Annotated in this window: 62 protein-coding genes (2 of these 62 running past the window's edge); 35 read left to right on the top strand and 27 right to left on the bottom strand. The window is 70.0% G+C overall.

The window, feature by feature from the left end; all coding sequences use genetic code 11:
- The 6 genes from ICW72_RS11035 to ICW72_RS11010 form a co-directional block, all read left to right on the top strand.
- Window positions 1-495, top strand: the final stretch of a protein-coding gene (locus tag ICW72_RS11035; RefSeq protein ID WP_223880537.1) for a DUF7146 domain-containing protein. It extends 2355 nt beyond the left edge of the window; only the last 495 of its 2850 coding nucleotides appear in the window; its start codon lies off the left edge, out of view; its stop codon occupies window positions 493-495.
- A 148-nt stretch (window positions 496-643) separates the two neighbouring features.
- A complete protein-coding gene (locus tag ICW72_RS11030; protein WP_223880536.1) occupies window positions 644-1171 on the top strand; it encodes a crossover junction endodeoxyribonuclease RuvC in 528 nt (175 codons plus the stop codon).
- Entirely contained in the window at window positions 1168-1398 is a 231-nt protein-coding gene (locus ICW72_RS11025; RefSeq protein ID WP_191082752.1) for a hypothetical protein, read from the top strand. The genes ICW72_RS11030 and ICW72_RS11025 overlap by 4 nt, the downstream gene beginning before the upstream one ends.
- Window positions 1388-1942 carry a DUF6456 domain-containing protein gene (locus ICW72_RS11020; RefSeq protein WP_191082751.1) on the top strand — a complete coding sequence of 185 codons (555 nt, stop codon included), beginning with the start codon at window positions 1388-1390 and terminating at the stop codon, window positions 1940-1942. The genes ICW72_RS11025 and ICW72_RS11020 overlap by 11 nt, the downstream gene beginning before the upstream one ends.
- A gap of 317 nt (window positions 1943-2259) precedes the next feature.
- A complete protein-coding gene (locus ICW72_RS11015) occupies window positions 2260-3717 on the top strand; it encodes a site-specific DNA-methyltransferase (RefSeq protein ID WP_191082750.1) in 1458 nt (485 codons plus the stop codon).
- Entirely contained in the window at window positions 3707-4972 is a 1266-nt protein-coding gene (locus ICW72_RS11010; protein WP_191082749.1) for a site-specific DNA-methyltransferase, read from the top strand. Before ICW72_RS11015 ends, ICW72_RS11010 begins: the two co-directional genes overlap by 11 nt.
- A 4-nt stretch (window positions 4973-4976) precedes the next feature.
- On the opposite strand, the gene ICW72_RS11005 is transcribed toward ICW72_RS11010, so the two are convergent.
- The 4 genes from ICW72_RS11005 to ICW72_RS10990 all read right to left on the bottom strand — a co-directional run bounded on the left by ICW72_RS11005 (window position 4977) and on the right by ICW72_RS10990 (window position 6799).
- On the bottom strand, window positions 4977-5258 hold the full coding sequence (locus tag ICW72_RS11005; protein ID WP_191082748.1) for a hypothetical protein: 282 nt from the start codon (window positions 5256-5258) through the stop codon (window positions 4977-4979).
- Window positions 5258-5452 (bottom strand): hypothetical protein, encoded by a 195-nt coding sequence (locus ICW72_RS11000; RefSeq protein ID WP_191082747.1) that lies wholly within the window; start codon window positions 5450-5452, stop codon window positions 5258-5260. Before ICW72_RS11000 ends, ICW72_RS11005 begins: the two co-directional genes overlap by 1 nt.
- Before the next feature lie 145 nt (window positions 5453-5597).
- A complete protein-coding gene (locus ICW72_RS20680; RefSeq protein WP_223880535.1) occupies window positions 5598-6467 on the bottom strand; it encodes a DUF3489 domain-containing protein in 870 nt (289 codons plus the stop codon).
- Between the two features lie 95 nt (window positions 6468-6562).
- A complete protein-coding gene (locus tag ICW72_RS10990; RefSeq protein WP_191082746.1) occupies window positions 6563-6799 on the bottom strand; it encodes a hypothetical protein in 237 nt (78 codons plus the stop codon).
- A gap of 66 nt (window positions 6800-6865) precedes the next feature.
- Between ICW72_RS10990 and ICW72_RS10985 the strand changes: the two genes are divergently transcribed.
- The 13 genes from ICW72_RS10985 (at window position 6866) to ICW72_RS10925 (ending at window position 18708) form a co-directional block, all read left to right on the top strand.
- Window positions 6866-7522, top strand: a complete 657-nt coding sequence (locus ICW72_RS10985) for an elements of external origin (protein ID WP_191082745.1) — start codon at window positions 6866-6868, stop codon at window positions 7520-7522.
- The gene (locus ICW72_RS10980; RefSeq protein ID WP_332308900.1) at window positions 7519-9483 is read left to right on the top strand and encodes a phage terminase large subunit family protein; all 1965 of its coding nucleotides are present in this window, start codon (window positions 7519-7521) and stop codon (window positions 9481-9483) included. Before ICW72_RS10985 ends, ICW72_RS10980 begins: the two co-directional genes overlap by 4 nt.
- 12 nt (window positions 9484-9495) lie before the next feature.
- Window positions 9496-9732 carry a phage head-tail joining protein gene (locus ICW72_RS10975; protein WP_191082744.1) on the top strand — a complete coding sequence of 79 codons (237 nt, stop codon included), beginning with the start codon at window positions 9496-9498 and terminating at the stop codon, window positions 9730-9732.
- On the top strand, window positions 9732-11225 hold the full coding sequence (locus ICW72_RS10970) for a phage portal protein (RefSeq protein WP_191082743.1): 1494 nt from the start codon (window positions 9732-9734) through the stop codon (window positions 11223-11225). Before ICW72_RS10975 ends, ICW72_RS10970 begins: the two co-directional genes overlap by 1 nt.
- On the top strand, window positions 11222-12703 hold the full coding sequence (locus ICW72_RS10965; RefSeq protein WP_191082742.1) for a hypothetical protein: 1482 nt from the start codon (window positions 11222-11224) through the stop codon (window positions 12701-12703). Before ICW72_RS10970 ends, ICW72_RS10965 begins: the two co-directional genes overlap by 4 nt.
- Window positions 12704-12839: 136 nt before the next feature.
- The gene (locus ICW72_RS10960; protein ID WP_223880534.1) at window positions 12840-14876 is read left to right on the top strand and encodes a prohead protease/major capsid protein fusion protein; all 2037 of its coding nucleotides are present in this window, start codon (window positions 12840-12842) and stop codon (window positions 14874-14876) included.
- A gap of 130 nt (window positions 14877-15006) precedes the next feature.
- Window positions 15007-15354, top strand: coding sequence for a DUF2190 family protein (locus tag ICW72_RS10955; RefSeq protein WP_191082740.1), 348 nt, complete (start codon window positions 15007-15009; stop codon window positions 15352-15354).
- Window positions 15351-16007, top strand: a complete 657-nt coding sequence (locus ICW72_RS10950) for a structural protein (protein ID WP_191082739.1) — start codon at window positions 15351-15353, stop codon at window positions 16005-16007. The genes ICW72_RS10955 and ICW72_RS10950 overlap by 4 nt, the downstream gene beginning before the upstream one ends.
- On the top strand, window positions 16004-16282 hold the full coding sequence (locus ICW72_RS10945) for a hypothetical protein (RefSeq protein WP_191082738.1): 279 nt from the start codon (window positions 16004-16006) through the stop codon (window positions 16280-16282). Before ICW72_RS10950 ends, ICW72_RS10945 begins: the two co-directional genes overlap by 4 nt.
- The gene (locus ICW72_RS10940) at window positions 16279-16587 is read left to right on the top strand and encodes a head-tail joining protein (RefSeq protein WP_191082737.1); all 309 of its coding nucleotides are present in this window, start codon (window positions 16279-16281) and stop codon (window positions 16585-16587) included. The genes ICW72_RS10945 and ICW72_RS10940 overlap by 4 nt, the downstream gene beginning before the upstream one ends.
- Window positions 16588-16590: 3 nt before the next feature.
- A complete protein-coding gene (locus ICW72_RS10935) occupies window positions 16591-17313 on the top strand; it encodes a DUF6441 family protein (protein WP_191082736.1) in 723 nt (240 codons plus the stop codon).
- Window positions 17310-17738, top strand: coding sequence for a hypothetical protein (locus ICW72_RS10930; protein ID WP_191082735.1), 429 nt, complete (start codon window positions 17310-17312; stop codon window positions 17736-17738). The genes ICW72_RS10935 and ICW72_RS10930 overlap by 4 nt, the downstream gene beginning before the upstream one ends.
- 13 nt (window positions 17739-17751) lie before the next feature.
- Window positions 17752-18708, top strand: a complete 957-nt coding sequence (locus ICW72_RS10925) for a phage tail tube protein (RefSeq protein WP_191082734.1) — start codon at window positions 17752-17754, stop codon at window positions 18706-18708.
- Between the two features lie 143 nt (window positions 18709-18851).
- On the opposite strand, the gene ICW72_RS10920 is transcribed toward ICW72_RS10925, so the two are convergent.
- A complete protein-coding gene (locus ICW72_RS10920; RefSeq protein ID WP_191082733.1) occupies window positions 18852-19136 on the bottom strand; it encodes a hypothetical protein in 285 nt (94 codons plus the stop codon).
- 19 nt (window positions 19137-19155) lie between these two features.
- Entirely contained in the window at window positions 19156-19575 is a 420-nt protein-coding gene (locus ICW72_RS10915; protein ID WP_191082732.1) for a GIY-YIG nuclease family protein, read from the bottom strand.
- Between the two features lie 120 nt (window positions 19576-19695).
- On the opposite strand from ICW72_RS10915, the gene ICW72_RS10910 reads away from it, so the two are divergent.
- From ICW72_RS10910 to ICW72_RS10865, 10 genes are all read left to right on the top strand, one after another.
- Window positions 19696-20796, top strand: a complete 1101-nt coding sequence (locus tag ICW72_RS10910) for a helix-turn-helix domain-containing protein (RefSeq protein ID WP_191082731.1) — start codon at window positions 19696-19698, stop codon at window positions 20794-20796.
- Window positions 20777-21283, top strand: coding sequence for a PIN domain-containing protein (locus ICW72_RS10905; protein ID WP_191082730.1), 507 nt, complete (start codon window positions 20777-20779; stop codon window positions 21281-21283). The genes ICW72_RS10910 and ICW72_RS10905 overlap by 20 nt, the downstream gene beginning before the upstream one ends.
- Before the next feature lie 245 nt (window positions 21284-21528).
- Window positions 21529-21906, top strand: a complete 378-nt coding sequence (locus tag ICW72_RS10900; RefSeq protein WP_191082729.1) for a hypothetical protein — start codon at window positions 21529-21531, stop codon at window positions 21904-21906.
- A 107-nt stretch (window positions 21907-22013) separates the two neighbouring features.
- Window positions 22014-22220, top strand: coding sequence for a hypothetical protein (locus ICW72_RS10895; RefSeq protein ID WP_191086354.1), 207 nt, complete (start codon window positions 22014-22016; stop codon window positions 22218-22220).
- Between the two features lies 1 nt (window position 22221).
- The gene (locus ICW72_RS10890) at window positions 22222-24360 is read left to right on the top strand and encodes a tape measure protein (RefSeq protein WP_191082728.1); all 2139 of its coding nucleotides are present in this window, start codon (window positions 22222-22224) and stop codon (window positions 24358-24360) included.
- 5 nt (window positions 24361-24365) lie between these two features.
- The gene (locus tag ICW72_RS10885; protein ID WP_191082727.1) at window positions 24366-25052 is read left to right on the top strand and encodes a hypothetical protein; all 687 of its coding nucleotides are present in this window, start codon (window positions 24366-24368) and stop codon (window positions 25050-25052) included.
- Entirely contained in the window at window positions 25049-25615 is a 567-nt protein-coding gene (locus ICW72_RS10880) for a hypothetical protein (RefSeq protein ID WP_191082726.1), read from the top strand. The genes ICW72_RS10885 and ICW72_RS10880 overlap by 4 nt, the downstream gene beginning before the upstream one ends.
- Before the next feature lie 12 nt (window positions 25616-25627).
- Window positions 25628-25978, top strand: coding sequence for a DUF6950 family protein (locus ICW72_RS10875; RefSeq protein WP_191082725.1), 351 nt, complete (start codon window positions 25628-25630; stop codon window positions 25976-25978).
- Window positions 25979-27964 (top strand): phage tail protein, encoded by a 1986-nt coding sequence (locus ICW72_RS10870; protein WP_191082724.1) that lies wholly within the window; start codon window positions 25979-25981, stop codon window positions 27962-27964. It begins immediately after the preceding gene.
- A 16-nt stretch (window positions 27965-27980) separates the two neighbouring features.
- The gene (locus tag ICW72_RS10865; RefSeq protein ID WP_191082723.1) at window positions 27981-29822 is read left to right on the top strand and encodes a hypothetical protein; all 1842 of its coding nucleotides are present in this window, start codon (window positions 27981-27983) and stop codon (window positions 29820-29822) included.
- 6 nt (window positions 29823-29828) lie between these two features.
- Here the strand turns inward: ICW72_RS10865 and ICW72_RS10860 are convergent, their stop codons facing one another.
- The 12 genes from ICW72_RS10860 to ICW72_RS10805 form a co-directional block, all read right to left on the bottom strand.
- Window positions 29829-30029 carry a hypothetical protein gene (locus tag ICW72_RS10860; protein WP_191082722.1) on the bottom strand — a complete coding sequence of 67 codons (201 nt, stop codon included), beginning with the start codon at window positions 30027-30029 and terminating at the stop codon, window positions 29829-29831.
- A gap of 76 nt (window positions 30030-30105) precedes the next feature.
- Entirely contained in the window at window positions 30106-30735 is a 630-nt protein-coding gene (locus ICW72_RS10855; RefSeq protein ID WP_191082721.1) for an SCO family protein, read from the bottom strand.
- Between the two features lie 9 nt (window positions 30736-30744).
- Window positions 30745-31239 carry a copper chaperone PCu(A)C gene (locus tag ICW72_RS10850; RefSeq protein ID WP_191082720.1) on the bottom strand — a complete coding sequence of 165 codons (495 nt, stop codon included), beginning with the start codon at window positions 31237-31239 and terminating at the stop codon, window positions 30745-30747.
- Between the two features lie 58 nt (window positions 31240-31297).
- The gene (locus ICW72_RS10845; protein WP_191082719.1) at window positions 31298-31690 is read right to left on the bottom strand and encodes a hypothetical protein; all 393 of its coding nucleotides are present in this window, start codon (window positions 31688-31690) and stop codon (window positions 31298-31300) included.
- Window positions 31687-32013: a YnfA family protein gene (locus tag ICW72_RS10840; protein WP_191082718.1), complete on the bottom strand. Its 327-nt coding sequence runs from the start codon at window positions 32011-32013 to the stop codon at window positions 31687-31689. Before ICW72_RS10840 ends, ICW72_RS10845 begins: the two co-directional genes overlap by 4 nt.
- Window positions 32010-32507: a M23 family metallopeptidase gene (locus ICW72_RS10835; RefSeq protein WP_191082717.1), complete on the bottom strand. Its 498-nt coding sequence runs from the start codon at window positions 32505-32507 to the stop codon at window positions 32010-32012. Before ICW72_RS10835 ends, ICW72_RS10840 begins: the two co-directional genes overlap by 4 nt.
- 46 nt (window positions 32508-32553) lie before the next feature.
- On the bottom strand, window positions 32554-33222 hold the full coding sequence (locus ICW72_RS10830) for a thioredoxin domain-containing protein (RefSeq protein WP_223880533.1): 669 nt from the start codon (window positions 33220-33222) through the stop codon (window positions 32554-32556).
- A gap of 29 nt (window positions 33223-33251) precedes the next feature.
- Window positions 33252-33755, bottom strand: a complete 504-nt coding sequence (gene lspA / locus ICW72_RS10825) for a signal peptidase II (protein ID WP_223880532.1) — start codon at window positions 33753-33755, stop codon at window positions 33252-33254.
- Complete coding sequence (locus tag ICW72_RS10820) at window positions 33752-34474, bottom strand: cytochrome c biogenesis CcdA family protein (RefSeq protein WP_191082714.1); 723 nt, start codon at window positions 34472-34474, stop codon at window positions 33752-33754. The genes lspA and ICW72_RS10820 overlap by 4 nt, the downstream gene beginning before the upstream one ends.
- Complete coding sequence (gene lnt, locus ICW72_RS10815; RefSeq protein WP_223880531.1) at window positions 34471-36033, bottom strand: apolipoprotein N-acyltransferase; 1563 nt, start codon at window positions 36031-36033, stop codon at window positions 34471-34473. The genes ICW72_RS10820 and lnt overlap by 4 nt, the downstream gene beginning before the upstream one ends.
- Before the next feature lie 186 nt (window positions 36034-36219).
- Window positions 36220-36789, bottom strand: a complete 570-nt coding sequence (locus ICW72_RS10810) for a copper chaperone PCu(A)C (RefSeq protein ID WP_191082713.1) — start codon at window positions 36787-36789, stop codon at window positions 36220-36222.
- Window positions 36786-39083, bottom strand: a complete 2298-nt coding sequence (locus tag ICW72_RS10805; protein ID WP_223880530.1) for a heavy metal translocating P-type ATPase — start codon at window positions 39081-39083, stop codon at window positions 36786-36788. Before ICW72_RS10805 ends, ICW72_RS10810 begins: the two co-directional genes overlap by 4 nt.
- A 201-nt stretch (window positions 39084-39284) precedes the next feature.
- On the opposite strand from ICW72_RS10805, the gene ICW72_RS10800 reads away from it, so the two are divergent.
- The gene (locus ICW72_RS10800; RefSeq protein ID WP_223880529.1) at window positions 39285-40304 is read left to right on the top strand and encodes a YncE family protein; all 1020 of its coding nucleotides are present in this window, start codon (window positions 39285-39287) and stop codon (window positions 40302-40304) included.
- 127 nt (window positions 40305-40431) lie between these two features.
- On the opposite strand, the gene ICW72_RS10795 is transcribed toward ICW72_RS10800, so the two are convergent.
- The 3 genes from ICW72_RS10795 to ICW72_RS10785 form a co-directional block, all read right to left on the bottom strand.
- On the bottom strand, window positions 40432-40896 hold the full coding sequence (locus ICW72_RS10795; RefSeq protein ID WP_191082712.1) for a DUF411 domain-containing protein: 465 nt from the start codon (window positions 40894-40896) through the stop codon (window positions 40432-40434).
- A gap of 111 nt (window positions 40897-41007) precedes the next feature.
- Window positions 41008-41496 carry a cupredoxin domain-containing protein gene (locus ICW72_RS10790; protein WP_223880528.1) on the bottom strand — a complete coding sequence of 163 codons (489 nt, stop codon included), beginning with the start codon at window positions 41494-41496 and terminating at the stop codon, window positions 41008-41010.
- A gap of 28 nt (window positions 41497-41524) precedes the next feature.
- Window positions 41525-42862 carry an Nramp family divalent metal transporter gene (locus ICW72_RS10785; protein WP_191082711.1) on the bottom strand — a complete coding sequence of 446 codons (1338 nt, stop codon included), beginning with the start codon at window positions 42860-42862 and terminating at the stop codon, window positions 41525-41527.
- Window positions 42863-42944: 82 nt separating this feature from the next.
- Here ICW72_RS10785 and mntR point away from each other — a divergent pair, with 82 nt between their 5' ends.
- Together mntR and ICW72_RS10775 are read left to right on the top strand one after the other, a co-directional pair.
- Entirely contained in the window at window positions 42945-43397 is a 453-nt protein-coding gene (gene mntR / locus ICW72_RS10780; RefSeq protein ID WP_191082710.1) for a manganese-binding transcriptional regulator MntR, read from the top strand.
- Window positions 43394-43834, top strand: a complete 441-nt coding sequence (locus ICW72_RS10775) for a MerR family transcriptional regulator (protein ID WP_191082709.1) — start codon at window positions 43394-43396, stop codon at window positions 43832-43834. Before mntR ends, ICW72_RS10775 begins: the two co-directional genes overlap by 4 nt.
- Before the next feature lie 290 nt (window positions 43835-44124).
- Here ICW72_RS10775 and ICW72_RS10770 read toward each other — a convergent pair whose 3' ends face one another.
- Genes ICW72_RS10770 through ICW72_RS10745 form a run of 6 tightly spaced genes read right to left on the bottom strand, consistent with a single transcriptional unit; the run spans window position 44125 to window position 48861 of the window.
- Window positions 44125-44931, bottom strand: a complete 807-nt coding sequence (locus tag ICW72_RS10770; RefSeq protein ID WP_223880527.1) for a glycosyltransferase family 2 protein — start codon at window positions 44929-44931, stop codon at window positions 44125-44127.
- Window positions 44928-45689, bottom strand: a complete 762-nt coding sequence (locus ICW72_RS10765; protein WP_191082708.1) for a TIM barrel protein — start codon at window positions 45687-45689, stop codon at window positions 44928-44930. Before ICW72_RS10765 ends, ICW72_RS10770 begins: the two co-directional genes overlap by 4 nt.
- A 59-nt stretch (window positions 45690-45748) precedes the next feature.
- Window positions 45749-46519 (bottom strand): NAD(P)-dependent oxidoreductase, encoded by a 771-nt coding sequence (locus ICW72_RS10760; protein ID WP_191082707.1) that lies wholly within the window; start codon window positions 46517-46519, stop codon window positions 45749-45751.
- The gene (locus ICW72_RS10755) at window positions 46519-47553 is read right to left on the bottom strand and encodes a hypothetical protein (protein WP_191082706.1); all 1035 of its coding nucleotides are present in this window, start codon (window positions 47551-47553) and stop codon (window positions 46519-46521) included. The genes ICW72_RS10760 and ICW72_RS10755 overlap by 1 nt, the downstream gene beginning before the upstream one ends.
- Window positions 47554-47575: 22 nt before the next feature.
- Complete coding sequence (locus ICW72_RS10750; protein WP_191082705.1) at window positions 47576-48640, bottom strand: FAD-dependent oxidoreductase; 1065 nt, start codon at window positions 48638-48640, stop codon at window positions 47576-47578.
- A complete protein-coding gene (locus ICW72_RS10745; RefSeq protein ID WP_191082704.1) occupies window positions 48637-48861 on the bottom strand; it encodes a hypothetical protein in 225 nt (74 codons plus the stop codon). The genes ICW72_RS10750 and ICW72_RS10745 overlap by 4 nt, the downstream gene beginning before the upstream one ends.
- Before the next feature lie 895 nt (window positions 48862-49756).
- Between ICW72_RS10745 and ICW72_RS10740 the strand changes: the two genes are divergently transcribed.
- The 3 genes from ICW72_RS10740 to ICW72_RS21060 all read left to right on the top strand — a co-directional run.
- Window positions 49757-52213: a hypothetical protein gene (locus ICW72_RS10740; RefSeq protein ID WP_191082703.1), complete on the top strand. Its 2457-nt coding sequence runs from the start codon at window positions 49757-49759 to the stop codon at window positions 52211-52213.
- On the top strand, window positions 52206-53237 hold the full coding sequence (locus ICW72_RS10735; protein ID WP_191082702.1) for a glycosyltransferase family protein: 1032 nt from the start codon (window positions 52206-52208) through the stop codon (window positions 53235-53237). The genes ICW72_RS10740 and ICW72_RS10735 overlap by 8 nt, the downstream gene beginning before the upstream one ends.
- A gap of 225 nt (window positions 53238-53462) precedes the next feature.
- Window positions 53463-53942, top strand: partial view of a hypothetical protein gene (locus tag ICW72_RS21060; RefSeq protein ID WP_191082701.1) — the beginning only. The gene runs 714 nt beyond the window's last position; 480 of the gene's 1194 nt are visible here — the first part of the coding sequence; its start codon is at window positions 53463-53465; its stop codon lies off the right edge, out of view.

Raw genomic sequence — 53942 nt, 5'->3', positions numbered from 1 at the left:
AAGGATGAAAACGGACAGCGCGTTCGCCTCGGTCGGGCACTGAGCAAAATGCGAGATCGGGTCTTTCAGGTCAGCGACAGGCGCGTTCGTCTCCAGGCCGGCGGTGCCTCGCACAACGCCCAGCGGTGGCGCCTGACACCGTCTCAGGAAAGCAACACCGGAAAATCCTCCCCTTCCTCCCCGGTCGGACCGCAGGCGGGGAGGATTGGTGAGGGTCGGGGAGGATTCTCCGACAATCCTAACCTAGCAACGATCCAGGTTTTTCCTGGGCCGGGGGAGGATGGGGAGGAAGGGGAGGATTTTTCCTCCCCCTACACATGCGCGCACGCGCACACACACATGAAGCCAGGGTCCGGAATTTCCTCCCCTTCCTCCCCATCCTCCCCGAACCCTGATTCTACCTCGGTTTTTCGAGGGGAGGATCGCGGGGAGGATGCGGCGCAACCCTCCCCATCCTCCCCTGGTCCCCCAGCCTGGCTGGATGACGTGCCGTGATGCGCCGTCCGCACAGCACCGGCCCGCCCAGGCGGCAATCGACTGAAAGCCGGGCAGCGACGGCGAGCTCCGCCAAGAACCGCGCCGTCGCCGCCCTCACCAGGATCATCCCCTCTCGGAGACCACCATGGCAGTTGCGACTCTCACCATGCCCGCCGCCCATGCAAGCGCCCCGCCCATCGCTCTCCCGCCCGCGATCAGCCTGGCGCACCACGCCGTGCTCGCCCTCGATCTCGGCACCACCACCGGATGGGCACTGCGGTCGTGTGACGGCGGCATCACCTCCGGCACCATGACCTTCAAGCCGACCCGCTTCGAGGGCGGCGGGATGCGCTTCCTCCGCTTCCGCGGCTGGTTGGCCGAGGTGGCTGCCCTGTCCGGCGGTGTGGCGCGTATCGTGTTCGAGGAAGTCCGCGCCCACGCCGGCACCGACGCGGCGCACATCTACGGCGGCTTCCTCGGCATTCTCACCGCTTGGTGCGAGGAGCACGACGTCCCCTACGAGGGCGTCCCGGTCGGCACGATCAAGCGCTACGCCACCGGCAAGGGCAACGCCAACAAGGCGAAGATGGTCGCCGCCATCCAGGCCCGCGGCTTTGCGCCGGCCGACGACAACGAGGCGGATGCCATCGCCCTTCTGCTCTGGGCGACTGACCCCACGGGAGGCCGCGCATGAGCATGCACGGCGCGCCGCAACCGCCCCGGTCCTGCCTCGACCGCGGCACGCGCAGCCCGACCAACGACCGCGAGGTGAACGCCATGCGCGCCGCCGCTTGGCATCGGCACGGCGTGGCCGCGCTGCCTGTCGCCGACATCACGGACGACTGGCTCCGCCAGGCCATCACCAACGAAGCCAATCGGCGCTGGGGGCGTCGCAACGGGGAGAACCACCATGGCCGGTAAGCGCAAGCCCAAGGTGCCGAAGCCGAAGCACGACGATCTGGCGAAGCCGTCGAAGTGGCGGATGCAGCACGGTGGCTTCTCGGAGCCGATCCGCGAGGCGGATCCCGAGACCGGCAGCCCAGTCCAGCATCGCCGCGCCGTGGACACGCTCGGGCTGATGCTGGCGCACGGCAGCATCACGCCACAGATGCACGAAGCGGGTGAGATCTTCCGCGGGCTGTTCCGCGCCGCCTGCTTCGACAGCATGTCGACGTCGCAGATCATGCGCATCCCAGGCACGCGCGTCGACACGCTCTCGACGATGCAGGTGGAGGCACGGCGCCGCGTCGCTGCGGCGCTCGATGCTCTGGGGGGGCAGGACAGCCCCTGCGGCTCCTGCGCGTGGTTTGTCGTCGGCCTGGAGTTCTCGGTCCGCGAGTGGTCGATGCGGCAGGGCTGGGCCGGACGGACGGTGCACGGCCCAGTGGGACAGGGCATCCTGGTCGGGTCCCTCGGCATTCTCGCCGTGCACTTCGGGCTGATGCCACGAGCGAGGGCGGCGTGACGCGGGACGATCGGGGCGGTCATCATCGCCCCGATCACGCTGTTACAATTCACCCCGTAGCGGCTCCGAAATCGATAAGGCTAGAAGCAAGACACGTAGAGAAGGTGCGAGAGCGCCGCGGCTGAGCAGCCACGCTGCGACTCGATCCAGACTGTGGCTCTCGAGCCGTAGGGTCCTTCCTGGCCCCGCTGTATGCGGGGGGCGGAAGCGCGCAAGGTCGCTAGCGCCAGGCCATTTTACGACGTTGCCACGGCGCCGTGTTGCCAGGCTCCCCAGGCGGCGTTCCTCACCACCATCATCGATTTCAGCAGGTGCGCATGCCCCAGGCCCCATGGTCTGCGAGCGCCGTCGAGGCGCGCGCGATCGCCTCCCTGCTGCCCTATGCCGGCAATGCGCGCACGCATTCCGCCGAGCAGGTGGCGCAGATCGCGGCCAGCATTCTGGAATTCGGCTTCGTGGCGCCGGTGCTGGTGGATGAGAGCGGCGAGGTCATTGCCGGGCACGGCCGGCTGCAGGCCGCGAAATCCCTGGGCCTGGAGACCGTCCCCACGATCACCCGCGCAGGCCTGACCGACGCGCAAAAGGCCGCATACCGCCTGGCGGACAACCGCATCGCGCTGAACGCCGGCTGGGATGAGGCGCTGCTGGCGGCGGAGGTCGCCAAGCTGCAGGAGATGGGCGGCATCGACCTGGCGCTCACCGGCTTCGACACCGGTGAGCTTGACCGGTTGCTGGCCAGCATGGAGCCAGTGGCAACGGACCCTGGCAACGGGGCGCTTGCCAGCCCGGCCATTGCCAGCGGCGACGCCCCTGGCAACGATGCGCCGGCGGAGGACCCTGCGGACGCCGAGCCCGAGCCGCCGCGCCAGGCCGTCACCCGCCCCGGCGATCTGTGGCTGCTGGGCGACCACCGCCTGCTCTGCGGCGACAGCACCGACGCCGCCAGCGTGGCGCGCGTGGTGGGCGACGACCGCGCCGCGTTGCTCTTCACCTCGCCGCCCTACGGCAACCAGCGGGACTACACCACCGGCGGCGGCACCGATTGGGATGCCCTGATGCACGGAGTGTTCCAGCATCTCGACGTGGCCATGCGGCCCGATGGCCAGGTGCTGGTGAATCTCGGGCTGATCCACCGCGACAGCGAATGGATCCCGTATTGGGCCGCTTGGCTCGACTGGATGCGCGCCCGCGGCTGGCGCCGGTTCGGCCTTTACACCTGGGACCAGGGCCCTGGATTGCCTGGCGACTGGAATGGCCGCCTCGCACCCGCCTTCGAGTTCGTCTTCCACTTCAACCGCCAGGCACGCCAGGCGAACAAGATCGTGCCCTGCAAATGGGCTGGCACGCCGAACAAGGGCAGCGGCCTTCGCGCCGCTGACGGCACCATCTCGGAATACCAGCATGCTGGCCTGCCGGTGCAGGACTTCCGGATCCCCGACAACGTGCTGCGCCTGACCCGGCACAAGGGCCGCGGCATCGAGACCGAGCATCCTGCGGTGTTCCCGGTGGTGCTGCCGGAGTTCCTGATGCGGGCATACACCGACGAGGGCAACGTCGTGTTCGAGCCCTTCGGCGGCTCGGGCACCACCATCCTGGCCGGCCAACGCACCGGCCGCCGCGTGCGCGCGATCGAATTGGCACCGGCCTATGTCGACTTGGCCGTGGCGCGGTGGCGCATGCTGCACCCCGAGCTGCCGGTGACTCTGGCCGATGATGGGCGCGACTACGAGGCCGTCGCCGCAGCACGCATGGAGGCCACCGCCGATGCGGCCTGACCTTCAGATGGAGATGATGCCGGTGGCATCGCTCGCGGCCTACGCCGCCAATGCACGCATGCATCCCACCGAGCAGGTGGCGCAGCTGGCGGCGTCGATCGCCGAGTTCGGCTTCAACGTGCCGGTGCTGGTGGACGATGCCGGCGTGCTAATCGCCGGCCATGGTCGCGTCCTGGCCGCGAAGGCGCTCGGGCTCGATGCGGTTCCCGCCATCCGGCTCGGCCACCTCACCGAAGCGCAGGCGAAGGCCTTCCGGCTGGCGGACAACCAACTGGCACTGAATTCGACCTGGGACGAGAGCCTGCTCGCCGCCGAGCTGCGGGAGCTGCGCGCAGACGAATTCGACATCGGCCTGATCGGCTTCGACCAGGCGGCACTCGACCGGCTGCTGGCCGAAGGCGGCGGGGATGAACCTGTTGCCGCTGGCGATCCCGATGCACCGGCGCCGGAGCCACCGACCATTCCCGTCACGCGGCCCGGCGATCTCTGGCTGCTGGGTCCGCACCGGCTGCTCTGCGGCGACGCCACCAGCACGACAGACGTGGCCCGACTGCTGGATGGTGCCGCCCCGCATCTGATGATCACCGATCCGCCCTATGGCGTGAACTACGATCCGGAATGGCGGAACGAGGCCGGGGTCTCGGCCACCATGCGCACCGGGAAGGTGGCGAATGACGACCGCGCCGACTGGCGCCAGGCATGGGCGCTGTTCCCCGGCGACGTCGCCTATGTCTGGCACGCCGGCGTGCACAGCCGCACGGTGATCGAGAGCCTCGAAGCATGCGGCTTCGTGATCCGCAGCCAGATCGTCTGGGCCAAGTCGCGCTTCGTGCTGGGGCGCGGCGACTATCACTGGCAGCACGAGCCCTGCCTCTATGCCGTGCGCAAGGGTGCGACTGGCCATTGGCAGGGCGCGCGCGACCAGGCGACGCTCTGGGCGATCTCGAATGGTGGCGACGAGGATGCGGCGACTGTGCACGGCACGCAGAAGCCGGTGGAGTGCATGCGCCGGCCGATCATCAACAACAGCGCGGATGGCGAGGCGATCTACGATCCATTCCTTGGCAGCGGCACGACGCTGATCGCCGCGGAGACGACCGGGCGGGTCTGCCACGCGGTGGACATCGATCCGCGCTACGTCGATGTAGCGATCCAGCGTTGGCAAAATCTTACTGGCAAGGCGGCAGTGCTGTCCGGAGAGGATCGCATATTCCGGGACGTGGCCGCCGCGCGCGGTGCCACGCTCGCAGCGTGATGCGTCAGCGGGGTGCCGTTGCAGCCTTGCGGTCGGCTTCAAAGGCAGCGATGGCGGCAGGCCAATCCAGGCTGGCGCCGTCGCCGAGTGTCTGCACTAGCGTGAGCGCCACGCGGCGGCGCGACCAGTAGTGCCCGTCCAACCTGGCGAGCCATCCTGCCAGTCCCTGCGCGGCAAGCGCCGCGGCGGCGGCTTCGACCTCTGCCTCGCTCGGCGGCGCAGCGCGGCCCATCGTCACGTGGCGGCCATCCTGCGCCAGGATGATCCAGCGGCATTCGGAGGGCATCACCCCTCCTCCTTCTCGGTCTGCCAGGTGGCGTATTCGACCGTGGCGTAGATCGCGCGCCCGTCGCTGGCGGTGCAGACCTGGATGGTCGCGCGGCCCACGCTGTCGGTGCTGCGCGGCGCGGTGGCGAGAAGCTGCTGCCAGGCGGCGCGGTCCTGCGGGCCTTCGGCGGTCTGGTGCGGGAGGATGGTCATCGTCGTCTCCGTCTGGCGGGGCGGGATGCCCTGCGCGTGACGGACGATTCGCGCTGTGTCGGAACACAGCCAACTCGATAAAGCGCCGGGAATCTGGATGATCCCCGGCGCTCCCGATCATGTTCAGTGGCGTGGCTGTGATGCTTCACTCGGCGATGCGGTAGATCGTGAAGCTTCCGCGGGCGCCCTCCTTGTTGGGTCCGACCTGGCGGATCCGCTCCATCACCTCGACCGCGTGGCCCTTCTTCTTCAGCCCGGCGAAGAAGCCGCGGACCGTGTGCTGTGCCCAGCCCGTGGCGTTGGCGATCTGCGCGACTGTGGCGCCCTCGGGCCGGCGCAGCATGGCCAGCACCTGCTCCTGTTTGGTCCCCTCGCGCGGCTTGCGCTGCGCGCCCGGCTCGCGGGCGACGCGGGCGGGCTTCCCGGCGAGCAGGATGCGAAGGGCCGCCATCGGCGCGTCGAGTGCGCCGATCAGGTCGCCATCATGCGTCCCGAAGCGAGCGGCCTGGTCGTCCCAGGCGGCGAGGATGGCCGCGGCGGTGTCGCGCAGGCTGGCGCGTGGCGTAGCGGCGCGTGCCGCGAGGGCCTGGTCGAGCAGGGCGATCTCCTCCGCCAGGGGCGCGGCCAGGGCGGGCGCGGCGGCGGTGTCGGTGGTTTCCCCCGGCGCAGCATCCGCCGCCACCGTCGGCGCCGTGTCGGGCACGCTGCCCTCGATGCCCGAGCAGTCGGGCTCGCCGGCTACCGCATCGCCCTCGTTCGGGTCGATGCCGATGGCGCGCAGCCCCTCGTCGGTGATGCGCGCCACGATCCAGGTCCCGTCGTCGTCCTGGCGCCAGCCCAGCCCGACATGCTCCCGCGGGGCGTTGATCTCGGTGAGCAGGTTGTTCTTGAGCAGGCTGCGGAACACCGCGTTACGCGCCGCGGCCGGGAGTGACTTTGGCGCGCGGGCGAGGCCCATTTCGTGCTGCGCGGCGGCGCTCAGGATCACGCGCTGGCTGTCGGAAAGCTTGGACATCGTGGTGGTCTCCGGTTCCGGGCGCCGGTCATCGGCCCCTACTGCCGGGAGCCCCGCCGGCGTTGCCGGTCGGGGCGGTGCGGGAGTCGCCCGCTTCAGACTTCGTATTCGCCGCGGCGGAAATGCTGATCCGCGATGTCCTTCAGCTTCGCGGTGGCGTCCGAAAGCCAGGCCGCCTCGCCCCAAAGCACCGTCTCGGGATCCGCGCCGAAGTGGTCCGCGCTGGCCTGCGTCAGTTCGGCGAGGAGGGCGTCGAATTCAGCCTTCTTCGCGAGGAAGGCGGCCAGGCTCTTTTCCTGGTTGCGGGCGGCGCGGGCTTCGCGGTCGGTCATGCTGGTCTCCGTCTGTTGCTGCAGGGCATCCCCTGCGTGTGACGGACCATTCGCGCTGTGCCACGCGTGAGCCAAGCGCATCTCGCGCTCATCGAATTGCTAATATCGGAGGCGTTCGATCACATCATGATCGCAACCGCTTCCGCTGTGCTGGTGCCCTCGCAGCGCGAGGTGGCGCGCCGGCTCGGCGTCTCCCACACCGCGCTGCAGAAGGCCGCGCAGTCCGGCCGCATCGCCCAGGAGCCGGGCGGCGGATGGAACGTCGAAAAGGTCCGCGCGCAGCTGGCAGCCAGCAGCGACCCGGTGCGCAAGACGGCGGCCATGGTGGCGCCGGCACCGGCGCCGACACCGACCTCGCCACCGCCGACCCCACCGCGGCCGGCCTTCGTCGCGCCACCCATGCCGGAGCCGTTGCCCCCGCCCTCCGCGGGCGGCAGCAGCTTCCACAACGCCCGCACCGCCAACGAGATGCTCAAGGCGCAGGAGCGCAAGCTCCGGCTTGATGAGCGACGTGGCCAACTGGTCGAGAAGGCGCGCGCGCTCATACTGGTGCACCGCCTGGCCAAGGAGGAGCGCGATGCCATCCTCGCCTGGCCCGCCCGGGTCGCTGCGGAACTGGCCGTCGAACTCGGCGTCGATGCGCACCGGCTGCAGACGATGATGGATGCTCGGCTGCGCCAGCACCTGGCCGAGCGCAACGACGTCCGCGTAACGGTCGCATGATGACCGGCGAGCAGATTATCGCCGAACTCGGCAATTTCGACGGCGCCGCCGAGATCTTGCAGGCCTGGCGCGACGGCATGGCGCCCGAGCCCGCGCTGCTGGTTTCTGACTGGGCCGACAAGCACCGCATGCTCGGCTCCCGCGGCAGTGCCGAGCCGGGCCCGTGGCGGACCAACCGCACGCCCTATCTGCGCGACGTGATGGACGCGCTCTCGCCGGCGCATCCGGCCCGTCGCGTCGTGTTCATGAAAGGGGCGCAGGTCGGCGGCACGGAATGCGGCAACAATTGGATCGGCTACGTCATCCACCACGCGCCGGGCCCCATGCTGGCGGTGCAACCGACCACGGAACTGGCCAAGCGCTTCTCCGACCAGCGCATCGATCCGCTGATCGAGGAGACGCCTGCCATCAGGCAGCGTGTTGCGCCCGCACGCTCGCGCGACAGCGGCAATCGCCAGCTCAGCAAGGAGTTCCCTGGCGGCCAGCTGGTAATGACCGGCGCCAACAGCGCGGTCGGGCTGCGCTCCATGTCGGCGCGCTTTCTGTTCCTCGACGAGGTGGACGCCTATCCCGGCGACGTCGAAGGCGAAGGTGATCCTGTCGCGCTGGCCGAGGCCCGGGCGCGCACCTTCGGCTGGCGCCGCAAGACGCTGCTGGTCTCGACGCCCACCATCTCCGGCCTATCGCGCATCGAGCGGGAATACCTCGCCAGCGACCAGCGGCGGTTCTTTCTGCCCTGTCCGCATTGTACGGCGATGCAGTGGCTGCGCTTCGAGCGGTTGGTATGGGACAAGGGCGAGCCGGACACCGCGCGCTATCTCTGCGAGGCCTGCGACGGAGCCATCGGCGAGCAGCACAAGACGGCGATGCTGGCCGGCGGCGAGTGGCGTCCCACCGCCATCCCGCAGGATTCCCACGCGATCGGCTTCCACATCTCGGCGCTGTACTCGCCGGTCGGCTGGTTCTCCTGGTCGCAGGCGGTGCGAGATTGGGAGGCGGCGCAGGGCGACGACCGCGCCATCAAGACCTTCAAGAACACGGTGCTGGGCGAGACCTGGCAAGAGAGCGGCGAGGCGCCGGATTGGCAGCGGCTCTATGACCGCCGCGAGGAATGGGAGCCGGGCACGGTCGCCGAGGGTGGGCTGCTGCTCACCGCCGGCGTGGACGTGCAGCGCGATCGCCTCGAGGCCAGCATCTGGGCCTGGGCGCAGGATCGCCAGTCCTGGTTGGTCGAGCATCGCATCCTGGTGGGGAACCCCTTCGAGGCGGCGGTCTGGGACGAATTGCGGGCGCTGCTGGGCGAGACCTGGCGGCACGCCTCCGGGCATCGTCTCCCCATTGCCATGGCGGCGATCGACAGCGGCGACGGCATGACCACGGCGGAAGTCTATGCCTTCGTGCGCCGCGCCGGCGCCGGGCGCGCCATCGCGGTGAAAGGCCAGGACGGGCTGCGGGCGGCAATCGGCCAGCCCTCCGCCACGGAGGTGCGCCGCAATGGCCGCAAGCTGGGCGGGCTGAAGGTCTGGCCGGTGGGATCGTCCTTCCTGAAGGGCGAGACCTATGGGTGGCTCAAGCTGGAGCGGCCAACCGCGGAGAGCGGCGATCCTTTCCCGGCCGGCTTTGTTCACCTGCCGATGCATGCCGCCGGCGAGGAGTTCTGCCGGCAGCTCACCGCCGAGCAGTTCGTCGCCCGAGCCGGCCGGAATGGCTTTCGCCGGCTGGAGTGGGTCAAGACGCGCGAGCGGAACGAGGCGCTGGATTGCCGGGTCTATGCCCGCGCAGCCGCCGCGGCGCTTGGCATGGATGGCTGGGGCGACGGGCGCTGGGCGCGGATGGCGGATGCACTGTCGCTCCCAGCGGCGGAACCCACCGCAGCGGCGCTGATCGATGGTGCTGCGCCTGCCACCAGCACCACGCGACCATCCGGCTGGCTCGCGCCCCGTGGCAATTGGCTTCGCTGAAAGGAGGACGACATGGATCCCACCGTCCTCGCCTGGGCGCTGGCGCAGCCCGTCGGCACCCGCGGTTTCGTGCTGGCGGCGGCCTTCACCGGTGGCACCACGCGCGTGACCTTCGATGGTCGCACCGTGGAATACCGCTCCCTGGATGAGCTGGGCCGCGCGCTGTCAGTCCTGCACGCCGCCGAGAACAGCGCGGCCCGCCGTCCCAGCGTCACCTTCGCCAGCTTCTCGCGCGGGGGAAGCAGGTGATGGGCCGTCTCCGCGATGCCTGGCACGCCCTCCGCGGCTATGCCGCCGCGCAGGACAGCCGCACCTCCTCCTGGGCTGCCTCGGGGGGCAGCGCCACCGCCGAGGTCGGTGCCGCCGCACCCACCGTGGCGCGTCGTGCCCGCGACGCCGTCCGCAACGATCCCTACGCCGCCCGCATTGTCGACCTCTGGACCGGCAACGCAGTCGGCGCCGGCATCACGACCCGCTGGCCAGACAAGCCCCACGCCGAGGCCTGGCGCCGCTGGTCCGACAGCACCGCCTGTGATGCCGAGGGGCGGCTGGACCTTTACGGCCTACAGGCGCTGGTTATGCGCGCGGTCGTGGAGAGCGGCGAATGCTTCGTCCGCATGCTGCCGGCCGACATCACGCCCGCGAACCCGATCGGGCTGCGGCTGCAGGTACTGGAAAGCGACCACCTCGACGCGGCGCGGCAGGGCGTCATCGAAGGCGTCCCCACGCTGCAGGGCATCGGCCTGGGCGAGGCCGGGGAGCCGGTTGGCTATTGGCTGCACCGCGTGCACCCCGGCGCGTCCTGGGTGCTGCCGGGTGGTGCGACCTGGTTGAGCAGCCAGAGCGTGCCGGCCCGCGACGTGCTGCATATCTACCGCAAGCGCCGCCCCGGCCAGCTGCGCGACGTCTCCTGGCTGGCGCCTGTGCTGACCCGGCTGCGCGACCTCGGCGACTATGAGGCCGCCTTGCTCATGAAGGCCAAGATCGAGGCCTGCCTAGCCGCGGTGGTCTCGGAGGATGGCGACGACACCATGACAGGGCCGGCGTCAGGCCTGCTGCGCGATGCTCAGGGCCGCACGGTCGAGAGCTTCGAGCCCGGCATGATCCTGTACCGCCGCGGTATGGGATCGGTGGAGGTGGTGAATCCAAGTGGGGGCGGCAGCCATGCCGCCTTCGCACGCCGCGCGCTCGAGGCGTCGGCCGTCGGCACCGGCCTGACCTACGACCAGGTGGCCGGCGACCTGACGCAGGCGAACTACTCCAGCCTGCGGGCCGGCAAGATCGAGTTCCGCCGCCTCTGCGAGCAGGTGCAGTACGGCATGCTGATCCCCATGCTGGTGCGGCCCATCGCGGACCGCTTCCACGCCCAGGGCGCGCTGCTCGGTCTGTGGGGCGCCGACGTACCGGAGGGCCTCTCCCACGTCCCGCCCGCCCACGAGATGATCGATCCACTCAAGGACACCACCGCGCTGATCGCGCAGGTCCGTGCCGGCTTTGTGCCGCAGCCCGAGGCAGTCGGCGCCTTCGGCTACGACTTCCGCCAGGTGGTCGAGATGATCCGCGAGGCCAACGCCCTGCTGGATGATGCCGGCCTCTCGCTCGACAGCGATCCGCGCCGCGTCGCCAAGTCCGGCTCCGCCCAGGACGCCGCCCAACTCGCCGCCATCGAGATTGCCGCCACCGGTGCCGCATCGCCACGCGCGGATGCTGGCGCTGCCCCCAATTCCGGAGACCCCTCATGATGGCTGGCGCCTACGACTGGACCGACGACATGCTCAAGGTAAAGAGCATGCAGAAGAAGTTCCGCGACAGCTTCAGCGGGTCCGAAATCACCCCCGCCCGCTGGGAGGTCGCAACCACCGGCGGCGGCATGGCCCTCACGGTGGCCGATGGCGCCGTCACCATCTCCACCGGCACCACGCTGGACGACGAGCTGACCCTCACCAGCCGCACCACCTTCACCATCCCGCTGCGGGTCATGGTGGCGGTGAACATGAGCCAGCGCATCGTCGGCCAGTCGGTCTGGCTGGAGCTGGCCAGCATCGACCCCGCCACCGCCCAGCCCGACGGCCGCCACGCCGCCGCCTGGCGCCTGGACGGGGCCAGCCCCACCCTGGCCAACTACGAGGTCCAGAACGAGGCCGCGCCGCGCCTCACCACCGCCTCGGCCAGCACCATCCCCACCACCGCCGCCACCGGCTGGTCGGTGCTGGAAATCGAGCCCACCAATGACGAGTGCTGGTTCCACGGAAGGCTGATGGACACCACCGCGGCGCGGTCCAACTCCTACGTCCGGCACCAACAGATCCCGGACCCCAACGCGCTGTATCGGTTTCGGGTGCGGGTGCGGAACCGGCAGTACGTGAACGGCATCTCCGCCGTGGCGGACAATGGCACCGGGCTGGTCCGGGTCACCCGCACCGCACATGGCTATGTCACCGGCGATGTGGTGACGGTGGAGAATGTGTCGGGCGTGCCGGGGGCCAATGGGACCTTCACGGCCACGGTGATCAATGCCAACAGCTTTGACCTGGTGGGGTCGAGCTTCTCGGGGGCCTACATCAACACGGGCTGGGCCTCGGTGAGCCGGGAGCTGGCGCCGGCCTCCAGCACCGACATCAGGGTGCAGTTCGTCACGATTGCGGACTATGCCGAGCTGACCACGGAAATCACCGCTGGCCGGGGCCAGTCGGTCGCCGGCCAGGGGCTGGGCGTGAACGTGCTGAACCCGGTGACGCCGGTGGGCGGCCAGGCGCGCAACACGGCCGGTGCGGTGCCGGTGCTGGCGGCCACAGGCTACTCGGCCAACCCCACTGCGGTCACCACGGCCCGCGGTGTGGACCTGCTGGCGACGCTGATCGGCGCGCTGGTCACCAAGCCCTATGCGATTCCGGAGGCGGATTGGCAGGCGGCGGCGGCGGCGGGCGGGATCATCAACACCACCGACGTGGTGCTCCGGGCGGCGGCCGCGGCCGGCATCCGGAACTACGTGACCTCGATCGACGTCCGCAACGCCCACGCGACGGTGGCCACCGAGGTGGTGATCAAGGATGGCGCCACGGTGATCTGGCGGCAGCTGCTGCCGGCGGCGATGGCGGCTCCGGTGGAGATCACCTTTCCTACGCCGCTGCGCGGCACCGCGGCGACGGCGGTGAACGTCGCCTGCCTAACCACGGGCGCGCAGGTCTACGTCAACGCGCAGGGATATGCCGCGCCGTAAGGCGCTGCCCACAGCTTTTCCCGCGCTTAACCACAGGCTTATCCACATGCCAGATCCCATTGATCCGGGCGGGGGCACCCCCGCGCCGGAGGCCACGCCTGCGCCCGATCGACTGCCCACCGCTGGGCAGTCGATCGTGGCTTGCCGCGCCCTGGCGGCCCCTGTCACCGTCAACCGCGCTGCCCGCACTGTCGAGGTGGTCTGGAGCACTGGCGCCCGGGCCCGCAACTTCGTCCCGCCGCTCGGCCCCATCATCGAGGAATTGGACATGCGGCCCGAGGCGGTGCGCATGGGCACGCTGCGCTCCGGTCGTGCCCCGGTGCTGGACACCCACCGCCGAGCTGGCACGCGCGACGTGCTGGGCCGCGTCACCGCCGCCCGGCTCGAGGCCGGTCGGGGCTTTGCCACGCTGCAATTCAGCGGCGCCGATGACGTCGAACCCGTCTGGCAGCGGGTCGCCGACGGCACGCTGCAGTCCGTCAGCGTCGGCTATCGCGTGCATCGCTACGAGCCCCGGCCTGACGCCGCCACCGGCCAGACCATCCACCGCGCGGTGGATTGGGAGCCCTACGAGATCTCGATCGTGCCCGTCCCGGTGGACGCGGCCGCTGTCGTGCGTGGCGAGGGGGACCAGGGCACCCCGGCCACCGCCATCGAACCCGCCCTGACCATCCCCGAGGAACCACCCATGCCCGAGACGACGCCGGCTTCGCCGGATCCCGCGCCGGCGCCGCCCGCGCCGCCCACCATCCCGCACCAGGAGGTCCCCGTGACCACGCCGCCCGCCAGCACCCCGCCCACCACGCCGCCCGAGCCCACTCGCACCGCACCGCCGGCCCCCGACCTCGATGCCATCCGTGCCGAGGCCGAGCGCGCCACGGTGGAGCGTATCGCCGGCTATGAGCCGGTGCTCGCCGCCGCCCGTGGCCTGCTGTCCGATGCCCGGGTGGACGAGCTTCGCCAGGTGGCCATTCGTGACCGCCTCTCGCCTGAGGTGCTGCGCGGTCGCCTGTGGGACGCCTACACCAGCGGAGCCGCCCGTCCCTCCCTGCCGGCGCGCCCCGACACGGGCCCGTCCAACGAGGACCCGTCGCAGATCCTCGACGCCATGGCCGAGGCGCTCGCCGCCCGCACCATGCCGGGCTACCAGGCGCCAAGCACCGGCCCCGGCGCCGGTCGCCACACCGAATTTCTCGGCTGGCGCCCCTCGGACATGATCGGCGAGCTGCTGCGGGTCCGGGGGGAGCGGGTGATCCCGCGCAACCCCACCGTCCTGGCCGAGCGCGCCTTCCACACCACCAGCGACTTCCCCGCGCTGCTCTCCGCCGCGGCCAACAAGATGCTGCTGGCGGCCTATGCACCCGCGGCGCCGACCTACCGGACGCTGTTCCTCCGCCGCGATTTCCGGGACTTCAAGCCGCACCGGCACCTGCGTGTCGGCGACTTCCCGACGTTGCTGCCGCTGTCGGAGAATGGCGAGGTCCAGGCTGGAACCATGTCGGAAAGCCAGGAGCTGGTCTTCCTGCAGACCTTCGCCCGGCGCATCCGCGTGACCCGGCAGATGCTGGTGAACGACGATCTCGGCGCCTTCACCGACTTCGCATCCATGATCGGCCGGCGCGTCGCCGACTTCGAGAACGCGACCGCCTACCAGCTGCTGAACGCGGCCAATGGCGATGGTCCGACGCTCATCACCGGCGCGGCCGCGGTTTTCGGGACGGCGGCGGCGCGGGCCAACAAGGCGGGGGCCGGCACGGCGCTTGACCTGCCCAACCTGGCGCTGGGCCGTGCCGCGGTCATGCGCCAGAAGACCCTCGACGGTCTGCCCATCGCCGTCGGCGCCCAGATGCGCCTGCTGGTGGGACCGAACCAGGAGCTCGCCGCACGGCAGCTGACGGTGAGTGTGGCCGCGACGCAGACCAGCAACGCCAATGTCTACGCCGGTTTCGTGCAGCCGCTGGTGGAGCCGCTGATTCCGTCCAACCGCTGGTACCTGTTCTCGGACCCGATGGCGGCCCCGGTCTACGTCTACGGCTACCTCAACGGCGCCGAGGGGCCGCAGGTCACCACCGGCAATGTCCAGGGCGTCGACGGCGTCGAGGTCAGCGTGATCTTCGACTTCGGCGTGGGCGCCATCGACTGGCGCGGCGCCTGGTTCAACCCGGGCACCTGATCCCTACCGCCACCCATCAGCCCATCCATCGTCAATCCATGCAGAGGGCGCCCGACACCGGGTCCCCGGCCAAGCGAATGCTTGGCTGGGTGGTGTGGGCGCCTTCTGCGTTTCTGGAGACCTCATCCTCATGCGCAGCTATGTGCAGCCCGGCGACAGCCTGGCTCTCGCCGTCCCCTATGCCGGCGGCGTCACCTCCGGCCAGGGCGTCCTGGTCGGCGCGCTCTTCGGCGTGGCCGCCGTCGATGGCGTGCAGAACGCCGTCATCGAATGCCAGACCAAGGGCGTCTTTGACATCACCAAGCAGCCGGCGCTGGCCATCACCGCCGGTGCGCGCCTCTTCTGGGACGACACCAACCGACGCCTCACCACCACCGCAACCGGCAATTTCCAGGTGGGCATCGCCGCGGTGGCAGCGCTCGCCGCCGACACGACCGTCCGCGCCGTGCTGCTGCGCGCCCCGGCGTCCGGCGCATGAGCGGGGATCCCAAGGCCGCGCGGGGCTATCGCAACCGCAACCCCGGCAACATCGAGCATGTGCCGGCCAACAAATGGCTCGGCCTGGCCGATCCACCCTCGGATGGGCGCTTCTGCCGGTTCCACTCGCACCAGCACGGCATCCGCGCGCTCGCCCTGCTGCTGCAGAGCTACCAGGATCGGCATGGCCTGCGGACCGTGCGCGGCATCGTCGCGCGCTGGGCACCCAGCACCGAGAACAACACCCGCGCCTATCAGGACGCGGTGGCCAAGCGCCTGGCGGTGGGGCTCGATGATCCCATCGACCTGCACGACGCCGCCACGCTGCGGGGCATGGTCGAGAGCATCATCCGCCATGAGCTCGGCGGCCAGCCCTATGCGGCGGAGGTGATCGCCGAGGGGCTGCGCATGGCCGGGCTGGTGGAGCCCGGCATCGCCCGCACCGGCACCGTCCGCGCGGCTGCCAGTACGGCTGCGGCCGGCCTGACGGCGGCGGTTGTGATCGAGACCGTGACCGCGCTCGCCCCGCATGCCGACGGCCTGGCCTCCGTGGCCCGTGCCCTCGGCCCCTGGGGCGTGGCGCTGGCCGTCACGGGTGCGGCGGCCTGGGCCGTCCTTCAGCGCCTGCAGCGTCAGCGGGAGATCGCGCCATGACCGATCACGACCGCGAGCTCGGTGCCATCGTCGCCCGCCTCACCGAGATCGAGCGCCGGCTTGGCGAGGGCGACGCCGATATGCGCGAGCTCACGCGCACGGTGACGGAGCTGGTCAAGGCCATGGCGGCGCTGACGGCCCGGCTGTCGCTGGCGGCGGTGGGCAGCCCAGGTGGCATGCCGATGGCGGTGCCGGCCACCGGGGCGGCGGCGGCGGGCGGCATCATCGGCGCGGCCATGGGTTCGAAGCTGGCCTCCTGGTTCGGGTTGGGATGACGGCGTTCGACGCGGCGCTGGCCGTGCTGGCCGCGGATCCCAACCTCGGCACCAACGCCACCTATCGAGCCGCGGGCACCGGTGCGGGGATCCCGCTCCGCGTGCTGCGCTCCAGCCCCGACCGCGTGGCGGACGGCTTTGGCACCGGCATCCTCCAGGCCACCGACATCCTCACCGTGCCCCTGGCCGCGCTGCCCACCATCGAGCCCGGCGACAGCTTCACCCTCGGCGCCGATGTGCTGACGGTGGACAGCGCCGAGCGCGATGCCGCGGGTGTCGCCTGGCGCGTCCTCTGCCGGCGATAGCCCATGCGCCTCTCCGCCATCGTCGGCGACCTCCGCAAGGCACTGGCCGAGGAGGTCCGCGCCGGCGAGCGCGCCGCCTCTCGCGCCGTCAGCGAGGAAACCGACGCGCTCAAGCGCGAACTGCGCCAGCAGGTCACCGGCTCCCTCGGCGGCAAGGCGCGCGGCATCGCCAATGCCTGGCGCGCGCAGGTCTTTCCCCGCAGCGGCGTGTCGCTGCGCGCCGCCGGCGTGGTGTGGAGCAAGACCCCGCTGGTGATCGACGCCTTCGACCGGGGCGCGCTGATCCGCCCCAAGGGCGGCGGCAAGTTCCTGGCCATCGCCACCGGCTTCAATGCCGCCCGCGGCTGGCGCGGGCGCGGCGACAAGGGGCTGCGGGTCACGCCGGCGCAGATGGTCGCCTCGGGCCAGGCTTTCCTCCGGCCGTTCAAATCGGGCCGGGGCTTCGTCTGGTGCCTGCCGCTGCGGCAGGGACAGGGCACCGGGCGGCAGCGGCGCACCCGTCTGATCGCCGGTGGCGTGGCCGAGGTCGGCACCGCCAACCGCAAGGGGCGTGAGGCCTGGGCGCGCGGCCTGCTCGAACAGGGAATGGTGCCGATGTTTCTCCTCCTGCCGCAGGTGCTGCTGCGCAAGCGGCTCGACGTCCGCGGTGCCTCGCTGCGCGCACTGCGCCGCCTGCCGCGGCGCTTTGTGGCGGCGTGGGGTGCCGAGACAGGACGCGGGCAGTGAGTGTCCGCGATGCGGCCCTGACCGCCCTGTCCGCGCGCCTGGGCGCCGCCCTGGCCGCACGGAGCCCCACCCCAAAGGTCCTCCGCAACGAAACCGTGCCGCAGCGCCTGCCGCCTGGCGGGCTGGTGGTGCTGCGCGACGGCGAGACGGTAGAGGAGACGCCGATCCTCTCGCCGCTTGCCTGGCAGATCGAACACCGCGCCGTGGTGGAGGTGGTGGCCGCCAATACGGCGCTGCTCGACGCGCTGCTGGTGGAGATCGGCGCCGCCATCACCGCGGACCGCACCCTCGGCGGCGCGGTGGAATGGGCGCAGCCGAGCGCGCCCGCCTTCGATGACGTCGAGACGGAGGGCGCCGCTGCTTCCCGCGCCGCCGCCATCCCCGTGACGCTGGTCTTTACCGTCGCCGGCTCGCCGCTGAACTGACAGGAGTTCTCTCATGCCCCGTGCCATCGGCGCGAATTCGCGCCTGCTCATGATCCCGGAGGTCACCTACGGCACCGCCCCGGGCGGCAACTGGCGCCGTGTGCCCTTCCTCTCCAGCAGCCTCGGCGCCGAGCAGCCGCTGCTGGACGCCGATGTCATCGGCCTTGGCGGCAACCGCGATCCCGCCGCGCCCTTCCTCGACACCGTCACCGTCGCCGGCGATGTCGTGGTGCCGATTGACCTGGTGAACACCGGCCACTGGCTACGGCTGCTGCTTGGCGCGCCGACCACCACCGGCACCAGCCCGAACTTCATCCACAGCTTTGCTTCTGGCGCGGCGACGCTGCCGTCCCAGGCGATCGAGACGGGTTATCCGGACGTGCCCAGCTACGACGTCTGCGCCGGCGTGCGCGCCGACACGCTGGAGATCGACTTCTCGCCGACGGGCGCGGCCACGGCCACCATCAAGCTGGTGGCGCAGGGCTCGGTGCGGTCAGGCGCAAGCTCGGGCGGCTCTCCCATCACCGCTGCCTATACGGCCTTCAACAAGGCCCAAGGGTCCATTACGCGGAGCGGGTCGGCGTTGGCGCAGGTGACCGGGGCGCGGCTGTCCTACTCCAACAGCATCGAGACGGTGCGGACCATCCGCGCCGATCGCAGGATTGAGGGCGCCGATCCTGGTGTCTCCCGCGCCACGGGCCAGATCACCGCGCGGTTCGAGAACACCACGCTGCTGACGCAGGCGCAGAACGGCACGGCGGCGGAGTTCGCCTTTGCCTACACCATCGATGGGAACCGCAGCCTGACCATCACACTGCATGAGGTTTACCTGGCGCTGGCCAAGACGCCGATCGAGGGGCCAGCCGGCGTTGAGGCCAGCTTCGATTTCCGCGCCGCGTTCAACGCCACGGCGACGCGTATGATGACGGTGGTGCTGCGGAACCAGCAGGCGGGAACGGAGTATGCGTAATGCCTATCACGCCGTCCGGGGGCGGCCGTGTGTGGGATCCTGACCGAGAGCAGCATGCCTATTCAGCGAACGGTTGGTCTGCCGTGCGCTGAGGCTCTCGCTTGAACGCCGCGCCTATAGGGTGCGGTGGACGCGGGCGTGACCTACCACTGCAGCTCGCGATTTAAACTTGCGCGGACGATCCCGAGGTCAATAGAGCTGAAGTAGGTGTGCCATGGCCGCGGAGCGATGAACGCCATCCGCCCCCCTCCCGCATCCCACACCGGGACGACCGTACCTGCGAGGCCAGCGCCGCGTGAGCGCAGTTGTAGCTCGGCGATTACGGCGCGTTGCGTCCCGGGATCCTTGCGGCCAAAATCGGTAGCGAGCGGCGCGATGATGAGGTCAACACCTTGCTCGCGGACATGGGCGACGGAAAAGCAGGGCATAGCAATTGGTCTCCTTGGCTCAGCGCGCGAGCAGCGCGACAAGGGGGTTATGCTGCTCGTTGAGCATCGGCGCGTAATGGCGGATCAGGCGCCGCTCGGCTTCGGTGTAGCCGACCGGATCACTGACACCTGGGACGTGCACAAGAAGGTAGCGGGCACCGCGACGGATCGCCTCGTCGCGTCGTTCGTGACCGAGAAGGCGCCGACTGAGAGCTTCAGCGCGGCCCACGTAGAGGGGGACGTAGGTACGCCCCTGAAGCCCGGCGAAGATGTAGACCGCATTCGACGCCGATGGGCATACGTGGATGTCGTAGATCGCAAATCGGTAGCGATACTCAGCGCCGTCGTCGCCCCAGACATGGCCGAGCGGCACCGAGGGTGGCGGCAGGCCGGCAAAGATCGAGGCGAGGGGATTGGGCTTGGTCGAAGGGAACGCCATTGACATTGCTCCTGCAAACGTGTGCCGGCTGTCGCCTTCAAGGCCGTTGACGGAGTCGCAGCCGATGGTTTACAAAACATACGACTGAGGCGAATTTGTCAACAAGAAAGGGAGGGTGCAATGTTCGGTGACCGCTTGCGCCTTGCACGGAAACGGACCGGCATGTCGCTGCGCGCGCTTGAGGATGCGGTCTGCGGAAAGGTCACCGCGCAGGCGCTGAGCAAGTACGAGCGCGGTGAAATGACTCCGAGCTCGGATGTGTTGCTCGCGCTCAGCCGGGCACTGAAGGTGTCGGTGCCCTACCTGCTGGCCGTGGAGGATGCGAAGCTCGGTGAGGTGGACTTCCGCACCCGCGCGAGCACCTCTGCGAAGGACCGCGCCCGCGTCGAGGCCGCGGTGCTGGAGTGGGTGGAGCGTTACCTCCAGCTAGAACGCATCCTGGGCCTCGACAGTGCGTCCTGGTCAGCGCCGTTCAACGTGCTACGGGGCGTGAAGTCGGTCGACAAGGCAGAGGAACTCGCAAACGAGGTTCGGGGGCAGTGGAAGCTGGGCCTCGATCCGATCCCAAATCTGACCGAGCTTCTCGAAGAGAAGGGGCTGAAGGTCCTGCTTGAGGATCTGCCGGATTCCGTCTCCGGCTTCACCTGTCTGGTACAGCGTCCAGGCGGACTAGAGCCAGTGCCCGTGATCGTAGCGAACCGGAGCAAGTCGCTTGAGCGACGGCGCCTGACCCTTGCACACGAACTCGCGCATCGCGTCATCGATCCTGCCGGCTTCTCCGAAAAGGAGGAGGAGCAGGCGATGACCCGTTTCGCCAGCGCGCTACTCATGCCGCGTGACCACCTCGTCCGTGAGATCGGCGCGCGGCGGCACCTGGTTAGCTATCGTGAGCTCATCGACTTGAAGCGCATCTACCGCGTCAGCGGCGCTGCCCTACTCGTGCGCCTCCGGGACATCGGCGTCATCGATCAGGCGAGCCTCACCTACGCCTTCCAGACCGTCGCGCGCAGCTGGCGTTCGCAGGAGCCGGAGCAACTTGAACCAGCGGACGAGCGCGGCGAGCGCGAAAAGCCGCGCCGACTGCGACGGCTCTGCATGCGGGCTGTGGCGGAGAAGCTTATTTCGCTTCCGAAGGCGGCCGATCTGCTACGCGAGCCAGTGTCCCAGGTCGAAGCGGAGCTGAAGGGGCCGCAGGCGGTCGATGCGGATCATCATCAGTGACACGAGCGCCCTGATCGACCTGCGCAAGGGGGCGCTCCTCGAGGCGCTGCTGCGGCTGCCCTATGAGATCCAGGTCCCTGATCTGCTGTACGAGGACGAGCTCCTCAGCATCCCAGCGACCGAGAAGCGGGCACTGGTCCGGCAGGGCCTACGCGTGATCGGGCTGAGCGGCGCACTGATCGACCGCGCAGTCGCTCTTGAACGTGAGAACCCGGCGCTGCGGCTGTATGACTGCTCCGCCTGGGCGCTGGCTGAGACGACGCAGGACTGCATCCTGCTCACAGGCGACGGCCGGTTGCGCGCAGCGGCGGGCACAGCCATTGAGGTTCACGGCGTGCTCTGGGCGTTCGATGAAGTCCATCGCCATCGCACCGCAGATCCTGTCGTGTTGCACGCGGCGCTTTTCACCTGGAGCGAGGACGCAACGGTCTGGCTTCCCGATAGCGAAATTCGGGCACGGCAGCGCCGACTTGGTGGGCGCGTGTAATCGGTCGCAACCGCCCGAACGGAGTAGCGGACAGCGGCGGGTGTTCGTCATCCGCGCGCTATGGCCCTCCCCGCCGCTTCTCAGCTTGGCCCAAGCCCCAATTGCAAGGTTTCCTCGGGCTGAGGCTCCGCACTTCGCTCTGTGCGCCGGCTACCGGCAGTAGCCAATACATCCCCCCGATCGCACCCCCTGCGCCGGAAGGCACACGCGGATCGTGCGCTCCCGCCATTTCGTTGGAGGACCTCATGCTCACCCTCGACCTCCCGGTCGAGCCGTACTGGCTCGACCTGCCGCGCGGCGTGCGCGTGGAAATCCGCCCTGTCACTACCGCCGTCATGGCCGCGGCGCAGGCCGCCGCCGCGCGCCGTCTCGCCGCGATCCGCATAGCGGATCCCGACCTCGACCCCGACATGGCCCGCGGCCTCTCCTTCGCCTTCCTGGTCAAGGCGCTCGCTCGGCACGCGGTGCTGGCCTGGGACGGCGTCGGCGACGCCGCCGGCAAGCCGCTCCCGCTCTCGCCCGAAGCCGTCGAGCGGCTGATGGACATGGACGAGATCGCCGCCGCTTTCTGGGACCGCGCCACGTCGCCCGTCGCCGCCGTGGCGCTGGAGGGAAACGGCTAAGGGCTCGCGCTGCCTGGCACTTCGGCCGCGGGCCCGAATACTGCCGCGGCTGCGCCGCCCTCGCGCGCGACTGCGGGACGGAGTGCCCCTATGCCGCGCATGCCCCAGTGAGCGTGGAGGGCCACGCCTGCTGGTCCGCCGGCACCGCCTGCGCCCAGACTTCGATAACCGGCCTCACTCTCGACACCGCCGGCGCATTGGCCGCTTCCCGCGATCTCGGCGCCACCGGCTGGGCTGCCGCCGAGCTGCTGCTCGCCCTGCGCATCGGCATGGCCGAGGCCGCCACCACCCACCGCGATGGGGAGACCAGCTGACATGGCCGACGCCACCCGCCGCGTGTCGGTGCGCCTTTCGCTGGAGGACGCCGCCCGGGTCAAGGCCGGGCTGCGCGAGGTGGGCGAGACCGGCCAGCGCTCCCTCGACCAGATCAAGGGCGGCGCCGAGCGCGCCTCCCGCTCCCTCGACCTGCTGGACGTCGCTGTGCGCGGCCTGCAGATCGCGGGCCTCGCCGCCGCGGCGCGCGCCTTTGTCCAGGCCGGCGACAGCCTCACCCAGGGCCTGTCGCGCCTGCAAAACGCCACCGGCTCCATCGAGCGCGCCAGCGAGGTCTATGAGGCGCTGTACCGCAACGCACTCTCCACCGGCGTCGCCGTGGGCGAAAGCGTCTCCGCCTTCCAGCGCTTCTCCATCGCGGCGCGCGAGATCGGCGCCACCTCGGACCAGGTCGTGCGGCTGGTCGGCGGCCTGCAGCGCGTGGCCATCGTCTCCGGCGCGTCCACCCAGGAGATCTCCTCGGCCACGCTGCAGCTGGCCCAGGCGCTGGCCTCGGGCGTGCTGCAGGGCGATGAGCTGCGCGCCATCCTGGAAGCCATGCCGCTGCTGGCCGAGGGGCTGTCGCGCGAGCTCGGCGTCTCCATCGGCGAGCTGCGCAAGCTGGGCTCCGAGGGCCAGCTCACCGCCGAGCGGGTGTTTCCCGCCCTGCTGCGCGCCACCGAGCGCCTGGGCGCGGAGTTCGAGCGCGCGCCCTTGTCGCTCAGCCGCGCCTTTGGCCAGCTGACGGCGGCCACCGACACCTTTCTCGGCCAGCTCGACCAGGCCATCGGCCTGTCCAACGGCCTGGCGCGTGCCCTGGCCGGGACCGCGCGCGTGCTGGACGGCATTCGCCGCGGCGCCGGGCTGGGCCTGCCGGGCGAAGTGGATGCCGACCGCCGCCGCCAGGCCGAGGAGCTGCGCGCCGCCATCGCCCGGATGGAGGCGGAGAATGACGGCCGCGACAGCCTGCGCCCGCAGCCGCGCCGCGGCAGCATCCGCGGCGGGCTGGTCGGCACCGCCCAGCAGCAGGCCGGCGTCGACCGCGCCGCGCGGCTGGAGGAGCTGCGCCGGCAGTACGCCGAACTTTCGGAGGAGATCACCCGCGGCGAGCAGGCCGCCGGCGAGCGCCAGCGCGCCGAGCAGGAGGGCGCCGCTGCGCAAGCCGCCGACTCCCGCCGCCGCCGCGCCGCGGCCGAGGCCGAGGAACTCCGCAAGCAGCTGGACGACCGGTTCCGGATCAACAGCGCTTATGAGGAACGCGTCCGCCGCTTGCGCGAGGCCGAGGCCGCGGGCGGGCTCACCGCCGCCGACCGCACCCGCCTGGAAACCCTGGCGCTGCGCGAGCGCGACCAGGCGCTGCAGCGCATTGAGGGCACGACACGCCGCGTGGCCACGATCCCGCGCCCCGACCGTGAGGCGGAGCGCGAGATCAACGACCTGATCCGCGAGCGCGAGCGGCTCATCCAGAACAATGAGACCGCCTATGAGAAGTACCAGCGCCGGCTGGAGACGCTGGGCCGGCTGGTGGAGCGGGCGGAGCGGGCTGGCCGGCCGGTGCCGGACGAGACCATCTCGCGCGAGGCCAATGCCGCGCTGGAGGAGCTGGAGCGCGGCCAGCAGCGCGTGCAGGCGGCGACCGAGCGCACCAGCAGCACCGCGCGCGATCTCGGCCTGACCTTCAGCAGCGCCTTCGAGGACGCCATCATCAAGGGCGAGAAGCTGTCCAAGGTGATGCAGGGGCTGCTGCAGGACATCGCCCGGGTGATTGCCCGGCGCACCATCACCGAGCCGCTGGGCAATGCGGTCACCACCGCCCTATCGGGCTTCTCCTTCGGGAACCTGTTCTCCGGCCTGTTTCGGGCGGAGGGCGGGCCGGTCTCGGCGGGGCAGCCGTACATCGTCGGCGAGCGCGGGCCGGAGTGGTTCGTGCCCAGCCGGAGCGGCACCGTGCTGCCGAACGGCACCGCGCCGGCAAGCGGCCCGGTGATCCACCAGACCATCTCGATTGATGCGCGCGGCGCGGATGCAGGCGTCGAGGCGCGGCTGCGGCTGCTGGCGGGGCAGATCGCGCGCCAGGCCTCGGTGATGACGCTGGACGCGGTGCGCCGCGGCGGCACGGCCTATGAGACGGTGCGGGGGTAGCGGCGATGGTGGAATATGCCTGGCCGGAGCTGCTGCGCCCGTCGCGCCTGGTCTTTTACCTCCAGCACAACACGCTGCGCTTTGTCTCGCCGGTGACGCGCGCCACGCAGGTGATGCGGCGCGAGGGGGCGCGCTGGGTGGCGGAGGCGAGCTTTGAGCCGCTGAACCCGGCCCGCGCTGGCGTGCTGGAGGGGCTGCTGGCGGCACTGGCCGGCTCGGTGAACACCGTGCGGGTGTGGGATTGGCGGCGGGAGTTTCGCACGGGCGACCCGCGCAACCAGGGCGATGTACCGAGCGGACCCTACAGCTTCTCGGACGCGACGATCTTCACGGATGGGACGGGGCTGGTGGTGGGGTCGGGCAATCCGGCGCTGGCCACGGGAGCACCGCGGGGGGCACTCAGCATCACCACCGCGGGCTGGTGGCCGGGCACGGTGGCGGTGGGGGCCGGGGACCACATCGGCCTGGGCGGGCGGCTGTACATGGCGACCGAGACGGTGATGGCGTCGGGCGCGGGCACGGCCACCATCCCCGTCGCGCCGCCGCTGCGCGAGGCGATGGGGATCAGCGCGCCGCTGGTGCTGACCAAACCCAGCGTGCCGATGCGGCTGGTCTCCGATGACGAGGCGGCCAATCCGACCCGACCGGGGCGGTTCACCGCGATCACCATCCGCATGGAGGAAGCCCTGTGACCGGAACTCCGCGCCTCTCGGCCCATGCTGCCGCCTCCGCCACCGCGCCGGTCGCTGCGCCGGTGGTGATGGTGGAGCTCGACTTCGCCTCCGGCGCCTTTCGCGCCTGGACCGGGCTGGGACTGCTGCACTGGGCGGGGAAGGTGTTCGAGGGCGTGGGCTCGATCGGCGCCGTGGGCGAGATCGAGGAGACGGTGGAGCTGCGCGCCGTTCGCCTGTCCCTGGCGCTCTCGCCCGTGCCGCAGGAGGTGATCGACATCGCCCTGGCCGAGCGGAGCTTTCGGCTGCGGCCGGCCCGGCTCTGGGGCGCACTGCTCGATGCCGAGGGCGCCTTCATCGCCGATCCGTTTCCGCTGTGGGAGGGGCTGATGGACACGATGCAGGTGACGGACGGTGCCGAGCCGCGCGTCACGCTCACCTGCGAAAGCCGGCTGGTGGACCTCGAGCGCGCCGAGGTGCGGCGCTACACCGATGCCGACCAGCAGGCCGAATACCCCGGCGATCGGTTCTTCGAATACGTGCCGGCGCTGCAGGAGGCCGAGATCCGGCTGCCGACGCGGTAGGCCCGGGCCCCCATGCGCCATCCCGAGTGGCCGACGCGGCTGGCAGCCCTGCTGTCAGCGGCGCAGACGCGCCCGTTCGACGCACCTCGCTGGAACTGCGCGCGCTTCGCCATGGCGGCGGTGGAGGCGGTGACCGGGGAGCGGCCCCGCGTCCGCGTGCTGCCGGACCTCGCCGCCTCCGCGGATAGCGCGGGCTTCCCGCAGATCCCGCCCGTCTTTGCCCGCATGGGCGATGTCGTACTCGCCCCTGATCCGGATCGGCTCGGTGTGGTGGTGGACGCAGGGCGGGCCGCCTTCGTCGGGCCCCGCGGCCTCACCCGCCTCCCGATCACCGACTGCACCACCGCCTGGAGGATTGGCTGAATGCCCGCTGCCATCCCCCTCATCGCCGTCGTGGCCGGCGGCGTGGCCTCCGCCGCCCTCGGCGGTGGCCTGCTCGGTGCGCTGGTCGGTGCCGGCGCGGCCTTTGTCGTCTCCTCCATCGGTGCCTCGGTCTTTCCCGCCAAGCGACCCGCCGCCCCGACCCGGCCCAGCGACGATGCCACCGCTCCCGGCGCCGGCCGCACGCAATCCTTCCGCCAGCCCATCACCGAGCACCAGATCGTCTTTGGCCGCTGCAAGGTCGGCGGGCCCATCGTGTTCATCCACTCGGCACCCGACGACGAGGGGCGGACCGATGGCTGGTTCTACTCGGTGGTGGTGCTGGCCGCGCACCGCGTCCGTGGCATCGGCGATGTCTGGCTGGGCGACACGCTGGCGACCGACGCGAAGTTCGCCGGGCTGGTCAGGATCGATCGGCACCTGGGCACAATTGACCAGACGGCCGACGGCAACCTCATCGCCGAGACCGGCGGCAAGTGGACCGCCGAGCACCGCGGCCGGGGCCGCGCCTATGTCGCGCTGCGCCTGAAAATCACCGCCGAGGCCTTCCCTGCCGGCCCGCCCAACATCGCCGCCCTGGTCGAGGGCGCCGACACCATCCTCGACCCGCGCACCGGCGCCACCGGCTGGTCGGACAACCCGGCGCTCTGCCTGGCCTGGTACCTCACCGCGCCCTTTGGCTGGAAAGCCTCCTGGGACGACATCGACATTCCCGCCCTCATGGCCGCCGCCAACATCTGCGACGAGCTGATCGGCACCCGCGCCGGCCTGCATGAGCGCCGCTACACCGTGAATGGCCGCGTCTCGCTGGGTGAGGGCAAGATCGCCATCACCCGCAAGCTCGTCGCCGCCATGGCCGGGGCGATGGTGGTGTCGGGCGGGCGGTTCTTTATCCATGCGGGCGGACCCGCGCTGCCCTCGGCCACGCTCACCTCGAACGACCTGCGCGGCGACGTCACCATCCAGGGCTCCCGGCCGCGGCGCGATCTCTTCAACGGGGTGCGGGCGGTCTATGTCGACCCGGCGAAAAACTGGCAGCCCACCGACGCCCCGCCGTTGCTCGCCGCCAACTACGTGGCTGAGGATGGCGGCGAGCAGATTTTTCGCGACCTGGAGTTCCCGCTGACGACGTCAGTGGCGACCGTCCAGCGGCTGATGAAAGCCGAGCTGGAGCGGGTGCGGCGCCAGCGCGAGGTGGCGTTTCCGGCGAACCTCTCCGCGCTGCGCCTGCGGCCCTGGGATGGCGTGACGGTGGCGCTCGACCGGGTGGGGGCCTTCCCGGCGCGGGTGACGGGCTGGCGGCTGTCGCCCGATGGCGGGGTGGACCTCGCGCTGTCGGAGGAGGACCCCGCCGTCTGGAACTGGAACCCCGCGGTGGACGAGCGCGCGGCGGGCGACAGCCCGTCGGTGGTGCTGCCCAACCCGGGCGTGATCGCCGCGCCGGCTGCCATCGCTGTGGCGACGCCGGTCACCGCCGCCTTTGGAGCGCTGGGGGTGTCCTGGTCCCCCGTGGGCTCAGCCTATCTCGCCGGCTACGAGTTGGAGTTCCTGCCGGCCTCCGTTGCCGTCTGGCAGGGCTACGGGGGCGCCCTGGGCGCCACCGCGGCCTCGGTCCCCACCACGGAGCCCACCGCCTTTCGGGCGCGCGCCGTGGCGCGCAGTGGCGCCGTGTCGGGATGGCGGGAGGCGGCGGTCCCAGGCGCCGTGACCGCGCCGGCCGCGCTCGGCATCACCGGCGGCGTGCGCCTCTCGGGCGGCGTCCCGATTGGCGCGGTGCGGCTGCAGGTGTTCGAGGCGGAGAGCGCCAGCCTGGCCGCCGCCACCAAGCTGGCCGCGGAGCCCACTGCGCTGCCCTGGGACCGCACCGGCCTCACCGCCGGCCAGACCCGCTGGTACTGGCTGCGCAGCGTCTCGGCCGAGGGCAACGTTTCCGCCTTCGCCGGTCCGGTCACCGCAACCGCCCTCTGATCGGAGATCCGGGAAAATGCCGGCACGCATCGACGACCTGCTGGTCCTCAACGCCAATCTCAACAAGAGCGACTTCGCGAAGTACCTGCGTGATCGGGAGGCCGTGCTGCCGAACGACTTCGGCGGGCTGGGCGATGGCGTGGCGGACGATCGCACCGCCATCCAGGCCGCCTTCGATCGCGCCGGCGCCGACCAGAAATTCGCGATGATCCCGCCCGGCACCTGGAACGTCTCCGGCACCGTGACCCTGCCGGGCGGCGCGCGCGGCCTGATCATGCAGGGCACCATCCGCCACACGGGCACCGCGCCCACCAGCGTGCTGGTGCTGGGCGATGGCGGCACCCTCCGCAACGCGGAAAAGCTCTACACGGGGCTGAACGTCATCCGCGCCACCCAGTCCGACTGGTCCTCCGAGGCCGATATCGGCATCACCGTGCGCAACGTCGATGCATCGCAAATCGAGCTGCGGCGCGTGGAAGGCTTCACCATCGGCATGCGCACGCTGGGCGATGGCCGCGGCGTGGAGGACAGCACCTTCACGCTCGGGCGCATCGTCAACAACCGCATCGGTCTCGACATCTGGTGCGCCACCGCCACCGCATGGAATACCTCCGTGCGCTACTATGGCGGCCACTTTGCGCACGCGACGGGGGTGAACGCGGCACAGGACCGCTTCGGGATCCGACTCGGCAATGAGGCCGGCGCCTATACCAACCACAACCGCCATGTCTTTGACGCGCCGAACTTCGAGCTCCGCCAGGCCGGCAGCAACATCGCCATCCCCTTCCTGAACCAGACCTCGGGCTCCGCCATCATCGCGCGCAACATGCGCATGGAGGCATGCTCGCCGCTGGCGGCGCGCCACACGGCAGGGGCGCAGGATTGCGAGTACGACATCGCCTGGACCAACACCTACCTCGTCGGCATCGACTACACGGCGACGGCGAACCGCTGCGGCAATGCCGTGATCAACCGGCATCGCGCGCCGGCGTCGCGATTCCAGCGCTTCCTGGCCGGGGTGCCGAACACGCGCGCCGCGGCGTTCCGGCAGTCGGCGACGGAGGTCGGGGTGGAGGGGCTGATCACCATCGCCACCTCCACCACCACGGCCACCTTCATGGCGGATTTCTGCTTCAACGGGCTGACCGACCTCACGCCGACCGATCGGGCGGTGACGCTGGCAGCCAACCGAGGGCTGGGCTGGATGCTGGACACCTCCCAGGCCAAGGAGTTCGCCCTGGCGCATTGGCTGACGGGCGGGGCCTCGGGCGGGCGGCTGTTCGTGCGGGTGTTCGATGGCGCGGGGAACGTCCGCGAGGACATCGCGGGCGACGTGCTGGCCTCCATCACCACCATGCAGTGGAACGGGCCGGCGAAGGGCTGGAACGCCGGCGCGCCGATGGATGATGCCAACTTCAACCGGCGGCAAACCATCCGTGTCGGTGCCTCCGTGGCCTATGCGCAGGTGGGCGTGATCGGCTTCGATGGTCCGATCGACCTGCAGTCGCTGCGGCTCTACGGGCTGCCGGAGGCGGCACCCGCGGTGCTGAACGGTACGCCGCTCTTGACGGGGGCGCTGTTCGGCTCAGGCCGGCGGGAGTTCGCGGCGGAGGTGTCCTGGGACCTGCCGAGCTTGGCGCCGGGGGCGACATCGCTGCTCGACGTCACGGTGAACGGGGCACGAGCCGGCGACCTGGCAACGGCGTCGCTGGTGTCGTCCACGCGGTTCATCGAACTCGATGCCGCGGTGTGGTCGAACAACACCGTGCGCGTGATGGCGCGGAACATCTCCGCAGCGACGTTCGATCTGACGGCGGCGACGCTCTCGGTGGGGGTGACAAAGCGGCGTGTGCCGTGAGCGAGGTCAGAACACGCGATCGGTGATCACCAGCGGGGTGTCGGCCGGCACCAGCCCCTGGTCGCGAGCCAACTGCCGCGAGACGAACAGGATCATCTTGCGGCCGTCATCATCCACACCGTCCCATATCCGGAGCAATTCCTCGCGGTGCTCCGGCTTCATCTTGCGCCCCGGTAGGCGTCTCGCAGCGCCTTCCTGGCTGTCCACAGCGGTTTTCATCGTTCCGAACCTCCGATGCCGTATCTCCAACCGTGCCATGATACCGACCCGCGATTACAACCTTTCATTGTCGCGTCGCGAACAGCATCCGCAGCTTCTCCAACGCAACCCGTTCGCTCTCCTTGTTGTCGACCGTCCCGGCAAAACGCCCCTGCGCGTCCAGCAGGAAGATGCTCGCCGAATGATCCATCGTGTAGCCACCGCCCTCCAGTGGCACGCGCTGGTAATAGACGCGGAAGGCCCGCGCCACCTCGGCCACCTGTGCCTCGGTGCCCGACAGGCCCGTGATGCGACGGTCGAAGGCCTCGAGGTAGCCAGCCATCGCCTGCGGCGTGTCGCGCTCGCTGTCCACGCTCACGAACAGCCACTGGATCCGCTCCGCGTCTGTGCCCAACGCCTCGATGAAGCCCGTCATCTCGTTGAGGGTGGTCGGGCAGACATCGGGGCAATGCGTGAAGCCGAAGAAGATCGCCATCGGCTGGCCGCGGAAGTCTTGTTCTGTCACCGCACGGCCGCGGTGATCGGTCAGTCGGAATGGCCCGCCGATCGCAAGGCTCGACGGCCCCGTCGCGACGCGCTGGGGTCCGAGCGGTCCATCGGTCACCAGCCACCCGCCCGTGGTCGCCACTAGCGCGAACCCCACGATGGCGACAGCACTCCAGGCGATCCAGCGCGTCAGCTTCAACAGCTTCATGACACGCCCTCAATGCCCGTCATGGCCGGAGCCGCGCGCGCCGGCTGCTTCGACCGCAAGTTCGACTTCGACGCGCCCGGCCCGCTCGAACACCAGCGTGAGTGGGATGCGCGCACCCTGGGTGAAGCCGCCCTGCGGGCCGATCAGCATCAGGTGCAGGCCGCCAGGTGCGAGACGGACCTCCTGCCCGGGCGGAATGGCGATTCCGCGAGGGATTGGACGCATGCGCATGATGCCGTCGGTCATGGTCATCTCGTGCTGCTCGACCTTGTTCACCCGCGACGTCTCGGCTCCAACAAGCCGATCGGCGACGCTGCCGGTGTTGCGGATGGTCATGTAACCCGCCGCGGTCGAGGCGCTGGCCGCGACCGCGCGCGTCCAGGGATGGCCGATCTGCAAGTCGCCGGCGCGGAAATCATGCGCGGTGGCAGACCCGGATGGCATGGCAGAGGCAGTGAGACTCGCGCCGGCCATGAGGGCCGCGCGCAGGAAAGTGCGACGCATGAATGAGAACTCCGAATCGGAATGGAAAGCAGCCGGCGCACGACGCCGGCGATGAAGATCAGCCGATATTCGGAGGTGCGGGTGGTGCGCGCGCCGGCGGCGGACCACGCGGTGGCGGCGAGAGAACGAGCCGACGGCCAGGCGGACGAGCCTGTTCGAGGTTCACCCAAGCGGGCTGGTTCAGAACGGCGTCCGCCGGCGGCAGCGCCCAGGCGCCATCCGGCAGACGGCACAGTGGGCAATGGCCGGCCGGCGCCGCATGCGGAGCCTGTTCTTCCTCCGCAGGTCCGGGCTGTCCCGAGGGCAGGCAGAGCGATGAACGCAGCAGCGCGTCGAAGGCCGAACGCTCCACCGCCGCAAAGGCCGGCAGCGGCAGCAACAGGCGCGCGATGATCCCGAGCAGCACCAGCGCAGAGACAGGCGCACGCAGTTCTGCCCAGACGCGCCTCATGCCTGGCGCGGTCCGTAGAGGATGATCAGCGCGCCAATGACGCAGACGGCGCCGCCGATCAGGTCCCAGCGGTCGGGCGAGGCGCCCTCCACCGCCCGCAGCCAGACCAGGGAAGCCGCGATGTAGATGCCGCCATAGACCGCGAAGGCCCGGCCGGCGCTTTCAACATCTGTCAGTGACAGCAGCCAGCCGAACAGGGCGAGCGATACGACGCCGGCAGCGGCCCAGCCGATGGACCCGCCGAGCCGCCACCAGGTCCAGATCGCGTAGCAGCCGGCGATCTCGGCCGCGGCAGCCGCGACGTAGATCGCCAGGGATCTCATCGCGCCGGCCTGGCCTCCGCGACCTCGGTCCAGGGCACGCAGGCACTCCTCGTCAGCCAGGGCCAGGGGTTCTCAGGCCTGCCATCCCGACGAAGCTCGACATGAAGATTCGCCCCCGTAGTGCGCCCGGTGCGCCCGACGACGCCGATGTCCTGTGCCGCCCGCACGGGCGCTCCGCTGCCGATGCCCGGCGCGAAGCGGGCGAGATGGGCGTAGCGCGCGCGGGAGCCGTCCGGATGCTCGATCTCGACCATCAGGCCGTAGTCGAAGTACCGCCCGGCGAACACCACCACGCCGGGCCCGGCCGCGGTCACCGGCGTGCCAACCGGCGCGCGGATGTCCACCCCGGGGTGCGGACGCCCATGCCGTGAACCGAAGCCGGAGGAGAACTCGCCAGCGACCGGCATCGCGACCGGACAGGGGGCCGACAGGGCAGCAGAACCGGTGCCGAGCGTGAGCGCGAGGCCGAGGGCCAGAGGGTGCCGATGGATCATGCCTGGGTCCGTGCCCTGCTCCGATGCGGAAGGCAACCCCGCATCGTCAGCCGCGCGGCGCCGTGCCGGGCGGCAGCAGCGGGCGGACGAGGGCAGAGAAGCGCTCGAAGCTCTGCACGCCGCGATGCAACTGACCGTTGATCACGAAAGACGGGGTCGCGTTGACGCCCGACTCGCGCTCGCCCTGCAGCCGCATCAGGATGATCGGGTCGGTGAAGCCGCGGTCGGTCATGCAGGCGTCGATCCGCGCCGCCGGTATCCCGGCAAGCGTGCCGGTGCGACGCAGCCAGGTGCGCGCATCCGGGCTATGCGCCCAACTCTCCTTGTTCGTGTAGAGGGTCGAGATCAGCGCCTCGTAGCGCTCCGGCCCGCCGCAATGGACCATCGCCGCGGCTTCGAGCGCGACGCGATCGAGCGGGAAGTCACGCATCACGAAGCGGACCAGCCCCGGTTCAATGAAGGCCGTGCGGATGCGCGGAAAGATCGTGGTGTGGAAGTTCGCGCAATTGCCGCAGGTCAGGGAGTGGTACTCGATGACCGCCACCGGCGCGTCGGCGCGGCCGATGATGCGCTCGCCGGGCAAGGGGCGAGGCGTGTCTGGGCCGGGCGCCGTCGGCTCGAAGGCCTGGGGCCCGGGCGCCTGCGCGAATGCGGCCGCCGCGGGAAAGGAAAACGCGACGGAGAGCGCCGCCCGGCGGGTGGTGACATGGGACATCGGTGGTTCCTCCGGTTCAAGGATCGTGGTCATTGCGGCTGCGCCTGTGGCGCGGGCGCGCGGAAGCTGGTCAGTACCAGCAGCGTGACACCGCTGACGATGGCGACATCGGCCATGTTGAAGGTCGGCCAGTGCCAACCACCATAGTGCGCGTCGATAAAATCCGTGACCGCGCCAATGCGCAGGCGGTCGACGATGTTGCCAAGCGCGCCCCCGATGATGAGGCCAATCGCTGTCGCCTCGGTCCGGGTGGCCGCACGCCGCAGCCAATGCAGCAGCCATGCGACGACGGCGAGCTTGATGCCGACGAGCAGCCACACTGCCCCTGCCGCGCTTTCGGCGAACATCCCGAAGGTGACGCCGGTGTTAAAGCCGAGCCGCAGGTTCAGCACTGGCAGCAGCGCAATGCCCTCGCTGTAGGGTGGCCAGAGCGCGTCGAGCGCCCAGGCCTTGCTAGCCTGGTCGATGACCATGGCGATCGGTGCCGCGATCAGGCCGAAGCGCCGCAATGCGCGGGGGGCGGGCGTGGTCATCCCAGCCGTGCCAACCATGGAAATGCCTCCAGGATCCAAATGGCGAGCCGAGTCATCTCGCCGGTTGCGATGGCCAGGCCGGCAGCGAGCATGACGGCGCCGCTTGCGACCTGGAGGATGCGCCCGAGCCGCCCGAGCCGCCGCGCGCGGGCCATCACCGCCGGCAGGTAGAAGGCCGCCAGCAGGAAGGGCACACCCAGGCCGAGCGCATAGGCGGCGAGCAGCCCGACCCCGGCGCCGGGCGTCAGCGCCGCCGCCGTCAGCACGCCAGCCAGCACTGGCCCGATGCAGGGCGTCCAGCCGAAGCCGAAGGCGATGCCGATCAGCGTGGCGGAGACCGGGCCACCGCCCTCGGAGGGCGGGCGGAAGCGAAGGTCGCGCATCAGCGGCGCGGCGCGCAGCACGCCCATCTGCACCAGGCCCATCAGCGCGATCAGGCCGCCCGCGACCATGGTGAGTTCGTAGGACCAACTGCGCAGCAGCCCGCCGATCGCCGTCGCCCCAAGGCCGAGCAGCACGAAGACCAGCCCGAAGCCGAACACGAAGAAGATGGACAGCCGCAGCGCGCGCCATCGCTCGGCGCGTGCTGTGGCGAGATCGGTGCCGGCGACCCAGGCGACGTAGCCCGGCACCAGCGGCAGGACGCAGGGTGAAAGAAAGGACACCAGCCCGCCACCGAAGGCCAGGAACAGGCCGAGCAGGCTCCACTCAAGCGTCATGGCCGCCTCCGCAGCGCCACGGCGGTGACGGCCAGCAGCATCACGGCGAGCGCGAAGGGCAGGTCGCCCCAGCGCGCGTATGGCGTGGCCTCCGCGATCGCTCCAGGCAGCGCCACATCCAGGACCCCTACCGTGGCAAGCGGCAACCGCGCCATCTCCCGCCCGTAGGCATCGGTGACGAAGGAGATGCCGCTGTTTGCGGCGCGCACCACCGGCAGGCCAAGCTCGATCCCGCGCACTCGGGCGGCCAGCGCGTGCTGGTACGGACCCCAGGAGGTCCCGAACCACGCGTCGTTCGTCACCGTCAGGATCCAGCGTGGCGCGGCCTCCCCGGCTGGTGGCCGCGTCGGGAAGATTGCCTCGTAGCAGATCAACGGCCAGGCCGGTGGCAGGCCAGCGGCGGACAGCGCGCGACGCGGTGCGCCGGGGATGAAGTCCACCTCGCCCACCGTCATCTTCGGCAGGGCCGCCAGGATGCGACGCAGGGGCTGGTACTCGCCGAACGGGACAAGGCGGATCTTGTCATATGCGGCGGTGATTTCGCCGCGGACGTCGAGTGCAACGATGCTGTTGAGCAGTGCCGGCCGTCCCTCCTGCGCAACGCTGCGACGCACCGCGCCGGTCAGCAGAGCGCCATCCGGTGGAACCACGGCAGCGAGCCGTGCGCGGATGGCGGGCGCCTCCGCAATCAGGTAGGGCACCGCCGATTCCGGCCAGAGGACATGCGTCGGCGGCGCTGTGCCCTCGGCCGCCGGAGCGCTGAGCGACAGCAGGCGTGCCAGGATCACTTCGCGCTCGCCCTCCGCCCATTTCAGGTCTTGCGCGATGTTCGGCTGGACGATCCGTAGGCGCACGCCCGTCACCGCCACGGGCGTGACCTCGGCGAGGCGCAACGCGCCGTGGCCCCAGGCGCCTGCCAGCAGCATGACAGCCAGCGCGGCTGGCCAGATCCGCCGTTGGCGGACGGCAAGTGCGGGAAGGATACCGGTCGCGACGGCAAGCAGCCCGGCGCCGTAGATGCCGCTGAGCGCAGTGACCTGGAGCAGTGCGTCCGAGGCACCCAAGGCATAGCCGGCGAGGTTCCAGGGAAAGCCGGTCAGGACCGTGCCGCGCAGCCATTCGCCCGCAGCCCATGCGGCCAGCAGCGCGGCCGCGAGCGGTGCGCCCTGGCGATCGCCCACAAGCAGCCTCGCAGCGGTGAGCGAGAGCGCCGGGAATACACCAAGCCCGGCTGCGAGCACGACCAGCGCCGGCAAGGCAAGGGCGCCGAAGCGCGCCGTGTCGACGGCGAACGCCTCGGTGATCCAGGACAGGCCGACCAGAAACGATCCAGCGCCGAACAGCCAGCCGAGCACGAAGGCGTCGCGCAGCGATCGCGTCCGATTCAAAAGCAGGAACAAGCCGCCGAAGGCGATCGGCAGCGCCACCGCCACATGCAGCGGCGCAAAGGCCAGCGCCTGGACCGCGCCGAGGACCGGGGCCAACAGCCACACGGCAGCGCTCACCTGTGCTGGCAGTGCGGTGCCAACGGGCACGGTAGTCAGTGCGGCTGTGGTCATCGCACCGCACCTGACCGGGCTGAGGGCGTCTGGACTTGTTGACCCACCTTCGCGAGAGAGATCGCGTAGAGAAGTCCCGATAGCGCGAACAGGATTACCAGGAGCGCGATGGACCGCCCGCGTCGCCGCGATAGCATGCGGCGATGCTCCTCCTCCTCGGTCGGGCCAGGTGCTGCCATGCGACGCTCAGTGGTAGTGGGCGCGGAGTTGCAGCGTCACCGGACCGGCACGCTCAAAGCGCAGCACGATGCGAATGGCGTCGCCAACGCCGAGCGGTTGTTGGATGCCGCGCAGGAACAGGTGCGGTCCGTTCGGTTCCAGCGCGACAACCCCAGCGGCTGGGATGGTCAGCCCCTCGGTCATGGTCCGCGCACCATCGGCGACGGAAGGATCGGGCATGCGGATCTCGACTGCGGCGGCCACGGGCGAAAAGGCAGCGACCAGCCGGTCAGGTTCCTGGCCACGGTTGCGGACCGTGACGAAGGCGTAGGAGAGGTCCCGATCCTGCTCGGCCGCCTTGATCCAGGCGCCCGTGAGCAGCAGGCCGCCGGCCTCGACGTCCTGTGCGGCTGCCGGAACGCCGACGATCGCGCGCCAGGCGAGAAAGATCGCGGTCATCAGCACGCTCGTTCTCAGGGCTTTCATTCGAAGGTCTCCCTCAGCCGGATCCCCCCTTACGGTGTGCGTCGCGATGATAGGTCGCGCTTGCGTGGCCAGGATGGCTGCGCCGCTTGGGCGATCGAAGGGCGTGGTCATGACGACGCGTTCGTGCGTGCCGTCGGCGACCAGCGCAGCAGCCGCAGCGCGTTCAGCGTGACCAGCACTGTCGCGCCGGTATCAGCGAGGATCGCCGGCCACAGCCCGGTGACGCCCATCAGCGTCGTCACCAAAAACACGCCCTTGAGGCCCACCGCGACGGCGACGTTCTGCTTGACGTTCGCCATCGTCGCGCGCGACAGGCCGATCAGTTCCGCCACGCCCGTGACACGGTCCTTCAGCACCGCCGCATCCGCGGTCTCCAATGCCACATCGGTGCCGCCACCCATGGCCACGCCGACATTTGCCGCGGCGAGGGCCGGCGCGTCGTTGATCCCGTCACCGACCATGACGACGCTGCCGCGTTCCCGCAGCTTGCCGATCTCGCGCAGCTTGTCATCCGGCAGCAACTCCGCCTTGGCGTCGAGGCCGAGCGAGATGGCGATCGCCTCGCCGGTGCGGCGGTTGTCTCCCGTGAGCATGACGGGACGCACGCCGAGCGCCGTGATCGCGGCGATGCCGGCCACGGCGTCGGCCCGGGGCTCGTCGCGGAGCGCGATCAGGCCAGCGACGGCGCCACCGGCCAGCACCACCGCGACCGTCTTGCCCTCGCCTTCCAGGCGATCGAGCGCCGCCTCGAGCACGCCGAGTGTGGCATTCGCCTCACGCGCATGGCGCGGGCTGCCGACGGACACGGCGACGGCATCCACCGTCCCCGTCACGGCGCGGCCTGGGATGGCGGCTTGCGCGCTCGCCGGCGGCACGGTGATGCTGCGCGCCGCCGCCTCGGCCAGAATCGCCTTGGCGAGTGGATGGGCCGAGCCCTGCTCCACCGCCGCGGCGAGGGCGAGCATCTGCTCGGGGCTGCGGCCGTCGGCAGCGAGGATGTCGGTGACGTTGGGCCGGCCCTCGGTCAGCGTACCGGTCTTGTCGAAGGCCACGGTGCGGGCGGCGCCGATCGCCTCCAGCGCCGCGCCACCCTTGACCAGCAGGCCGCGTCGCGCGCCCGCCGACAGCCCCGAGGCCATCGCCGCGGGCACCGAGATGACCAGCGCGCAGGGGCAGGCGATCAGCAGGATCGCGAGGCCCCGATAGAGGCTCGTGCTCCAGTCCCATCCAAAGGCGAAGGGCGTGATGACGATCACCAGCAGCGAGACGATCATCGCCCCTGGCGTCCACCATTCGGAGAACCGCTCGATGAAGCGCTGCGTCGGCGCGCGCGATGCCGTGGCGTCCTCCACCATGCGGATGATGCGGGCGATGGTGTTGTCGCTGGCGGCGCGCGTCACGCGGACACGGATCGCGCCATCGGCGTTGATCGAGCCGGCGACCACCGCCTCCCCGGGTCCGCGGGCAACGGGAATGCTTTCACCGGTCACCGGGCTTTCGTCGAGCGCCGACGAGCCTTCCTCGATGGTGCCGTCGCACGGCACGCGGTCGCCTGGGCGGATCAGCACGAGGTCACCAACCGCGAGGCGGTCAGCCGGGATCTCGTCGGTGCCGCCGTCGGCGCGGATGCGCTGCGCGACCCGCGGCATCAGGCTCGCCAACGCACGGATGCCGGCGCGGGCGCGGCCGGCGGCGACGTTCTCCAGCAATTCGCCGACCGCGAAGAGCAGCACGACGATCGCGGCCTCCTCGGCGGCCCCGATCACCGTCGCGCCGACGGCCGCGGTCACCATCAGGGTCTCGATACTGAACGGACTGCCGGCACGGGCCAGTGCCCAGGCGCGCCGGCCGAACGGCACCAGTGCGACGGCGGTGGCGGCGAGGAACAGGGGATACGTCAGCCGTTCAGGCAGGATGAGGGAGAGCGCATAGGCGCCGACGACCAGCGCGCCGAGCAGCCAGACGAGCTTCGCCTTGCCTGTTGCCCACCAGGGCTTGGTGGCGTCTGCGGGGTCGTCATGGTCCGCATGGCTGTGGCCGTGCGCGGCGGGCTCCGGGGCCGCGGCCTTGGCGGCGGCGGGCGCGTGGTCGTGACCCTGGTCGTGCTCGTGGCCGTGATCGTGATGATCGTGGTCATGGCCACACGCTGCCGGCGCCGCGCCCGCTGGCGCGGCCGCCACTGCACCATCGAGCCGCTTCGCCACGTAGCCGAGTGCTGTGACCTGCTCCTCGACCGCCTCCGGCCTGCCGGCGGAGTCGAGGTCCAGCGTCAGCCGCTCGGCCATGAGGTTCACCTGGACGGCGGAGACGCCGGGCAGCCGCTCCACGGCCTTGGTCACCTTGGCGACACAGGAGGCGCAATCCATGCCCTCCACCCGCCAGGTCAGTTTCGTCGCTGCGCCCATGATGTACGTCCAATGGTCCCGTACGACGTTATGGGACTTCCAGCGACTAGAGGTTCAAGGGGTGATTTGCTTCCTGGTGCGAATTCGCTGCGAGCCGGACAGCGCGCGCCAGCCGGGATCCGGACCGCGCGCTTTTCTGCTTGCGCCCCGGCGGTGATGTTCGGAAACACTGCGTCCCCCCCCAGCGCCAGGACACCGGCCGTGCGACACTTCGATTTCCAGGAAACCCGTCTCGGCCGCCGACTTCTGGTGGGCGCCGCCTTGGCAGCGCCGCTGATCGCCGCGACGCGCACGGCGAACAGCCAGGCGCTGGCGCCGGCCATCGCGCCGAGGCCATCCGGCTCTCTGTTCGTGCTGAACTCACTGGATGCGAATGTGCAGGTGCTGGACCCGGCGAGCAGCGGAGACCAGCGTCGCGTCCCGGTCCTGCGGGAACCGCACCACCTGGTCCTGACGCCTGCGCGCGACCTCATCCTGGTCGGCGATTCGGGTGCCAACGAGATGTTCCTCCTCGACCCGCGCACCGGGGAGGTGCGGCGGCGGGAGCCGATCAGCAACCCCTACAACCTCGGCTTCACGCCGGATGGGCGACGGCTGGTCGTCACCAGCCTGCGGCGCAACCAGGTGGACATCTACGGCTGGGACGGTGCCGAGATGCGATTCGAGGGCCGGCTGCAGGCGGGCCGGAAGCCAAGCCATGTCACCTTCTCCCCGGATTCCCGGTACGCCTTCGTCACGCTCCAGGGCGATGACGCCGCGATCGCGATCGACCTCGACACCAGGACCGAAGCGTGGCGTGCCGATGTGGGCCGGGAACCCGCCGGCATCCTCTGGCATCGCGGCCGCATCCTGGTCGGCGTGATGGGCGGGGACTTCGTCACGGTCATCGATCCGGTGACCCGCCAGGCAGATCGGCGCATCACCGTCGGCCGCGGCGCCCACGCCGTGTTCGAAGCGCCGCAGAATGGGTTGGTGTACGTGACATCGCGCGTCGACAGCCGCATCACCGCGCTCGACCCGGAGACGCTTGAGGTCAAGCGCGTTCACGAAATCGGCGGCGGGCCGGACTGCCTGACCTTTGACGCGGATGGCTTGATCTGGGCAACGCTGCGGTGGTCCGGGCGCATCGCAACGCTGGACCCGCGCAGCGGCGCCGTCAGGACGACACGCGTCGGACGCTCCCCGCACGGCATCCTGTTCACGCCGACCGCGCTCGCTTGAGGACTGCTGCCTTACCCCCTGAACCTGCGGGGGGCGAGCGGTACTGCTTACCATCCGTCACCAACGACGGGCCACTGCCCGCCGGATGCGCGTTCGGCGGGGAGCGCGGTGTGTCTCCTCGCCTGCCTCAGGCCGGGTTCGGCCCGTTGAAGCGCATGAAGGGCCTGTGCGGGCCGCTGCCGAACGCGATCACGTCGTAGCTGTCCACAGGCGCGCCGGGCACTTCCATGCCAGGGGAGCCGACCGGCATCTCCGGTACAGCCAGACCACGAACGCCCTCGGGGCGTTCGACCAGCAGGCGGCGGATGGCGGCGGCGGGCACATGGCCTTCGAGCACGAAGCCCTCGATCTCGCCCGCATGGCACGACAGCAGATCGGCGGGCGTCCCGAGACGGCGCCGCACCGGGGCGACTGAGGGCACCACCTGGTCCGACACGGCAAAGCCCTCGGCGCGCAGATGCGCGACCCAGCCCGTGCAGCATCCGCAATTCGGGTCGCGCCAGACGCTGATGCGCATGGCGCGCTGGGCAAGGACGGGGATCGGCATCGCCGTGAGCAGGGCAGTGGTGAGCAGCGAGCGCCGTGATGTCATGGGTGTTCTCCGTTCTGCTGAACCTGCACCTTGCCTCGGGGGGAAGGTCAATCGGCTCGTCCGAGATGATCCCATATCGCGGGTTCGCAACCTGAAGGTGGCTGCGAGCCGCTACTCGATGAGGATTTCGCCGACCATGCCGTGCTCGGCATGGGTGCGACGATCGGCAGCGACGATGCCGCAGCGGAGGTCCGTGATGCGCCCTGTCGCGACCGGGACGAACCACCATTCGGCAGCATGGCCGGGATAGACCTCGATCTCGCGGATCGAACCCTTGAACTCGGCGAGCGTCACCTCCCGCCCATCGGGTTGCCGCTGGGTGACCTGGACCTTCCGCGTAAAGATCCGGGCCGCGAATTCGTCTGAGGTGAAGTAGTGAGGATCGCTGCTCACGTTCCGCAGTACGAGCCGGTACAGCTTCCCGGTCTCGAAGCGCAGCCGGTTGGGCTCGAATGCATGGCGACCGTCGGGGCGTCCGAGTTCCACGACGACGGTGATGGGCTCCTGACGCGAGAGATCTCCCGCTGCGGATGCCTGTCGCACCGGTTCCATCAGCGGGAAGGCGAGCAGTACCGCAAGAACGCTTCTTCGCCGCACCATGGGTCATCTCCGTTGCAACGCGTTGACGTCAGTCTCCGAAAGCAGCGTCGAACAACAGCTTCATGTTCAGCCCGACGATCACCGCCGCCGTCGCCCAGCCAAGCGCGAGCTGCCAAGCCGGTGCCGTGAAGACACCCATGCGGTTGCGGTCCTGCGCGAACAGCATCAGCGGGATCACCGCGAAGGGCAGCTGGATCGACAGGATCACCTGGCTGAGGATCAGCAGCTGCGCGGTGCCGGACGCCCCATACATCCAGGTGACGATCACCGCGGGGATGATGGCGATCAGCCGGGTCACCAGCCGCCGCAGCACGGCCGGCAGGCGGAACCGCAGGAAGCCCTCCATCACCACCTGCCCTGCCAGGGTGGCTGTGACGGTGGCGTTCAGCCCGCACAGCAGCAGCGCCACGCCGAAGGCGGTGGCCGCGATGCCGGCGCCCAACAGCGGCGTCAGCAGCTGATAGGCCTCACCAATCTCCGCCACCTCGGTATTGCCGCTTGCGTGGAACGTGGCGGCCGCGGTGATCAGGATCGCCGAGTTGATCAGCAGCGCCAGGGTTAGCGCGAGCGTGCTGTCGATGGTGGCGAATTTGATCGCCTCTCGCTTGCCGGCCTCGTCGAGGTTCCATGACCGCGACTGCACGACGGCGGTATGCAGGTACAGATTGTGCGGCATCACCGTCGCACCCAGGATGCCCATTGCGATGTAGAGCTGCGTTTGGTTGGTCACGATCGAGACGGCGGGGATGTAGCCGTTCAGCACCGCCGCCCAGTCCGGGTCGGAGAGCACGATCTGGATGCCGAAGCAGCCGACGATCAGCACGATGAAGCCGAAGATAAGCGCCTCCAGCCAGCGCACGCCCTTGTTCTGAAGCCACAGGATCAGGAAGGCGTCGAAGGCGGTCAGGAACACGCCGTAGAGCAGCGGGATGCCGAACAGCAGCTCAAGCGCGATGGCGGTGCCGATGAGTTCGGCCAGGTCCGTGGCGCAGATCGCGATCTCGGCGAACAGCCACAGCGGATAGGCGACGACCTTGGGAAACCGCTCACGGCAGAGCTGCGCCAGATCGCGGCCGGTGGAGACGCCGATGCGAACGCACAGCGCCTGCAGCAGGATCGCCATCAGCGAGGAAGTCAGTGCGACCGCCAGCAGCGTGTAGCCAAAGGCCGAGCCGCCGGCGAGCGAGGTCGCCCAGTTGCCCGGGTCCATGTAGCCGACGGCGACCAGATAGCCCGGGCCCATGAAGGCAAAAAGCTTGCGGAGGAACCCGCCTGCGTTCGGCACCGTAACCGAGCGGTGGACCTCCGGCAGGCTCGGCAGGCCGGCCGGTGCGGGTGGCGCGGCAACCTCAGATGGCGGGTTCACGCTCGTCCTCCAAAACTTAGTGTTTGCTAAATCATAGTGATCGGGCTATGGCTGATGTCAAGCGGAGGCGCTACTGTCAGGCATGTCTCGCGCCTCGCCACGTTCCCTCCCGCCGCCGGAAGATCACGCAGCGCGCTTCACGCAGCAGCGCGAAGCCGACCGCTCGGCCATTGCCGAAGACTACGTCGAGCTGATCGCCGACCTCCTTCAGGAGGAAGGCGAGGCGCGTGCCGTGGATATTGCCCGACGCATGGGTGTTGCCCAGGCGACCGTCGCCGCAACGGTCGCGCGGCTGCAGCGCGACGGCCTGGTGGAGACCAAACCGTACCGCGGGCTGTTCCTGACGCCCGCCGGCCAAGCGGTGGCATCCGCTGCCCGGGCGCGACACGAATTGGTCGTCCGCTTCCTGCTGGCGGTGGGGCTCGACCCCGAGACTGCGGAGGCTGATGCCGAGGGGCTTGAGCACCATGCCAGCGCGAAGGCCCTAGCCGCCTTCGCACGCTTTCTTGCCAAGCATGAGGCTGACCGGAAGTGAGCGCGACTTTCTCGATCGGCGACCTCGCGCGCGCCACGGGCGTCAAGCCAACCACGATCCGGTGGTACGAGCAGGAGGGGTGGCTCCCGCCGCCAGGCCGAACCGAGGGCGGCCATCGAGCCTATGGCGCCGCGCATCTGCGCCGCCTCGGGTTCATTCGCCACGCCCGAGAACTCGGCTTCGAGAGCGAGGCGATCCGCGCATTGCTCGACCTCGCGGACAGGCCAGACGCCGACTGCGGGCAGGCGCATGCGCTGGCAACCGCGCAGATTGGCGAGATCGACGCGCGGCTACGGCGGCTCACGGCGCTGCGCGCGGAGCTTCAGCGTATGGCGACGAGTTGCGAGGGCGGCGTGGTTGGGGAGTGTCGGATCATCGAGACGCTTGCAGACTTCGCCCACGGGCATTGCGAGGATCCAACACATGGGACGCAGTGACTCAACCGGCGAGACGCGTCTCATGAACGCCAGAGAAGGTTGGAATCCGGTTGCCAACGCTGCTCCAATTTTCTCCCTCACAACATGCCTCTCCTTCACGGTAGACCGCGCCGTGTCGCAGGTTTGGTCATCGTTTGACCAGGCAGGCGGGCATCGTGATCGTGCCAGGCTGGCGCGGCGACGCCGGAAAGGCTCCACCACGCCTGGGGTCAGTCAGGCCGGCGCTCGCCCTGGCCTCCTGGCGGCGGTACCTGGCATGACGACATAGCGCCTGCCTCGATGAAGGCAGCTCAGCGCGGGTCGTAGGCGCCGGTGGACGCCGCGAGCAATTCGCGCAGGATGTCGAGCCGTCCGCGAAAGCCCGCGATCTTGGTGGGTGTTCGCCCTGCCGGCGGATAGCGCCGCGCCACCGCGATTTCGGACGCGCGGTAGCCAAGGCGTGGAAGACGCACGGAGAGGTAGAACAACAGGTTGTAGCGGTCAAACACGTCGCGAAATGGAGCGACACGCGGGTCGAGCAGCGCCGCCGTGGCATAGCCGCGGAACCCGTTCGTCGTGTCGGTGAAGCGCTGCCGTGTCGCCAGGCTGATCACCGGCGCGTGGATGAAGCGTCCGGCAAACCAGCGGTCGCGCGGCGTGTTCTCCGCGACGCCACCGGCGACGTAGCGTGAGCCCTGCACCAGTCCGTACCCCGCTTCGAGCGCGGCGATGAAGCGTGGAATCGCATCCACCCCGTCCTTGCCGTTGCCGTCCATGGTGACGATGCCGCGATAGCCCCGCGCGCACGCGAAGGCGTAGGCCATGCGCAGCTGCGCACTGAGCCGGCCCGGCCCGAGCTTCACCAACAGCGTGTTGACGCCAGTGGCCTCCAGCACGTCGGGCGACAGCGCGCCGTCGGTGGAGCCGCCATCGGCAAGGATCACGTCCGCCGCCGGCGCCAGCGCATGGATGCGCGCAAGCTGGCCCCGGATCCGGTCGCCCTCGTTCAGCACGGGGATCACCAGCGCATGATCGTGCCGGCGCGGGAGCAGCATGCGTGTCTCGAAACGGGGCACCTGCCAGGACGGATCGAGCCGAACCTCCTCCATGCGTGTCATGCCTCATCCTGCAGATAGAGCGTCGAGAGCAGCGCGAAGGCGCGCCGCAGCGCGGCCTCCGGATCCGGCGCCGGCAGCATCTCCACCGAGGCCCAGCCCGGCCCACAGGCGCCCAGGGCCGCCGCCAGCGCGGCATGGCATGAGCCAAGGCTGCCGACCGGTGCAAGCTTCGGCTCGCTGACATGCAGGTGTCCGGCGAAGGGGAGCGCGGCCGCCAGCGCCGTGGCACCGTGCCCGAGCGTGAGCAGGTTGCCGGTGTCTGCCTGCACCCGGATCCCCGGCCTGCCGATCGCCTTCACCAGTGCAACGGCCTCCGCCGTCGTGGTGGCGAACCTTCCGCCAAGCGCGGGCGCGACCGGTTCGAAGCAAAGCGCGGCCCCTTCCGCCTCGAAGGCTGGCGCGGCTTGCGCCAGTGTCTCCGCCGCCATCTCGAAGGCGAGTTCCGGCGCAAGATCGCCCGGGTCGCGCAGCGCCGGCGCGCCGAACACCGCCGCCGTGGCGCCGAGCGCACCGGCGACGCGCGCCACGACCGCCAGCGCCGCGATCAGGCGCGCGCGCTCCGCCTCGGAACGGAAAAGGTGCAGACCCTCAAGGCCGAACAGCACACCTTGCATCGCCGGCACGACGAGGCGGAGGCGGGCCATGCGGGCGCGCCAGGCGGCCACCCGCTTCAGATCGGCCTCCGCCAGCGGACCGAACAGGCGCACCGGCAACACCTCGATCCCTTCGAAGCCCAGCTCCGCGGCGAAGGCCAGCATGGCGTCATCCCGCCCGGCAGGCCAGGCGAGGGCGGAGACGGCGGCGCGGCGGCGCGGCATCAGCGCGGGGGTGCCGCTGCCACGAAGCGCGCCAGCGCATCCAGCACGGCGTCGGCCGACATGACATAGCCCTCCATCCCACCGAAGGCCGGGCCATGCCGCGTGCGCGTGTCGTAGCGCGGTGCCGGGTCCGCCGGCGCACCCACCGTGGCGCCGGGCCGCAGCAGGTCGATGATGCGGCGCGTCGGCAGCGGCTGCGTGAACAGATTCACCAGCGGCAGGCCGAGCTTGCGCGCCAGCGCCATGTCCGCGGGCAGGCGTTCAAGCGGATACCACTGAAACACGCTGGCGGGATTGATGGCGTCCAGCCGATTGCCATGCATCAGGTCGAAGACGATGTTCTTCTTCAGGCCAGGGCCAAACAGGGCGGGCAGGCGCAGGATGGCGTGGTCCTTGAAGCGAGCGGTCACGCGCCGCTCCACCTCCAGCCGGTGGCGGCCATAGGCGTGGTTGCCGGTGCCGTCCGGTGCGTGCGCTTCGTCGAGGCAAGCGGCGGGATCGGGATAGACGTCGATGGTCGAGATCAGCGTGACATGCGCGGCCTGCACGGTGTCCAGCACATCCAGCAGGGGCGCGATCCCGGCCCAGTCCCGCGCTGGATCGGCATTGGCCTGCCATTTCACCGCGCTGACCCCGCAACACACCACCTCGTCGAAGCGCTGGCCTTGCATGTCGTGGAAGTTGCGGCTGTTGAACAGGTCGGTCCAATGGCCCGCAGCGCGCAGGTTGGAGCCCACGAAGCCGGTATGGCCGATCAGCGCGCGACGCATCAGCGCATCGCTCCGGTCGCGTCACCCGGCCGGATGACCGGCAGGACATCCGCCGGCGCGCCGAAGTCGCCGCCCGTCACGTCCAGGCTGCGGTCCAGCCGGCGCAGGCCGCTGTGCACCTCCCGCACCACCGGCATCCGTGCGCGCGGCTGGATGGAGGCGTAGAGCGCCAGGATGCAGCCGGTCAGAAGGGCGAACAGCGCGGAGAAGACGATCATCATGACGGAGAGCAGTCCCGCGAGCGTCGTCCATCCGGGCTGCACGCCGCTATGCGTCAGCCAGATCAGGACGGTATAGGCCAGGGCGACGACGCCGGCGGCGACACCGGCCACGGCCAGCCAGACGGCGACGCGCAGCGCCACCGTGCCGATGCGCGAGAGCTGGCGCACCGCGCGCGTGACGCTCGCGCGCAGCCCATCAGGACGCGCATCGCCGGCCAGCGACGGCAGCTCTATCCGCCGGCCGGGGAAGGCGCCGCGAAAGGCAAGCGAGCGCATCAGCATGGGCCCGTCCAGCCTGTTCGCCAGCCAGCGGGCGGCCCCGCGGCTGTAGGCGCGCAGGCGCGGCGTCGGCCATTCCACGCTCACACCCGCCAGCCGGCCGGAGACGGCGAAGAACAGCCGTCCGAGCATGCCGTACAGACCGCCACCACCCGCCCCATCGGCGGGGGCGGCGGCGAAGACAAGCTGGTGATCCTCGGTCGCGGCGAGAAGCGCGGGCAGGCAGGCGACCTCCGCCTCGGTGGGCGTCATCACCACCACCCAGTCGCCCAAGGCCCGGTCCATGCCGATCAGCGTTGCGACGTCGCGTTCCACCGCGTCGGCCAGGAAGTGCACGGTCATGTCCGGCACGCGCGCCGTCAGTGCCGTCAGCTCGCGCGCCGCATCGGCGCCGACGCCGTCGGCCACGACGACAATCTCGGCATGGTGGGCCAGCCCGCCGATCTGGCGCGAGAGCGCCAGCACGACATGGGCGGGAAGCGGATCGTCCGTGACGACGATCACGCAGGACAGCGTGGCGATACGGGGCGGCATGCTGATCCCTGGCCTCTTGCGTTCAATCCCATGCCCTCGCGGCGAGGAGGGCCTCCACGTCATAGACGTTGTCCAGCTTCGAGCCCAACACCGACAGGATTCGCGGGCTGTCGGGCGAAGCCTCCAGCAGGATCGGGCGCGCGTCATTGTCTTCCGTTGCCTGGAGCACGGCCTTGATCTCGTAAAGCGAGCGCAGCGTCTCGGCTTTCTCGATCGCGGGCAGGAAGCGCGCGGCGTCGCGCAGCATCAGCGCGGAACGGGAGGGGCCGGGGGGCGGGGCTTCGCCCGGCCCGGCGAAGGCGCAATGCGGCGTGTGGCGCACATGCGTCAGGGAGTGGCAGCCGAGAGGCGGGAAGGGCATGGTGGAGAAGAAGGGCCCGTCCATGACAGTGACCGCGAGGGACGCCAGGGCGGGCGGCGGCCGGATCATCGCGATTTCCGCCACTTCCTTCCTGATCTCGGCCCCGACCCGCACCCCGATGCCGTCGAGATCCGCGTAGGTGCAGTTGACGACGTGTCGCGCGATGATCGTCTCCGCGCCCGCCTGCAGCTGGACGCCATCCGGCACCAGGCCCGAGACCCGCGCCGGGGCGCCGAAACGGCACTCGACCCCGGCCCGGTTCAGCCGCGCGGCCATCTCATGCGCCACCAGCGCGGCATCCAGGCTGAACTCTTCCACCGCGAAGACGGCTTCGACATGCGTGCCGTCGAAGAGCCTGGCGTGTTCCGGCGCCGCGGGGTGGCAGAAGGCTCCGATCTCGGCGCAGAAGCGCACGAACTGTTCCGGGGAGATCAGTGATTGCCGCGCGATGGCATAGATCATCGGGACATCGCGGCGGATGGCGGCACGGTATTCCTCGATGAAGCGACGGGAATTGCGCCGTGCGGAGGCGCCCGTCCGGGCGGCGCGGGGGTAGTGATAGCCGTTGTGCACCCGCGCCTGATTGACGAACGAAGCGCGTCGCATCAGGCCCGGCTCACGTTCGAGGACAATGACGCGGCCGATCCGCAGCGCGGCCAGCATGAGGGCCACGCGCGCGCCATAGAATCCACACCCGATGACGGCGACGGCGGCGCGCTGGCTCACGGTCCATGTTCCTCATGGAGATCACCCGGCCGCCTGGCCGGCACATTCCGACGCGAACCGTCCATGGCGCCGCCCACCGCCGTCCGGGCTTCCACCTGGACCCGCGCCCGGGCGATCTTGCCGGGAATGGTCAGCGCATGGTGATGCAGGACATGGGCAAGGCTGGCCTGGCCCGCCACGGCGGCCGCCTGCGCGCGGTCATCGGACGAGCGCGTCTTCACCGCGCGGGCGCAGTGACAGGGGGGCGGGCGTCCCGGTGCGTTGGGCCTGGAGCCACCTGCGCGCGCGCATTCCCATGGGATTTGTCTGGCTCGGCCAGGAAGGCGCATCCTCCCGGCCTTGCTGGGAGGGCAGGCGGGCCGAAGGCGCGGCATGGAGCTGGGGATTCGCCAAAGGTGAAGCGTGCGGGGAGTTGCCGGAAGCTGCTCTGCTCGAACGGCCTGGCTGTCTTGGCCTCATGGCATGCCACGCGGATACCACGTTTCAGATTATGGAAAGGTGTGGAAGATATCATGTGATGTTGGGGCGCGGCGAATTCATGACAAATATTCATGAATTCATGCGTCATGGCTTTTTGCGGGTCAAGACTTCCTTGAATCATGGCCTGGACATAGATCCATGATGGCTGAATTCAATTTTAAATAACCCCTTCAAATTTTCCGGAATTTTACATGCGGAATTTAGTTTGCTAGCAGTTGGCAGATGGACGCGGATCGGCCGTATTGGGTGCTTGTGGTGTCCCGTCATCATGGGAAAGGGCTGAGCGTTCCTCACCTGTGGCGCGACGGCATGGCAGATGTAAGCCGCGGTGCGGGGTGAAGTTTTTGGTGGATACAGGCCCTCATTCGCGAATCTTCCCTCCAACGCAAGAAAGTTGTGCCCTTGTGCGGGATTTTCCATTTGGCCTGAGAATTCATCATCGAATTTCGATTTACTGCCTAAGTCGGGCCCGCAAGGCCGACGCGCCTCTGCACTTCTGATATCTTGGGAACCATGGATCAAGACGGGATTTTCTTCGCGGTCAATAAGGTGGCGCCGGGGTGGCGCCAGGGCCTGACAGACCTGAGCGACATGCCCTATCGGTGCCGACGGGGGCGCCGCGGGCGGCTTCTGCACATGGCGGTCAAGCCATTCGCCAAGGTCGGGCTTGGTCTTTGGAATGCAGGCCTTGCCGGCCGCGACGCCCTTCTGGATGCGTGGGAAAACCGGCGCGGCGCGGAAGACCGGCTGCTGCGTCGCTTCACCGGCGCGGGGGGCGGGCAAGGACGCTCGGTGGCGATCTACTCCCATTTCGCCCCCCATTCCGGCATCAGCGCCATGGTGGCCCGGCAGGTGCGGGATTATGCGCGCCTGGGCTTCCGCGTCATCTTCGTGTCCGCCTCCCCCCGCTTCACGGACCAGGATTTCGCGACCATCGGGGACAGCGTGGAGATCGCCCTGCACCGGCGCAATTTCGGGCTGGATTTCGGGAGCTGGGCGGATGCCATCGCGCTCCTGCCCGACCTCACGGCGGGTCTGGACGAATTGCTGCTGGTCAATGATTCCGTCCTCGGCCCCATCCATCCGCTGGATGGTTGCCTGGCCCAGATGCGGGCGGGCGGCGAGGGCCTGTTCGGCATGACGGACAGCGTCCAGCACGCCCCGCATCTGCAATCCTACTTCCTGCTCGCCCGGGGCGGCGATGTCGTCGCCGATCTCGCGGGCTTCATCGCCGCCGGGCGGCTCAGCGTGCGCAAGCGCCGGATGGTGAAGCGCTTCGAGGTGGCCCTGAGCGGGCACATGCGCGATCTCGGCCACCGCGTCGCGGCGCTGTGGAACTACGAGGCGCTGGAAGCGGAATTGTTGCGCTCGGACACGGACGTGGCCGCCCTGTTCGCTGAACTTCCCGCCGGCCGCCTGCGGGCCAGCGACCCCGGCCTGTTCGGGCTGCGACGCCAGCTGCTCGACCTGCCGTTGAACCCCGCCCACCACTTCGCCGGGCTTCTCGTGCGCCGGTGCGGCTTTCCCTTCCTCAAGACGGAGCTGGTGCAGCGCAATCCGGAGCGCATCCTCGCCGCGGTGCAGTGGCGCGACCTGATCCCCGCCGATGCGCCGGTCTCCATCCCGCTGCTGGAAGACCATCTCGCCTCGATGGAGCGGCCCATGCGACGGCGGGCGCGGCCCCTCCCGCAGCCCGCGACGCAACAAGCGGCCCCCCCGGAGGTGGACGCCCCGGCACCCCTGCCGGAGCCGCCCCTCCCACGGGCGGTTGAAAAACCATGGGAGGCGCAGCTTCGCTCGGCCTGGATGCGGAGCCGGAATGCCGGCCCTCCCGCGCCGGCCCTGCCGACGCTGGCGGCGGAGGCCCTGGCGCGCGCGGTCTCCCGCGCCCCGCTCGCCGTCAGCTTCAGCCACGATGATTATGCGATCAACACGGGCGGCGTGCAGAACGTCATCCATGGCGAGCAACAGGCCTTCGCCGGCGAAGGCCTGGGCTATCTGCACCTCTCGCCCCTGAGCCCGAGCGACCGCCTTGCCCCGGCCGAGCCCGGCAGCCTTTCCGTCAGGCTGGATGGCGTGCCCCTGGGTGTGGCGCGGGTGGGGGACCTGATGGGCCTCATGTCCGATCTCGGCCGGGAGAACGCCATTCTCGGGACCATCATCCACCATTTTGGCGGCCATGCCCCGGAACAGGTGCTGGCCCTGCACCAGGCCGCGCAATCGCCGCGAGCCATCGTCTGGCTGCATGATTTCGGGACGCTGTGCCCCAATCCATTCTTGTTGAGAAACGACATCGCCTTCTGCGGCGCGCCGCCAGCGGGCTCGGCCGCCTGCGGCGTCTGCGCCCATGGCGCCGGACGGCGCGGGCATATGGACCGGCTGCGTGCCTTCTTCGAGGCGAGCAGGCCCACCTTCCTCGCGCCCTCCCGCACCGCTCTCACCTTCTGGCGCGAACGCATGGGCCTCGCGGAGGCGTTCGCGCCGGGCGATGTGGTGCCGCCGCTTCGCCTCCGGCCGCTGCCCTCCGCCGCGTCCTGGCGCGTGCAGGGGCGTCGCCTGCGCATCGCGCATCTCGGCGTTCGCAGCACGCACAAGGGCTGGACCACATTCGCAGGGCTGGCCGAGCGGCTGGCCGGCGATGAGCGATACGAGTTCCTCCAGCTCGGGCTCGACCTGGGCTGCCCGCTGCCGTCAGGCGTGCGCCACGTGCAGGTGGAGGTGACGCCCGCCTGCCCGACCGCCATGGCCGATGCCATCGCGGCCGAGGGGGTGGATGTGGTCATCAACTGGTCGCAGTGCTTCGAGACCTTTTCCTTCTCCGCGCATGAGGCCCTGGCAGCGGGCGCCCTGCTCATCACCCATCCGGGGGCGGGCCACATCCCCGCCGCCATCGCCGAGGCCGCGCCGGACCAGGGGCTGGTCGTCGCGGATGCCAAGGCGCTGGAGGCGCTGTTCATCTCCGGCGCCATCCAGGACGCCTGCGCCCGGTCGCCGGCCACACGCCACATGCTGCTGTTCGGCGGCGGCACTGCGGAATGGCTGCTGGCACAGCGGGCCGATGCCCGAAAGCGGGCACTGGCGCGACATGGCTGACACCGCCATGCACTGCTTCACCTCGGCATCCCTCGCCTATGCCGACCGCGCCATGGTGCTCGCCACCAGCCTGCGCCGCATGCATCCGGACTGGGTGCTGTGGCTGTGCCTGGTGGACGTTCCGCCTCCCGGCTTCTCGATGGAGGCGTTGACGGCGGCCTTCGACCATGTGGTGCCGGCCGAGGAGTTGCCCCTTCCCCATCCGCGCAGCTGGCTGTTCGGCCATGACATCGTGGAGGCCTGCACCGCCGTGAAGGGCGCGATGCTGCTGCACATGCAGGCGCGGGGGGCGGGGCGGGTGGTCTATCTCGATCCCGACATCGCCGTCTTCGCCCCCCTCACCGGCATCGTCGAGCGGCTGGAACAGGCCGACATCGTGCTGACCCCGCACCTTCTGGACCCGGAGCCGACGCTGGCCGGCGTGCTGGACCATGAAATCGGCGCCCTGAAGCACGGCATCTACAATCTCGGCTTCATCGCCGTGTCCGCGCGGCCCGAGGGCCGGCGCTTCGCCCGCTGGTGGGCGGACCGGCTGCGCCTGTTCTGCGTGGACGACATTCCCGGCGGCCTGTTCACGGACCAGCGGTGGTGCGACCATGTGCCGGCCTTCTTCCCCTCCACCCACATCCTGCGCGATCCCGGTTGCAATGTCGCAAGCTGGAACCTGGTCAACCGCCCGCTTTCCATCGGGCAGGACGGGGTGATCCGGGCGGCCGGCGCCCCGCTCCGCTTCTTCCACTTCACCAAGTTCACCAGTGTCGGGCGCCCCATGCTGGAGCGCCATGCCGGCTCCGACAGCGCGCTGGACGAGGTGATGACCTGGTATGCGACCGCACTCGCGGACCATGCGCCGGCGGGCCTGCCGGCTGGCTGGTGGGCCTATGGCACCCATGCGGACGGGCAGCCCATTCCCCGCGCCCATCGCCGGGCCTGGCGTGCGGACGCCGCATTGCGGGCGCAGGTGGAGGACCCATTCGCGCTTGCCTCCGGGGACTTCGCGCGCCTCGCGGGATATCCCGCATGAGCCTGCCGCGCATCGCGCGCGGCTTGGCGGTTGGCGCCGCGACCGGTTCATGGGGCCGGCCTGCCTCGCCGGGCGAGAGATGACGAGGGCATGATGCGCGGGCTGATCATCCTCATCTGGCTCATTTCGCTCGCGGTGAATGCGCCGGGGCACCTGTCCTTTGATTCCATCGTTCAATTTGCCGAAGGGCGGAGCGGCGTCTTCGGCGGTTTCCATCCGCCGATCATGTCGGCGCTGCTCGGGGTGTTCGATCGGGTTCTTCCCGGCACGGCGCTGTATCTCGTCTTCGCCTCCGCCCTTTTCTACCTGCCGATCCTGGCGCTGGCCGGCGGCGATGCGGCGCGCCGCCCCCTGAACCGGCTGGCGGGCGCCGCCCTGATCCTGCTTCTCGTCACGCCATTCCTGCTGATCTACCAGGGCATCGTCTGGAAGGACGTGCTGTTTGCCAATCTCGCCCTCTCCACCTTCGCCTGCCTGGTGCAGGCGGAACGGGAGGAACGGCGCCCGACCCGCCTGGCCTGGCTGGGCGCGGCCGCGGTGCTGGCCGCCCTCGCCGCCGCCACGCGCCAGAACGGGCTGGTGGTGCCGCTCTTCGCGGCGGCGGCCCTCGCCTGGCGGATGCCGCCGCCGGTGCGCCTGCGCAGGCGGTTGGCAGCGGCGGGCCTCTGGCTTCTGGTGACCGGCCTTGGCCTGCTGGGCACCCAG

Source organism: Roseococcus microcysteis (genome assembly GCF_014764365.1).
GTDB classification, from domain to species: Bacteria; Pseudomonadota; Alphaproteobacteria; order Acetobacterales; family Acetobacteraceae; genus Roseococcus; species Roseococcus microcysteis.
This window is presented reverse-complemented; position numbering and strand designations above follow the sequence as displayed.

What these genes read in the sequence shown, in the direction of transcription:
- ICW72_RS10940 (WP_191082737.1), top strand. Translation starts at nt 16,279, where the DNA reads ATGACGGCGTTCGACGCGGCGCTGGCCGTGCTGGCCGCGGATCCCAAC.
- ICW72_RS10885 (WP_191082727.1), top strand. Translation starts at nt 24,366, where the DNA reads ATGGTGGAATATGCCTGGCCGGAGCTGCTGCGCCCGTCGCGCCTGGTC.
- ICW72_RS10770 (WP_223880527.1), bottom strand. Translation starts at nt 44,931, where the DNA reads ATGACACGCATGGAGGAGGTTCGGCTCGATCCGTCCTGGCAGGTGCCC.
- ICW72_RS10830 (WP_223880533.1), bottom strand. Translation starts at nt 33,222, where the DNA reads ATGTCCCATGTCACCACCCGCCGGGCGGCGCTCTCCGTCGCGTTTTCC.
- ICW72_RS10835 (WP_191082717.1), bottom strand. Translation starts at nt 32,507, where the DNA reads ATGATCCATCGGCACCCTCTGGCCCTCGGCCTCGCGCTCACGCTCGGC.
- ICW72_RS10900 (WP_191082729.1), top strand. Translation starts at nt 21,529, where the DNA reads ATGCTCACCCTCGACCTCCCGGTCGAGCCGTACTGGCTCGACCTGCCG.
- ICW72_RS10945 (WP_191082738.1), top strand. Translation starts at nt 16,004, where the DNA reads ATGACCGATCACGACCGCGAGCTCGGTGCCATCGTCGCCCGCCTCACC.
- ICW72_RS10975 (WP_191082744.1), top strand. Translation starts at nt 9,496, where the DNA reads ATGGATCCCACCGTCCTCGCCTGGGCGCTGGCGCAGCCCGTCGGCACC.
- ICW72_RS11020 (WP_191082751.1), top strand. Translation starts at nt 1,388, where the DNA reads ATGGCCGGTAAGCGCAAGCCCAAGGTGCCGAAGCCGAAGCACGACGAT.
- ICW72_RS10765 (WP_191082708.1), bottom strand. Translation starts at nt 45,689, where the DNA reads ATGCTGGCCTTCGCCGCGGAGCTGGGCTTCGAAGGGATCGAGGTGTTG.
- mntR (WP_191082710.1), top strand. Translation starts at nt 42,945, where the DNA reads ATGTCTCGCGCCTCGCCACGTTCCCTCCCGCCGCCGGAAGATCACGCA.
- ICW72_RS10950 (WP_191082739.1), top strand. Translation starts at nt 15,351, where the DNA reads ATGAGCGGGGATCCCAAGGCCGCGCGGGGCTATCGCAACCGCAACCCC.
- ICW72_RS10850 (WP_191082720.1), bottom strand. Translation starts at nt 31,239, where the DNA reads ATGCGTCGCACTTTCCTGCGCGCGGCCCTCATGGCCGGCGCGAGTCTC.
- ICW72_RS10875 (WP_191082725.1), top strand. Translation starts at nt 25,628, where the DNA reads ATGCGCCATCCCGAGTGGCCGACGCGGCTGGCAGCCCTGCTGTCAGCG.
- ICW72_RS10740 (WP_191082703.1), top strand. Translation starts at nt 49,757, where the DNA reads ATGGCGGTCAAGCCATTCGCCAAGGTCGGGCTTGGTCTTTGGAATGCA.
- ICW72_RS10920 (WP_191082733.1), bottom strand. Translation starts at nt 19,136, where the DNA reads ATGCCCTGCTTTTCCGTCGCCCATGTCCGCGAGCAAGGTGTTGACCTC.
- ICW72_RS10855 (WP_191082721.1), bottom strand. Translation starts at nt 30,735, where the DNA reads ATGAAGCTGTTGAAGCTGACGCGCTGGATCGCCTGGAGTGCTGTCGCC.
- ICW72_RS10755 (WP_191082706.1), bottom strand. Translation starts at nt 47,553, where the DNA reads ATGCCGCCCCGTATCGCCACGCTGTCCTGCGTGATCGTCGTCACGGAC.
- ICW72_RS10845 (WP_191082719.1), bottom strand. Translation starts at nt 31,690, where the DNA reads ATGAGGCGCGTCTGGGCAGAACTGCGTGCGCCTGTCTCTGCGCTGGTG.
- ICW72_RS10970 (WP_191082743.1), top strand. Translation starts at nt 9,732, where the DNA reads ATGGGCCGTCTCCGCGATGCCTGGCACGCCCTCCGCGGCTATGCCGCC.
- ICW72_RS10760 (WP_191082707.1), bottom strand. Translation starts at nt 46,519, where the DNA reads ATGCGTCGCGCGCTGATCGGCCATACCGGCTTCGTGGGCTCCAACCTG.
- ICW72_RS11010 (WP_191082749.1), top strand. Translation starts at nt 3,707, where the DNA reads ATGCGGCCTGACCTTCAGATGGAGATGATGCCGGTGGCATCGCTCGCG.
- ICW72_RS10965 (WP_191082742.1), top strand. Translation starts at nt 11,222, where the DNA reads ATGATGGCTGGCGCCTACGACTGGACCGACGACATGCTCAAGGTAAAG.
- ICW72_RS10955 (WP_191082740.1), top strand. Translation starts at nt 15,007, where the DNA reads ATGCGCAGCTATGTGCAGCCCGGCGACAGCCTGGCTCTCGCCGTCCCC.
- ICW72_RS10790 (WP_223880528.1), bottom strand. Translation starts at nt 41,496, where the DNA reads ATGGTGCGGCGAAGAAGCGTTCTTGCGGTACTGCTCGCCTTCCCGCTG.
- ICW72_RS20680 (WP_223880535.1), bottom strand. Translation starts at nt 6,467, where the DNA reads ATGTCCAAGCTTTCCGACAGCCAGCGCGTGATCCTGAGCGCCGCCGCG.
- ICW72_RS11030 (WP_223880536.1), top strand. Translation starts at nt 644, where the DNA reads ATGCCCGCCGCCCATGCAAGCGCCCCGCCCATCGCTCTCCCGCCCGCG.
- ICW72_RS10980 (WP_332308900.1), top strand. Translation starts at nt 7,519, where the DNA reads ATGATGACCGGCGAGCAGATTATCGCCGAACTCGGCAATTTCGACGGC.
- ICW72_RS10935 (WP_191082736.1), top strand. Translation starts at nt 16,591, where the DNA reads ATGCGCCTCTCCGCCATCGTCGGCGACCTCCGCAAGGCACTGGCCGAG.
- ICW72_RS10915 (WP_191082732.1), bottom strand. Translation starts at nt 19,575, where the DNA reads ATGGCGTTCCCTTCGACCAAGCCCAATCCCCTCGCCTCGATCTTTGCC.
- ICW72_RS11015 (WP_191082750.1), top strand. Translation starts at nt 2,260, where the DNA reads ATGCCCCAGGCCCCATGGTCTGCGAGCGCCGTCGAGGCGCGCGCGATC.
- ICW72_RS11025 (WP_191082752.1), top strand. Translation starts at nt 1,168, where the DNA reads ATGAGCATGCACGGCGCGCCGCAACCGCCCCGGTCCTGCCTCGACCGC.
- ICW72_RS11005 (WP_191082748.1), bottom strand. Translation starts at nt 5,258, where the DNA reads ATGCCCTCCGAATGCCGCTGGATCATCCTGGCGCAGGATGGCCGCCAC.
- ICW72_RS11000 (WP_191082747.1), bottom strand. Translation starts at nt 5,452, where the DNA reads ATGACCATCCTCCCGCACCAGACCGCCGAAGGCCCGCAGGACCGCGCC.
- ICW72_RS10735 (WP_191082702.1), top strand. Translation starts at nt 52,206, where the DNA reads ATGGCTGACACCGCCATGCACTGCTTCACCTCGGCATCCCTCGCCTAT.
- ICW72_RS10925 (WP_191082734.1), top strand. Translation starts at nt 17,752, where the DNA reads ATGCCCCGTGCCATCGGCGCGAATTCGCGCCTGCTCATGATCCCGGAG.
- ICW72_RS10890 (WP_191082728.1), top strand. Translation starts at nt 22,222, where the DNA reads ATGGCCGACGCCACCCGCCGCGTGTCGGTGCGCCTTTCGCTGGAGGAC.
- lnt (WP_223880531.1), bottom strand. Translation starts at nt 36,033, where the DNA reads ATGACCACAGCCGCACTGACTACCGTGCCCGTTGGCACCGCACTGCCA.
- ICW72_RS10990 (WP_191082746.1), bottom strand. Translation starts at nt 6,799, where the DNA reads ATGACCGACCGCGAAGCCCGCGCCGCCCGCAACCAGGAAAAGAGCCTG.
- ICW72_RS10795 (WP_191082712.1), bottom strand. Translation starts at nt 40,896, where the DNA reads ATGACATCACGGCGCTCGCTGCTCACCACTGCCCTGCTCACGGCGATG.
- ICW72_RS10865 (WP_191082723.1), top strand. Translation starts at nt 27,981, where the DNA reads ATGCCGGCACGCATCGACGACCTGCTGGTCCTCAACGCCAATCTCAAC.
- ICW72_RS10910 (WP_191082731.1), top strand. Translation starts at nt 19,696, where the DNA reads ATGTTCGGTGACCGCTTGCGCCTTGCACGGAAACGGACCGGCATGTCG.
- ICW72_RS10905 (WP_191082730.1), top strand. Translation starts at nt 20,777, where the DNA reads ATGCGGATCATCATCAGTGACACGAGCGCCCTGATCGACCTGCGCAAG.
- ICW72_RS10805 (WP_223880530.1), bottom strand. Translation starts at nt 39,083, where the DNA reads ATGGGCGCAGCGACGAAACTGACCTGGCGGGTGGAGGGCATGGATTGC.
- ICW72_RS10810 (WP_191082713.1), bottom strand. Translation starts at nt 36,789, where the DNA reads ATGACCACGCCCTTCGATCGCCCAAGCGGCGCAGCCATCCTGGCCACG.
- ICW72_RS10840 (WP_191082718.1), bottom strand. Translation starts at nt 32,013, where the DNA reads ATGAGATCCCTGGCGATCTACGTCGCGGCTGCCGCGGCCGAGATCGCC.
- lspA (WP_223880532.1), bottom strand. Translation starts at nt 33,755, where the DNA reads ATGACCACGCCCGCCCCCCGCGCATTGCGGCGCTTCGGCCTGATCGCG.
- ICW72_RS10870 (WP_191082724.1), top strand. Translation starts at nt 25,979, where the DNA reads ATGCCCGCTGCCATCCCCCTCATCGCCGTCGTGGCCGGCGGCGTGGCC.
- ICW72_RS10820 (WP_191082714.1), bottom strand. Translation starts at nt 34,474, where the DNA reads ATGACGCTTGAGTGGAGCCTGCTCGGCCTGTTCCTGGCCTTCGGTGGC.